The organism is Roseburia sp. MSJ-14 (assembly GCF_018918225.1).
Taxonomy (GTDB): Bacteria; Bacillota; Clostridia; order Lachnospirales; family Lachnospiraceae; genus Petralouisia.
This window is the reverse complement of the sequence record NZ_JAHLQD010000004.1, coordinates 1-57671: the sequence shown is the minus strand read 5'-3', so window position 1 is coordinate 57671 and position 57671 is coordinate 1. Positions and strand designations below refer to the sequence as shown.

Here is a 57671-nt window from a genome sequence, read left to right as displayed (position 1 = left end):
ACTTCTCCTATTCGTTCTAAAATCAATAACACCTTGTTTTCACACTTTGCATATTCGTCATAGTCCTTAGGCTTGTTTTTTGTCCAGAAGAAATTAGGTATAAACAGCATTAAAAGAAAAATCAAACCAATATAAGAAAAGCCAAAATGCATAACCTTCACCTCAACAAATTCCGATTTATCTTTCTATGATTATATCATTTCTGCTTAGATTTGTCTATCCGATAAACAAAAAAGACCTTGATGAAATAAATCCATCAAGGTCAAATTCATTAAAATATGCGATTGTTTTCGCTCTGCACAATTTTCTGCACCGTTTGGCGTAAGTTTGGCGTAAATGGCGTAAATCCGAGACATCGCAACTCTCGAAACCCGCATAAACACAGGGATTTTGGGGTGTTACTTATCGAGGGATTTCATTGTCGGGAGTTGTATGATGCCGAATAATTAACTGCTGATAGAGTCTTTTCCTCACTTTATCAGTCCTTCATATATCAATTCCTCCGTAATTTTCGGTTTCTCATTGTATCATTTCAGGTTTATTATGTCTATCCGTATAAAGGAATACAAATCAAAATCTAGCGGAGCGAAAGATCAAAAGCCCTCCCGTGTCAGAACTGACTCCAGTTCCGAAACAATATCATTCAAATCTTCGGTCAGATTGTCGTTATGTATCAGCATATCATCAAAAAGCCGGTTGAGATTTTCTTCAAAGCGATCGGGAAGGATACTGCAATTTCGCGCGCAAAGCTCGATCAGGCGTTTTTCACCGGGATGTGTCCGCTTGTTCAAGGCAAAAATCACATCAAAATACGATTCCAGAAAGGCGGCTGTTCTGTGAATAACGCTCACTCTGTCGTTTCTTTTATTCGCTTTATTCAGCTGAAACAAATATGCGGGCATGGCGTTATACAAAAGCGCGGTATTTCTTTTGATGATGTTGTTCCGCAGCTCTTCCGGATAAGGAACTGAAAAGCGGTCCTTAGCCCTTTGCAGCCTTCCGCGCTTATCGCAGATGATCTTACAGGTCAAAAGATTGTGCCACATACAGGTGGTGTATCCGTTGCATGCCTCAAAGCTTTCGACGACCCGCGCGACGCCGTCGCAGAATTCGTTGAGATCGCGGTAAAGAATGTCAATGTCGATCCCGTTGTTCAGAACGCAGTTATCCTCATATTCCCAGTAATGATTTCCGATTTCCAAATATTTGCAGTAGTCAGCCAATAACGCGCGCCTGTTTTCTTCCCCGATCGGCGCGGTGACGTATACATATAAATCATAATCGGATTTTTCATCATAGTTTTCTCCCGAACGGGAACCGCCGAGCGCGATCGCCTCGACCTGCTCAAATCCAGCCAGCTTTTCCAATAGTTTATCAATCATATTTTTTGCACCTCAATATATTCCGAAATATCTTTCTGCTATTATATCATTTTTACAAGGTTTTGTCTATAAGCTGTTATTATCTTGCGACTGATAAGAGCGAGAAAAAATATTATGCAGGATAGAAAGCGAAACCGATGTTGATCATGCCGCGAAAGGTTACTTTACCGCCGTCCAGAATAACGGTATTGTGATTTGCAAAAAAGTTCTTGCCGATTTCGATATTGTATCCATAGTCGCACCAAAACGGAGCAACTATCGTAAGATGTATTTATACATTTTATCTCCCTTATGTTTTTTGAATTCCAATTACTTTGTAATATCGCATTGTGGGAACAGTAAGGGCAACCGCTTCCGCTTATTACTCTGTTTTTTACTGAAGCTCGCCATTCGTGTCCACATTTGCCATTCCACCATACTATTTTATTAGAGCCGTGCGTTACGCTGTCCGGCGTAAGCGGTAGATTACGCTCCGACCATTCAGAAGTCAGTTCAGGTCTGACAGCCGCTAACATTCTTTTCATACCGTATCCTCTCCTTTACCTATATTATATAGGAAACAGGAGAAAATCGTAGTTTGCGATTCGTTTCAGGGCATAAAAAACAGGCAACCTCATATAAGGCTGCCTGCGATTGCCATAATAGTAACTGCGATAAATCAGAATTTATCGACAGCCTAAGGGAAGATACTTCCGTTTCCAATGAGCACTCTGATAATTCCAATTGCAAACAGATGCGCCGGATAATAGAGATAGAAAAACCATTTCATGCCTTTCCATTTTCCCCTCTCACCGTTATACTGCTTCAAAATCGGTAATGATAACAGCGTACACATCTGAAGGATTCCATACGCTTTGTCCATAAAGATAAAATATACGACTGCATAAATTGTTGTCCATATGAGCATAGTAAGCGATTGTTTCTTGAAATCGCCGCGATTCATGTATAAGTATACCGGACACATAGCCGCCACAGTTGACCAATCCGATGGGAAGGTAATAAAGCAGATAATCAGGATCAAAACAATTTTACCCCACTGCGGCAACTGATCCGTTGTAAATATGACCATCAAAACTACCGACCAGGCAAGCGACCACATCACACTGGTCATATTGAAAAACCCGTTGGGAATAAATGGTATTCCTCCTGCAAAGTTATAGGCAAAATGCGATATTACAGCGAAAACGAACAGTCGGGCAATATACTTTTTTACGTTTCGAGTGTAATGAAATCCCTCAGCAATAAAGAACCACATAATAGGTGCTGTCAATCTTCCTATCGCGTGAAGAAGCATGACCCACCATATCTTTTGGCATCCAGGAAACAATAACCATGTTACATGGTCGATTGTCATCGCAATAATAGCAATCAGTTTTACTTCATTGGAGTTTAGTCCTATTTTCTTAATTGTATCCATTCCGGTTCTCCTGCAAAACTCCGATTTATCTTTCTATCATTATATCATTTCTGCCTGATTTTGTCTATCCGTCTAACAAAAAAAGACCTTGATGAAAACGAATCCATCAAGGTCAAATTCATTAAAATATGCGATTGATTACACTCTGCACAACTTTCTGCATCGTTTGGCGTAAGTTTGGCGTAAATGGCGTAAATCCGAGACATCGCAACTCTCGAAACCCGCATAAACACTGGGGTTTTGGGGTGTTACTTATCTAAGGATTTCATTGTCGGGATTTAATGACACGTTTGCAGTAGTGAATAACCGTGTTCAGAAAAACGTTTGTTATTTTGCATAGGTTTATAGACAACCGCATTATTATTTGTTATTATTACGATAATAAATAGAAGGAGACGGTCTGTATGAAGTACAATTTAGACACTTACAGATTTTACGCAAATGAAAAGACTTTTTCCTTTATCATAAGGGCAAAGGTCAGGATGAAGGAAACAGTCGATCCGGACGCTTTGCGCCGCGCTGTGAATACCGCTATCAAGCGTTATCCATATTTTGCGGTGGAGGTCGTCTTAGGTGATGACGGAGGATACGATCTGATTCCGAACGGCAGAGACGTCGTTGTTTTGCCGACGTCTTCTAAGCTTCCGCAGCTTGGCAGTGAAGCGGCAAACCGTCACTTGTTGTTTGTCGACACAGAGGAAAGAGACATCTTTTTCAACATCAGTCATTCGTTATGCGGCGGAAGAGGCATTATGCCTTGGATCATGACTACCATATATCAATATGTGGTTGAAAAGCATCATGTAACGCCTGATGCGCCCGGTATCAGGAAGCCTAACAGCAGCCTGCTGCCCGGAGAGGGTGAAGCGCCGACTATAGACATGCTTTTGGATGAAGAGCCGATTTATCAATACAAAAGCAAAAATCCTGTCACTATGATTTTTGATTATTTGAACGGTATGTTTAATCCGTTTATGAGAAAGCCGATCTATTATCAGTTTACATTTAATCAAAAAGACGTCATGTTATTTGCGAAAGAAAATGACGCCAGCGTGGCCTCTTTTTTCATCGTCGCCGTGGCTAAGGCATTGGATAAGCTCCTGCCTGAAAAGCACAAGGTCATCGGAGCTGAAATTGCGCACAATCCGTCTAAGGATATCGGGATGCCGAATACACACTGCGATATATTAAGCCATGTCCATATTGATTATGAGAGAGAACTACTAAAAAAAGATATGGAAATGCTGGGAACCATAACGCGCTCGCAAATCATTCTCCAGATCGACCCATCTGTCAGCAACTATCAGCTGAGGCAGCGATTCTCTTTCTACGATGACCTTGACAGGGTTACGGGCTTAAAAAACAAAAGGGAATACTATGCAAAAAACGACCCCAGAGCGGGGAAGAAAGCGCAGCACGGAACCTTTATCGTAAACTATTCGGGAATGATGGACTGGGGCGAGGTCGCCGATTATGTGGAGTCGTATATATTGATTGTGGAGGGGCATATTCTGTTGGAGGTCACATCTATGGCTGATAAGATATTTGTCTCCTTTATGCAGCTCATAAAGAAGACGAAGTATGTGAAAGCGTTTGGCGAAGTCATGGATGAGCTGGGTATCCCATATAAGATAGAGGGACCTTATCCGAAAAACATGGTCAAGCACAAACTGCCGAAGCAATCATGAGCGGAAAAACAAATAACAGTATTTCTCAAATTAATTGTCTTTTGACGGAGTTGAAACGATCATGGGTTTCATGTTTATGGATAAAGTTGCCGTTATCACCGGAGGAGCAAAGGGTATCGGCAGATGTATCGCGGAAATGTTCCATGCCGAAGGTGCAAAGGTTTGCATTATAGACCTTCTTCCGAACCAGCATACTTCCTATGATCTGTATTATCAAGGAGATATTGCGGACGAAACGATTCTCACTGCTTTTGCGAGTCAGGTCGTTTTTGAATACGGACATATTGATTATTTGATCAATAACGCTCTTCCTCTGTTCAAGGGAATAGAGGAATACACTTACGATGAATTCAATTATTCTCTACGGGTAGGAGTGTCCGCACCGTTTATGCTGACGAAGCTGTTTAAGGACCACTTTGCTCAGGGTGGAGCGATCGTTAATATCTCGTCGTCCCGTGACCGTATGAGCCAACCTCAGTCGGAGAGCTACACAGCCGCCAAAGGCGGTATTGCCGCTCTGACCCACGCTTTGTCTGTGAGCCTCGCCGGTAAGGTGAGGGTCAACAGCATATCGCCGGGATGGATCGAAACGAGCGGAACGGAATATGCCGGCGCCGATGCTGCTCAGCATCCGGCAGGACGAGTCGGAAAGCCTGAGGATATTGCCCACATGGTACTGTTCCTGTGTTCAGAAAAAGCAGGCTTTATCACCGGAGAGAATATCTGCATCGATGGCGGTATGACAAAACTGATGATCTATCATGATGATCACGGCTGGGAGTATCATCCGGATAACGCATAAGTTAAGGAGATCCAAATGGAATTCAGTAATGTGATCAAAGAACGGTATTCCGTTCGTAAATACAAGCCCGATATGATATGGGACGATGAGCTGAATCGTATTCTCGAGGCGGGTATGCTTGCGCCGACAGGGTGCAATTATCAGCCGCAGAGGATATATGTATTAAAGAGTGACGAGGCGATCGCGAAGATCCGATCATTGTCGCGCTGTGCGTTTGATGCGCCTGTCGTACTGCTGATCGCACTCGATGAAACCGCCGACTGGAAAAGTCCTCTTGAAGCAGACTGTCGAGCCGGAATCCAGGACGTCAGCATCGTTGCCGATCATATGATGCTTGCCGCGTGGGATATCGGTATCGGTTCATGCTGGGTGAATTATTTTAAGCCGAGTGAAGTAAAAGAGGCTTTCGATCTGCCTGAGAACGAGACTCCAATTTTGCTGATGACGCTTGGTTACCCTGCGGATGACTCGCAACCCATGAAGCTCCACCATGAGAGTAAGGATATGACGGAGATCGTCAAGGTACTATAAATATGAAAAATGTACCGCTCAAAAAGCAAAGCAAAAAAGAACAGCGTAAATATTATGCTCGGCTGAGAAGAGATTGGAACGGTTTGAAGCCGACCACCAGGGTGGTAAAGAGCAAAAAGGTTTACGACAGAAAGAAACTGCAGAAACCAAGTGCGAATGATGGTGAATGAGATGGACGATATCAAAACTTTGAGAGCAACTGAAACATGGCAACGCGCAGGAGCATACTCCGTCAGGATTCAGGGTATGAACCGCCAGCACCATATCTCTTTAGAAGAGGAATTCGATGAGCATGACGGCGATAAGAGCAAATACATCGTTCTGATAGACGACACCTATCCTGTTGCAACTTGCCGTTTCTATGAGCTGGATGAAAATACGGTTCTGGTCGGACGAGTCGTTGTCCTACCCGAATATCGAGGAAAGCATCTCGGCAGCAGAGCGATCGCAGAAGCTGAAAAGTGGATTGCAGAACTCGGCTATGCGGATATAGTTATCGACGCCAGATTGGAAGCGACAGGCTTTTATGAAAGGCTCGGATACAAGCAAAGAGACGGTGAAGTTTTCAAAAGTTGGAAATTTGATTGTACAAGAATGGTTAAAAGGATAAACGTATGATGAAAACCGAACGAGAAAAAATGACAAATGCCGAACCCTTTTTGACGAACGATCCTCAACTCATGGAGGACAAGAAAAACGCGCGGATCCTTTGTTCCCGTTTTAATGATTCGCCCGAGGATGAATCTGTCAGAAAGTCAATACTGAAAGAATTGTTGGGAAGCTGCACAGAAAATATCACCGTAAAACCTCCGTTTCACTGCGACTACGGATATAACATCTTTGTCGGCGATGATTTTTTTATGAACTTTGACTGTGTATTTCTGGACGCCGCTCCGATCAGAATAGGCACAAATTGTATGATATGTATGATAGGACCGAAAACGTGTATTTACGCAATCGGTCATCCTCTGGATGCGGAAGGACGAAGAAAAAAGATCGGTATTCCTAAGCCCGTCAATATTGGCGATAACGTCTGGATCGGAGGAGGGGTAACGATACTCCCCGGTGTCACGATCGGCAATAACACTGTTGTTGCCGCCGCTTCCGTTGTGACAAAATCGTTTCCCGAAGATGTAGTAGTTGCCGGGAATCCGGCACGAATCATTAAGCACCTGAAATAAAACAATGAACATGTCAGCGCAATTAAATTAAATAGTCAGTCGATAAGGAGAGCAATTATGAGCAGAAAACTTTTATTGATGGATTTATTACTATATAAATGAAAAGGCAAGTGGTATCGGTAGTGAATCGATTTTGTTCGTGGGTTCAAAACTCCGGCAGGTTTGGTGTTCGAGGGTTCAAAACTGTACGGCTTTTATGCGAAAAAAACTTTTTTGTACATCAAGCACAATGTCGAAAGCTGTCGAGTTTATTCGGCAGCTTTTTGTATTCTATTTAAATGGAATGGTTGATTGATCATATTCTACACAGCTTGATTCTGTCAATATCATTGACAGATCAACGGAAATCATGATATCATTAATAAAATGATCGAAATACCATTGATATCAAACGCTGAGCGATCAAGGAAAGCAGAGATAGTCAATGATGAATGGGAGCGTGATTTTTTGAAAGAGATCACAGTTGACGCGATCATCGAAAATATTGATATAGTGACTGATTTAGTGAATGAAGAATTGGAAGCGTTTGGTTGTCCTCTGAAATTTCAGGTGCAGATCGACGTGGCGATAGACGAGCTGTTCGGCAATATCGCTCGTTACGCTTACAAAGACGGCACAGGCAAGGCAACGGTCAGATTGGAAATTGAAGATGATCCCGCTTGTGCTGTTTTGACGTTTGTCGATCAGGGAATACCGTTTGATCCGTTGGACATGCCAGAGCCTGATACTACGCTGTCTCTGAAAGAACGTAAAATCGGAGGTCTTGGGATTTTCCTTGTCAAAAAGACGATGGACGACATGACTTATCAATATAAAGACGGACAGAATATACTGCGAATCAAAAAGAAGTTGAGGTAGATCAGATGAAAAAATTTAAAGAATATTTCAAGATTTATGAGTCGGAAGAGACCAAAGAGGTATTTGAGCAAAATGAGTTTGCTGCCAATCGGTTATCCTTATGGGTCATCTTCTCGTGCACGATCATTCTTGTCATCGCATGGATCCTGAATACTGTTGGTATCTTTTCCGTAGAGAAAACGAGAATGACGGTTCTCGCTATTGTTGGATTGGTTGAATTCTCTGTTCCGATCGTTCTTTATTTTATCTACAACGGCAAGAAACGTTGGCTGAAATATGTGATGGTCATCGCGCTGCTATTCGTTTGTACCAATCTCTTCTGTATTCTTAATCATAATGTCATTCTGATCATGATACTGCCCGTACTTTTGTCGAGTCGATATTTTTCAAAGGGCTTTACCGTGATGATCTCTATTTTAGCCGTTGTCTTTCAGGCCGTTGCGAGTGTTGTGACGGTCATGTTCGGTATCGTTGATCTGAACTTTTTCCCGAAGCTCGCTGACGGTACGGTCATTACGGTTCAGGACGGATTGCGCACTTCTGTTATGGGCTTAGGGCTGGAAACTTCAAGATTAGCCGTATCGATGTTAGTTAACGGCTTCCTGCCGCGACTGTTGGTTTTGACTATTATTATCTTCATTTCTATCTATATCGCGAAGCACGGTCATGATATGGTGCTGGAGCAGAATGAGATCGCGCGCGCGTCTGCCAGCGCGAAAGCGGAGCTGAATACCGCTACACAGATACAGAACAGCATGGTGCCGAATATTTTCCCCGCTTTTCCCGAGAGAAAAGAATTTGACGTATACGGCGCGATGTATACCGCGAAGGAGGTCGGCGGCGATTTCTATGACTTTTTCCTGATAGACGATAAGCACCTGGCGATGGTCATGGCGGACGTATCGGGTAAGGGCGTGCCTGCCGCGCTGTTTATGATGGCTTCCAAGATCTTGATCAGCGACAGAACGATCATGGGCGGCAAACCCTCTGAGATCCTTGAATTTGTGAATAATCGTATCTGCAGCAGCAATCAGGCGGATATGTTCGTATCGGTCTGGCTGGGTATATTGAATATCGAAACGGGTGAAGTGATCGCTGCGAACGCAGGGCATGAGTATCCCGTCATTCGCAGAAACGGCGGTAACTTTGAACTGTTGAAGGATAAGCACGGCTTTGTTATCGGTGGTATGTCCGGTATGAGATATAAGGACTATGAATTCACCTTGAAAGAGGATGACGCTCTGTTCCTTTATACCGACGGTATCCCTGAAGCGAACAATATCGACAAGGAGCTGTTCGGTAATGACAGAATGCTTGACGCACTGAATATCGATCCTGACGCAAAGCCTGAGCAGATCTTGTCTAACATGAAGGAAGAAGTGAAGAAGTTTGTCGGTGAAGCTGATCAGTTTGATGATCTGACGATGCTTTGTCTGAAATATCACGGCAATCAGTAACCGACTTATTCGGAACTCTCCCGAAAAGGAAGTGAATGATTTGAAAAAAGCATTACTTTGTATCTTTGTTCTCCTGACCGTGATTTTTAGCTCTGTCATTACTACATATGCTTATGAGATCGAACCGCCCTATTATGTTCCCGAAGATAAAGGGGAGATCGCTGCTGTCGGAACGGATACGGAAGCGCCTTATCCCGCGACTTCTGTATCAACAGTACCGAAGATCGAGATCGTTACGGAAAACGGTAACGGAATCCGACTGCTCAAGGCGGACGGATATATCAACGCGACGATCAATATAACCGATACGGACGGTTCAGTGCTGAAGGATAATATTCTTTTCAAGGTGAGAGGAAACAGCACGGCGATCGATTCGATACAGAAAAAGGCGTTTACATTCAAGTTCGAGAAGAAGAAAGAAGTTCTCGGAATGGGGAAGGGCAAAAAGTGGGCGATGCTCGCCAATTGCTTTGACCCTACCTTGCTGCGTAATTATCTGGTGTTTGATCTTGCGAGGGTGATGGGGCTGCCTTACACTTCCGAACAGCGGTTTGCTGAATTGTGGCTCGACGGTGAATACAGAGGCTGTTACACCGTATATGAGCCTGTTCAGGAAGGTAAGGACAGGGTCGATATCGATATCGAGAGCAACGACGGTAAAAAGGATTTTCTGCTCGAATATGAAGCGAGCAGAACGGAAGCGGACGTGACCTATATCACAGCGGGCGGCTTGCGCTTTGCGTTGAAGGATCCCGAAGAGCCTGACAGCGAGCAGACAGCCTATGTCACTGGTATCATGACGGATATCGCAAACACGCTGAAATCAGGCGATGAGGAAGCGATCCGAGCTAAGATCGACGTTGATTCGTTCGCAAAGTTCTACCTGCTCAACGAATACGCCAAGACTGCCGACTTCGGATTAAGCTCCGTATTCTTTTTCTATAAGGACGGTATGCTGTACGCCGGACCGCCGTGGGACTATGATCTTGCGCTTGGCAATATTAACGGCGATCTGTCGTCTTCCACAAAAGCGACAAGCGTCACCGACGGGATCATGCAGAACAACAAAAACTTCTACCGCTGGCTGTGCGTTAAAGAATGGTTTCAAGCTGAGATCAAGCGGGTATATTATCAGTACTATCCGTATATCGAGAATATCTCGGCGGAAGGCGGCTTGCTCGATGCTCTCAGGGAGCAATATACCGATGTGTTTGCGAATAATTTCAAAAAATGGTCAGTAGGAAGATGGTGGCTCAATTATCAGAAGGTACCCTTTAAAACCTATGATGAGAATTTTAACTTTCTGAAAAGCTGGTGTCGTGAGAGAAATGAGTGGCTGACGGAATACTATGGTATTGTTCCGAATGCGCCGTTGCTCGGTGACGCGGATATGGATAGGGAAGTGACCGTCATTGACGTCACCTGTATCCAGCGGCGATTAGCAGGCGTACCGCTTTCTGTTGCAATCAATGAAGCCGTCTGTGATATAGACGGAAACGGCGTCATAGAAATTTCTGACGCGACATTTATCCAGCGTTATGTCGGGAGTATTCCTGTGTCCTATCCGATCGGCGCTCCGATAACCGAATAGAATGACATAAATTATAAGCTGTAGCAATCAAACGGTTGTTACAGCTTTTGTTAAACTGTAAGAGCGATCGAGCACGCGCAGTTGATGTATAATACTCATTTTGGCGTCTGATGTGATAAAGTTTGATGTGAATAAGATTATTTTCAATATTGCGAAAGGATCTTTCTATTTTATATAAAATAATCATCATATTTCCTATAATATAATTGTATTTTTAGTGAAAATATATTATAATAAACAAATAGAGTAAAATGTATGAAATGATCGGAGTGAACTCATGTCGACGACGAATGAATTATTTCAAAGCGGATATATGACTTCTGCCATCGAATGGATCGGAGAGCAGATCCCCGGCGGATTTTTCATCTACCGCGCCGACGCGGGTATGGAGCTGTTGTATGTCAACAGCGCTGTCGAGAAAATGTACGGCTGTGAATCAGAGGAAGAATTCAGACAGCTGACCGGATACACCTTTAAAGGTATGGTGCACCCTCAGGACTATGAGGTGGTCAATCATTCTATCGAGGAACAGACGCAAAGTAAGGATTCTCCTAACCGCGATCATGTAGAATACCGTATCATTCGTAAGGACGGCAGTATCCGCTGGGTAGATGACTACGGTCATTTTGCGCAGTTTCCGGGATACGGCGACGTTTTCTACGTCTTTATCAGCGATATTACGGAAAAGTATCTGGCGCAGGAGGAAAGCTACCGCAGAGCGGGCGTTTATACCTCTTTGGTAGAGCAGCTTCATACTGCCGCCGATACCAGCCTGACAGTCATTCGCTACAATGTGACGACAGGAGTGATCGAAGAGGTCGCCGGCAGCGATCCTTATGAAGTCGATCGAGTCGGCGAGAGTATTGAGGGCGCGAAAACCGTTCGGTTAAACAGTCTTTTGCTGGACGGTGACAGAGAAAGATTTGATGAAGCTTTTCAGATAGAGAGGCTGATGGATCGTTTTTATAAAGGCGCGCCGCCCGCTACCTTTGTCGCGTATTGCCGCAGACAGTCGGGTCGTCAGTGCTTTGTACGCTTTACCCGTTCTGTCGCGCATGATCCGACAAGCGGCGATCTGATCCTTTTTGGTATTGACAGCGAATATAACGACGAGAAGGTATCGGAAGTTCTCAATGAAAAGGTACTTGTCCAACAGTATGATATGGTCACCTATATCGTCGATAATAACTACAGCGTTGTGATCGGTGACGCGTCGAAGATTGGGAAGGGCAGTATTTTTCCGAATCGACACAGCGGTATTTATACTGATTATATCCACGATCAGGTACTGCCTGCCGCTTCGACAGGAGTCCATGATATACAGGAACTCGAGAGATCGCTCTCTCCCGAGATGATCGCGGAGAATCTTGAAAACAACGAATCGTATACGATCAACGTAACCTGTGAGATCGACGGAGAGACCTATTACAAGCGGTTCACCTACTATGTCATCGACAGAGAAACACGATTTTTCCTCCTGCTTAAATCCGACGTGACCGACGTTCTCAAGCAGGAACGCGAGCAGAATGAGATATTAGCGCTTGCGCTGAAAGAGGCGGAGCATGCCAATATCGCTAAAACCTCGTTCCTCTCCAGCATGAGCCATGAGATCCGCACGCCGATGAACGCGATCATCGGACTGAACAGTATCGCGCTCAAGGATAATACACTCAGCGAACAAACGCGCGGGTATCTGAAAAAGATCGGCGAGAGCGCGGGACATTTGCTGAATCTGATCAATGATATCCTTGATATGAGCCGTATCGAATCGGGTAGAATGACGCTTCATAAGGAAGAATTCAGCCTGACGGATATGCTCGAACAGATCAATACGATGATCCAATCGCAATGTGATGATAAAGGGTTGAACTTTGAGTGTCATATCAATGAAGAAGTCGACGACTGGTATTTCGGCGACGATACAAAGCTCAAGCAGGTCATCATCAACATTCTGAGCAACGCGATCAAGTTCACTGACGCGCCCGGAACGGTTTCCTATACGGTCGATAAGGTCGCGACATTCGAGCATCAGACGACGCTGAGATTTGTTATCCGCGACACGGGTATCGGTATGGACGAGCAATTTCTGCCGCGTATCTTTGACGCGTTCACGCAGGAGGACGCCAGCCGCAAGAACAAGTACGGAAGTACGGGGCTCGGTATGGCAATCACCAAAAGCATCGTAGAAATGATGAACGGCACGATAGATGTTCAGTCTAAGAAAGGTGAAGGTTCTGTCTTTACCGTTTCTGTTACGCTGAAAAATTGTGAGAACAATAAAGAAGATACCAAGGCGTTTGACTTTTCAACGATCAAAGCGCTGGTCGTCGATGATGACGAGATCGCTCTTGAGCATGCGTGTATCGTCCTTGAAGATATCGGCGTTTCGGCGGAAACAGCTTCTTCGGGAGATGACGCATTGCTGTCGATCGAGATCAGTCACGCGAAGCAAGAGCCGTATAATCTTGTACTGGTGGATTGGAAAATGCCTGAGCGCGGAGGCGTTGACGTAACGCGCGAGATACGCCGTCGCTATCGGGGCGAGACCAAGGTGATCGCGCTGACTGCTTATGACAGCGAGGACGTCATGGACGAGGCGATCTCGGCGGGAGTAGACAGCTTTATCTCAAAATCGGATTTTCCGTATGTGATACGCCGTGAGTTAGAACGTGTGATGAAAACACCTTCTAAAACGCCGCGCAATGATTTTGTGCTGGAAGGCTGTAAGATCCTGTTGGCGGAGGATATGCCGATCAACGCCGAGATCATGAAAGCGCTGTTGTCGATCAAGGGGATCGAAACAGAACACGCTGAAAACGGCAAATTGGCGCTTGATATGTTCTGCAACAGCGAGCCCAACTATTATGACGCGGTTTTGATGGACGTGCGCATGCCTGTGATGGACGGTTTGGAGACCGCCGCTGAGATACGCGCGCTGAATAGAGAGGACGCAAAGACCGTACCGATCATCGCGCTGACGGCAAACGCTTTCGACGAGGATGTTCAGCGCTCTTTGCAGGCGGGTATGAACGCGCATTTATCAAAGCCTGTCGAGCCTGAACAGCTATATAATACACTGGAAGACTTGATTAGCGCTAACCGCTGATTTGACGCAGGTTTCAAACGAAACGCTTCAACAGGCGCAACAGATCGTTTGGCTTTTTTTGAGCTGAGTGTGTGCTTTGAGCGCTGATCTTGTCGCATTGCTTTCAGATTTGGATATAGATGGAGTAGTTTATGGTACAAATTCAGGATAATCAACAGGGCGGCGAAACGCTGTCCAAGTATTTATCCCCGCTCGGCGTATGGGCGTTAGCCTTCGGCTGTGCGGTTGGTTGGGGCGCGTTTGTGATGCCCGGAACGACATTTCTGCCGATCGCCGGTCCTTGGGGCTCGGTGATCGGATTGATGATCGGCGCAGTCATCATGTTGATCATTGGTCTGAGTTATCGTTTCCTGATGCAGCGATATCCTGACGCGGGAGGTTCTTATACCTACGCGACAAAGGTTTTGGGAAGCGATCACGGATTTTTATGCGCCTGGATGCTGATGTTGACCTATGCGGCGATCATCTGGGCGAACAGCACCGCGTTGTCGTTGCTGGTGCGGTACTTATTCGGCGATATATTCTGCTTTGGATTCTCTTACCGTATCGCGGGATATACCGTATATATGGGCGAGGTCTTGCTGTCGGTAGCGATCCTTGCGCTTGCGAGTTTGATCTGCATAGCGGGCAAACGCTTTTCTGTTGTGATACAGATCATTGGCGCTGTATTGCTGTTCGGCTGTATCACCGCTTGCTTTATCGCTGTGACGATACACCGCGGAGGGCTGAGCCGGCTTGTGCCCGCGTTCTCCGCGCAGGGTGCGCCGACAGATCAGATCTTGACGATCGTTGTGCTCGCTCCGTGGGCGTTCATCGGATTTGAGTCGATTTCTCATTCCGCGGGAGAGTTCCGCTTTTCCGCAAAGAAATCTTTGCCGGTGATCATCATAGCGCTGTTCACGGGCGCTCTGGCATACGCGATGCTCACGCTTTGCGCTTCGATGTCGGTACCCGACGGATTCAGGAGCTGGACTGAGTATATCGGCGAGCTTTCAAGCTTCGAAGGGATACAGGGTTTGCCGACCTTCCATGCTGCTCAGGACGCGATGGGTCCCGTGGGAATCGTGACCCTCGGTATCGCGGCGTTTTGTGGTGTTTTGACGGGCTTGATCGGTAATATGATCGCGCTGAGCCGTCTGATTTATCGCATGTCGTCTGATAAAATGCTTCCGAAAGGGTTCGATAAGCTGAATCGGCGCGGCGTTCCCGCACGTGCCGTGCTGTGTATCGCGGCTGTTTCTGTTATCATACCCCTGCTGGGCAGAACCGCAATCGGCTGGATCGTGGACGTTACAACGATCGGCGCGACGATCGTATATGCTTATATCTCGATTTGCGCCTTTATGCTCGGCAAACGCGAGAAGAAGGTTTCGGCGATCATATACGGCGCGATAGGCGCGCTGATCTCGATGATATTTGCTGTGTTCTATTTGCTGCCGAATATCCGTTCACAGAGTGAGCTTGCCGCGGAATCGTATATGATCCTTATCTTGTGGAGCGTCATCGGCATGATCGTGTTCCGTTTCTTGATGAAGCGCGATACGACAAGACGGTTCGGCAAGAGCATGGTCGTCTGGATCATTCTGTTCTGCTTGATCTTGCTCGTATCCGTTTCGTGGATCAACCGAATTACCTTGGATACATCGAAAAACACAGCTGTTGAATTGAGGACGGTGCATACTGAGCTTGCGGGACAAGCGGGACTGGCTCCTGATAACGAAAGCGTGATGGAAACCAACCGATTTATCTCGGACAGTTTCATCGGCTTTGCTGATAACGTCAGACAGAATATCTTTATTTTCGCGGGCTTACTGCTCGGTTCTCTGGCACTGATTTTCAGTATCTTTACCATTATCAAAAAACGGGAACAGGTCATTGAAGCGGAACGCTTGATCGCTGAGGAAAACAGTAAGGCGAAGAGTACGTTCCTGTCCAATATGAGTCATGATATCCGAACGCCGATGAACGCGATCACGGGCTATACCGCGTTGGCGCTCAAGGAAGAGAACGTTCCTGAATCGGTACGCATTTATCTTGAGAAGATCGACGCATCGGGCAAGCATTTGCTGTCATTGATCAACGATATTCTCGATATGAGCCGTATCGAGAGCGGTAAAATGGAATTGGATCCCGCGCCTGCCGATCTGATCGAGGTGCTGGAAGAGACCTGTCATATCTTTGACTTGCAGATGGAATCCAAATCGCTGAACTTTACCGTCGATCACAGCGGGATCACGGACCGATATGTGATCTGTGATAAGAATCGTATCAACAGGATCCTGCTCAACCTGATCTCCAACGCCTATAAATTCACCCCCTCAGGCGGTACGGTCAGCGTTGTGATACATCAAATACTGTCTTATCACTCCGAAACGACTTTCGAGCTGATCGTCAGTGATACGGGTATCGGTATGAGCCCTGAGTTCGCGGAGCATATCTTTGACGCTTTTGAACGTGAACGCAGCCGTACTGTCAACAATATCCAAGGTACGGGACTTGGCATGGCCATCACGAAAAACTTTGTCGATATGATGGGCGGAAAGATCCTTGTACAGACAGAACAGGACAAGGGAACGACCTTCACGATCAGAATGACATTCCCGCTTGCGAGTGAGGAGGACGTCCGTCAACTGGTCGCTCCCGATGAAAAGGAAACGATCGATTTCAGCGGTATTCGAATCCTTCTTGCGGAGGATAATCCGATCAACAGCGAGATTGCTACGATGATATTGACGCAGGAAGGCTTTTTGGTAGAAACTGCCGAAAACGGCAAGATAGCCGTGGAAATGATCGAGGAACATGACGCAGGATACTTTGACGTGATCCTGATGGATATCCAGATGCCTGTCATGAATGGCTATGACGCTTCAAAGGCGATCAGAGCATTGCCGGACGAGCGGTCGCAGATCCCCATTATAGCGATCACGGCAAACACCTTTGAGGACGACAGGAGAGAGGCGCTTGAAGTTGGTATGAACGCGCACGTCGCAAAGCCGTTCAATCCCGAAGAGCTGATGGCGACTCTCGCGGAATGTATCAAGAAATAACCCAATGCAACGGAGAATACTATGAAAAAATTTATGACAACAGGCGAAATGAAACGCCGTGTGCTGGTCGTCGACGATGAAGTGATCAACCGTGAATTGCTCGGCGCGATGCTGTCGCAGACCTTTGATATCGCGTTTGCCTCAAACGGCAAGGAAGCGATGGAAGCGTTGACAGCTCCTGAAGCTGATTATTCGCTGATATTGCTCGATCTGCTGATGCCGATCATGAATGGCTTTGAAGTGATCGAACAATGTCAGAGCGACGAGCATCTCAGACAGATCCCGATTATCGTCATGACCTCTGAGAAGTCTGCCGAGGTGCGCAGTATCAGAATGGGCGCCGCTGATTTCATCACAAAGCCGTATGATATGCCTGAGGTCATTCTCGCGCGATGCGAGAGGATCATAGAGCTGAGCGAAGGAAAGAGCATTATCCGTTCGACAGAGCGTGATAAGGTATCGGGTTTGTATACGCGCGGATATTTCTTCGCTTATCTACAGCGGTTGATCACTCGTATCAACACCCCGATGGACGCGCTGGTGCTGAATATCGATCGTTTTCACTTAGTCAATGAGCTATTCGGCAGGGAAGAGGGAGATACAGTCCTCTCTAACTTTGGACAATTGATCGCGGAATTGCTCAATGATATCCACGGGATCGCCTGCCGCAGTGAAAGCGATACCTTCTTCATCTTCTGTGAACGGCAGGATTCTTATGATGATATGATAGAAAGTCTGCAGGAAAAGCTCTCTGACTTGACGAAAGCGCGTGCTTTGCGCCTGCGGGCGGGCATTTACTCCTGCGAAAATGAATCCGATCACCCTGAAGCGTGGTTCAGCAGAGCGAAAGCCGCATGCGACAGGATCAGAGGACAATACGGATCGTTGACCGCAAGATATAGCAATGAGTTATATGAGCGCACCGTATTTCATGAGCGTTTGATCGGTGACGTACAGGAAGCGATCGACCGGCATCACTTGGTCGTTTACTTTCAGCCGAAATACAGAATACAGGGTGACCGTCCGGTCTTAGGAAGCGCGGAAGCACTGATCCGCTGGATCCACCCCGAATTAGGCTTTATCAGCCCGGGGGAGTTCATTCCGCTGTTTGAGAACAATGGTTTGATCCGTAAGGTCGATCATTTTGTATGGCGCGAAGCCGCGGCTCAAGTCAAACGCTGGCGTGATCAGTACGGTATAACGATCCCTGTTTCCGTCAATGTTTCCCGCGTAGATATCTTTGATCCTGAGTTAGAGCAAAAACTATGCTATATCCTTGAGGAGTCAGCTCTTGAACCGGATGATATGATGCTGGAGATCACGGAATCCGCGTATTCCGACAGCGCCGACGGGTCGGTCGAGGTCGTGAATCGTTTGCGTGACAGAGGCTTTAAAATCGAAATGGACGATTTCGGATCGGGATATTCATCGCTGAATATGCTGACCGAGATCCCGTTCGACGTACTGAAGCTGGATATGCAGTTTATCCGACGAATGTTGCTTGATGATAAGAGCTTGCGGTTAGTCGAGTTGATAATGGATATCGCGCGATATCTTGAGATCCCTGTGATCGCCGAGGGCGTCGAGGAGATCGAACAGCTCAACAAGCTCAAAGAAATGGGCTGTGATATCGTGCAGGGTTATTATTTTTCACCGCCGCTGCCTGCGGATCGCTTCAGCGGTTTGATCGAAAAGGAATGTCAGAATAGGAGAGAGGAACATGATAACGATTGAAAAGCTGAATGATTTCGGCGCGAATACTTCAGAAGGACTATCCCGTTGCTACGGCAATGAAATGCTGTATCTGCGTTTGGTCGGTATGATCCCCGCAGAGGCGAATTTCGATAAATTGAAAGAGGCAATTGATAAGGGAGATTTGAATGCTGCCTTTGAGGCGGCTCACGCTCTCAAGGGCGTTTTAGGAAACTTATCCCTGACGCCTATGTATGAAAAATGCTCCGAGCTGACTGAATTTCTCCGCGCGCGGACTGATATGGATTATTCACAGCTATTGAGCGATTTATTAGAGCAGAAAGAGGTATTGAGCGCGTTATGCGCTGATTGATCGGAGGAAATGATATGTCATCTTCCAATAAATCAAGAGAGTCGTGGAAAACAGGACTGTCTCTTGTAGGAATCATCGTGATCGGTATCCTGCTGAATATTTTCGGAAGCAAGCTGAACGGAGCGTTAGGGTCGCCGCTGTTTATCGATAATATCGGTACTCTGCTCTCGGCGTTGCTGGGTGGTTATATTCCCTGTATCACGGTCGGTTTTTTTACGAATATCATCAACGGGCTTTCCGATTCCTTTACGATGTACTATTGCATCATCAGCGTGCTGATCGCGGTCGCGGCTGTTTCTTTCGCAGAGAATATGCGCCGTTTGAAGATTCGGTACATTTGCCTTGGTACGCTGACTTTCGCGTTCTTAGGCGGTGTGGTCGGCGGATTGCTGACATGGTTGATCAACGGTCTGAACTTCGGCGAAGGCTATGCGGTTGATATAGCGTCAAAGATCAATAGCGTGATCCCGATGGGGTATTTTCTCTCGAATCTTTTGTCCGCCTTCCTGATCGATCTGGTGGATAAGGCGATCACCGTTGTGATCGTTCTGATCATTTATAAACTGCTGCCACTGAGACTCCTTAACTTTGTACATACGCGCAGCTGGTATTATATCAAGGCATTCGAGAAACCGAGCCGGCATAATCGCAAGCGCGTTTCGTTGCGTATCAAAGTGACCTTGGTGGTCGCGCTGTCTATCACGCTTGTCGTCACGGCGGCGATCGGAGTCAGTATCTTACAGTACCACAACTCAACGGTCGCCGAATATGAGGAGGACGGCAGGTATGCTGCGCGCGTTATCTCGGAAAAGATAGACCCTGAGCGCGTTAATGACTTTATCTTGAAGGGTGAACAAGCCGAAGGGTACAGGGACGTTGAAGAATTGCTCAAAACGATCGCTGACTCTTCACCTGAGATCAAATACGTCTATGTGTATCGCGTAGAAAAGGACGGCACGCATGTTATCTTCGACGTTGATACACAGGATTTGGAAGCAGATGAATACGGAGAAGTCATTGAGTACGATGATTCTATCGAGAAGTATCGGGATAAGTTTTTAGCGGGAGAGGAGATCCCTACCGATATCACCGATGATGAGGACGGCTGGCTCTTGACGGTTTACGAACCTGTTAAGGACAATACGGGTAAGGTCCAATGCTATATCGGCATAGACATGGAGATGAACCGACTTCGTTCCGATGAATTCGCCTTCCTTGCGAAGATCATTTCCTTGTTCCTTGGATTCCTGATCTTGATACGTACCTATGCCATATGGATGGCGGAACGACATATCATCAAACCGATCAATTCGATCGCTCATGTTTCACGCCGTTCAGGTTATGATACACCTGAAGCGAGAGAACTGTGGATCACGATGCTGGATAATCTGAATATCCGCACGGGCGATGAGATCGAAACGCTCTATGAGGACTATAGGAGAGCGGCGCATAACACGGTTCGCTATATCGAGGAGATACAGCACAAGAGCGAACAGCTCACTAAATTACAAAACGGTTTGATCCTTGTATTGGCGGATATGGTAGAAAGCCGTGACCAATGCACGGGTGACCATGTATTCAAGACCGCCGCTTATACGGAGATCATCTTAAGACAGATGCAGATCGAGGGGATCTACGCCGATGAACTCAGCGAGGAATATATCGAAGAGGTCATCAACTCTGCACCGCTGCATGACGTAGGAAAGATCACCGTTTCCGACGTGATATTGAATAAGCCGGGCAGGTTGACCGACGAGGAATTCCGTATCATGCAGAGCCACACGACCGAAGGCGGCAAGATCATTGACAAAGCGATCGCGATCGTTGACGAGGATTCGGGTTATCTGAATGAGGCGAAGAACCTCGCACTCTATCATCATGAGAAGTGGAACGGAAAGGGTTATCCCACTGGACTCAAAGGAACGGAGATTCCGCTTTCAGCGAGAGTGATGGCGGTCGCCGACGTGTTTGACGCATTGGTGTCGCGACGCAGCTATAAAGAGCCGTTCACGATCGAAAAGGCGCTCGATATCATCAAAGAGGACGCGGGTACGCATTTCGACCCGCTTGTCGCAAAGGCGTTTCTTGATGCTGAAGAGGACGTCAGACGTATCGCAAAGCTCAATATGGAGCTATAATAAATCGGTGTTATCAAATTATACTTATGAATTTTGGTTAGTTTTACCATTGATTTTTTATGATAAACTCGCTAAAATGCGTGGTGTGAACCACAATATGCGATTGATAAGCTGAAAGAAGATTAGAGGTGGTTGAATGAAGAGATTTATTGAATGGATCAAATCGTTTATGTCTCCGAAAGCGGATAGGGAAACAAAAAGAGAGATCATTTCGCTGAATATCAATAATATATACTACGTTTCGTTAGTAGTAGGTATTGTTCAGACTGTTTCCCTGATCTTTTTCATAATTTTTAATACGAACAGCAGCGGCGACGGCTCCTTTGTCAATGTCGTTATCAGAGTCGGATTAAGTATCGTGCTCTGTGCCGTCGGCTTCCTTGTTGCCGGAAAACTGAAAAAAAGCACAGACGCTATTACAAAGCATACGACAGCGGTAAAAGTATTTATCGGCAGCTTTGTTGTTTTGCTGATCACGTGGAGTATGTTTGTATCGGTATCAAACTATGTTAATAATCAACAGCTCCTGACCTTTTATACGGTCGAACTGCTGGCTGTGATGTTTGTCAAATTGAATCCCGCCTTCTCGACAACGATCATCTTAGGATCGTATACGATCAATTATCTGATATTGACGTTAGGCTTTGGCGGCGGAAGAATCAATCTGTATAATTATTTGATGCTCGGCGTGTTATCGGTAGCGGGAGCATTGCTGAATTATCGCCTGACCGTTAATTATATCTCGGAGAAGAATAAAGCGAATATGCTGAATGAATCTTTGGAGATCATTGCGAATCACGACAGCATTACCCGCTTACAGAACCGCTACGCGCTTAATCAGCATGTACCCGATTATATCGGACAGGATATTTGCATAGCGATGGGGGATATCAACAGCTTCAAAGCGGTCAATGATACCTTTGGACACCGCGCGGGCGATGACGTTTTGAAAACATTTGCGGATATTTTGCTTGAGTTTTTTTCGAAAGAATGCGTTTACCGATACGGCGGAGATGAATTCCTGATCATTCAAAGCGATATCGAGCTTGAAGCGTTTTTGGATAAGCTCTCGTTAGTCAACAAGCGTTTTTCTGCAACTAAGGTCGAAGGCGTTACAACCGGCTTAGGCTGCAGCTTTGGCTGTGTCAGAACGTGTCCCGTGGATACGGCGGACTTGTTTGATCAGCTGACGAAGGCTGATAAGAAGCTGTATGAAGAAAAACAAAAAATCAATCAAAACAGAATTTGACTGCTATAAGAAAAGCACATTCGCCGAGGCGGATGTGCTTTGTTGTTTATACAAATATTAAAAATGATTTGATTGATATATCAGGGTTTTAATTCGGAATTGATGGTGCAGTTCTTGCCGTAATCCTTCGCGTGGTACAGATTGATATCCGCTTGGTGGATCAGCTTTCCGATATCATCGGTTCCGCCGTTTGGAGCGAGTACCAGACCGACGGAAACGGTAGTATTGAAGTTTTCTTTATCAAAGACAAACCGATGGGCGCATACATTATCTACGATTCGTTTGCAGACCATCTCTGCGTCGATGTCGGTATGGAATATGATCAAAAATTCGTCGCCGCCCCAACGGCATACGTCGCCGCTCCCGTTTAACGTATCAACGATAGCCTGTCCGATATCCTTTATCACGATATCTCCGCTCGGATGGCCGAAATTATCGTTGATGAATTTGAAATTATCGATATCAAGAACTGCTACGGCAGCGGGTTTGAGGTGGTATTGTTCGGGATTATCAATGACAGACTGGAGCCAAAAACGGTTGTAAAGCCCTGTCAGCGCGTCGTGATAACACAGGAACTCATACTTTCGGCGCGATTCTGTCAAAGCGCTTTTTGATGCTTCACGAATTTTTTCAAGCAATACCGCTACCGCTAAGAATGCGAGATACAGCAAAGGAAAACGCATTTTGAAAGTAGGCGAATAGGGATATTGAAGCAGACTTTGGCCGTATGGAATCCAGTAAAAGAAGGCGATGATCGCAAACATAACCAGTGAAGCCAACGTACCGTTTTTTACTCCGAACATTAAAAGTCCGAAGCAGGGGAGCATTGCTGTCCAAAGAACACTGAATCCGTCGGGAATACCTGAAACGATAAAATAGATGAATATGAGTATCATTTCTATGGAGAACAGAATAATACTGAGAACAGCAGCTTTTCCTTTTTGCCTGATCAATAGTAAATTGATCGCGCAGGCAATCGAGAAGGCGAGCGTCACCCATGTGAAGCTACCCTGATGGGTAAATATGTTTACGATCGACATCAGTAACGAGGTAAAACCCATCACAGCGAAAACACAAGCATTCTGGAAAAGCTTCCATTTCGTTTCGTCCGCTAAAAGCTCTTCCTTTTTCTGACGATAAAAGTCTTTTGAAAAAAATTTTCATATTACTCACTCTCACATAATAGCGCAACATGAATGATGAATGGTTTGTATTTTCCGCGCAGTAGAAGTGAGGATTGCGGATATCTATATTTTAACATAATTATACAGATATTAACATTGATATTATTCATAAAAAATAATGAGTCTTTTGTGCGTTTCGACGGATTGCCGTAATTGTATGATATGGTTTTATTTGACAATCAGCCATGAGGTTGATATAATTGCTATAATAGAAGATAATAAATCATGATTATTCAAGGAGTAAACTATGGCTGTTGTAAATCTGCAAGGATATAAAGTAGATAAAATCGATTTTGTGAATACTACGGAGAACGGGACAAAGATATCGCTGGGGAACAAGTTTTCCTATCAGGTACAGTATGCCACGAATCAGAATCTGGCAAAGGGTACTTTTGATATCGAAGTACACGACAAAGAGAATCCCGAGCGCTTTAAGATCCATGTGATCATCGTGGGAATCTTTGGCTATAATGCTAACGAGAAGAAGGAATTGATCCATACGGAAACCTTTAAGGCGCTGTTCCCGTACGCAAAGGCGCTTATTACTACCGTGACCGCCAACTGCGGTATCCAGCCCGTCATTATCCCAAATATCGATATCGACAATCAGGAGATCTATCGGATCGACGGAGCAAAACAATAATTTCTATTTGCAATAATAAAGAGGTATCTGAACAGATACCTCTTTATTATTGGAGCAGATGATGGGAATCGAACCCACACGGTCAGCTTGGAAGGCTGAAGTTCTACCACTAAACTACATCTGCATATTCATTTTACCTTGTAAGTATATCATACTTAATCGGTTTTGTCAAATAGATATATCACAGGAATGATAAAGGGATTCGAAGGCTTCCGTGCCGCGGGAAAACAGCCTTAATATTAATGCTTATCTTCAAAATGGATTACTAATGGCTCAGCGTGAAATAAATAATTAGCAAATTTCTAATCAAGAATTAAAAAACAGTATGATGAATATATAATACTCTATGGCTTTAATTGGCTAAATCGCTAAAGGAGAGTATATGATGAGCAATGAAAGATTAGTCGGTACCGTATCCCGCGGTATCCGTTGTCCTATTATCCGTACAGGTGACGATCTCGCGTCGATCGTGACCGACAGCGTATTGGCTGCCGCAGAGAGCGAGGGCTTTGAACTCAGAGACCGTGACGTTGTCTCGGTCACTGAGTCGATTGTCGCGCGTGCACAAGGTAATTACGCAACCATTCAGAATATCGCCGATGACGTGAAAGCAAAGCTCGGCGGCGGTACGGTCGGCGTTATCTTCCCGATTTTATCCCGTAACCGTTTTGCAATCTGCTTGCGCGGTATCGCGATGGGCTGCAAAAAGATTGTCCTCATGCTGTCTTATCCGTCCGACGAGGTCGGCAATGAGCTGGTATCGCTCGACAAGATCGACGAGGCTGGCGTGAATCCTTACAGCGACGTACTGACGCTCGAGCGTTATCGCGAGCTGTTCGGCGCAAACAAGCACGAATTCACCGGTGTAGACTATGTAGAATATTATGAGAACCTGATCAAAGAGAGCGGGGCAGAGGTAGAGATCATCTTGGCGAACCGTCCTAAGACGATCCTCGAATACACCGATACCGTCCTGACCTGCGATATCCATACCCGCAAGCGCACCAAGCGTATTCTCAAAGATGCAGGCGCGAGGATCGTTTTAGGTCTTGACGATATCATGAACGCTCCTGTTGACGGCTCGGGATATAACGAGAATTACGGTCTCTTAGGCTCTAATAAATCGACCGAGGACACCGTCAAGCTCTTCCCGCAGAACGCTCAGCCGCTTGTCGAGGACATTCAGAAGAAGGTCAAAGACGCCACAGGCAAGAATGTTGAGGTCATGGTTTACGGCGACGGCGCGTTCAAGGATCCTCAGGGTAAGATCTGGGAGCTTGCCGATCCTGTTGTTTCTCCCGCTCATACTGCGGGCTTGGTCGGTACGCCGAACGAGTTGAAGCTCAAGTATCTTGCTGATAATGATTTCAAGGATCTCAGCGGTGATGAGTTGAAAGCGGCAATCTCCGAGAGCATCAAGACCAAGGACGCGAACCTTGTCGGCAACATGGCTTCTCAGGGTACGACTCCGAGACAGCTTACCGATCTGATCGGCTCGCTGTGCGACCTGACCTCAGGCTCAGGTGATAAGGGTACTCCTGTCGTATTGGTTCAGGGCTACTTTGATAATTATACTAACGATTAATTATAATTGAAATAGGGGAGGGGCAAACGGTGATTTGCTCCTCCTGCTTTTTTGACTATCCTACATTAAGGATGGTCTATTTTTTTGTCAAATTTGTAATCGGTATTGACAAAGATGTCGGATTGTGTTACTGTAGTAATACAATAATACAGTTAGGAGGAATGAGATGGATTGGCGATTGGATAAGAAGCGGCCGATCTGTCCGCAGATCTGCGAGAAGCTGTGCGTATTGATCGCGTCAGGCGAGCTGAATGCGGGGGACAGGCTGATGTCTGTGCGCGACGTCGCGCTGAACGCGGGCGTTACGCCTAATACGGTGCAGAAATCGTTTGAACAGCTTGAATCACAGGGCGTGATCTACTCGAAGCGCGGTTCAGGCTGGTATGTCAGCGAGAACGTCGGCATTGCGAAAGAGGTATTGGACAGCCTGATTCGTTCTAAGACAGTCAATTACCTGAACGATATGCAGGCTCTCGGGTTGGATAAAAAAGAGATCATCGAAATCATAAAGGAGTTTCGCTATGGGTGAGATATTAAGATGTGATAACCTGTGCAAGGACTTCGGCGCGACCAGGGCGCTCGATCGGCTTTGTCTGAGCGTAGGGAGCGGCAAGATCATCGGCTTGCTCGGACCGAACGGCGCAGGTAAAACGACACTGATCAAGATCGTTAACGGACTGTTACAGCCTACTTTCGGCGAAGTTTTGATTGACGGTAAACGTCCGGGAGTCGAGACGAAACCGCTTGTCAGCTATCTTCCTGACGTCAATTATCTGAACAACTGGATGACCGTGGAGCAGATCGTATTTATGTTTGCGGATTTCTATGCAGACTTCCGTTCTGATCTGGCGTTCGATATGGTCAAGCGTTTGGGTATCAACAGAATGCAACGGTTAAAAAGCCTTTCTAAAGGCAACAAGGAGAAGGTGTGCCTGATCCTTGTCATGAGTCGTAACGCAAAGCTGTATATCCTTGATGAACCGATCGCGGGGGTTGATCCCGCTACGCGCGACTATATCATTTCTACCATCATCAACAATTATAATCCCGAGGCTTCGGTGTTGATCTCAACGCATCTGATCTCTGATATCGAGTCGATTTTAGATGAAGTAATCTTTATCCAGAACGGTAGAGTCGTGTTGCAGGATACGGTCGATCATATCCGAGAGCAGAATCACATGAGCGTTGACGACTTATTCAGGGAGGTGTTCAAATGGTAAGAAAGTTGATCAAATATGACTTTCAGTCGTATTTCAGACTGCTGTTTCCCGTACAACTGATCATCATAGGCTTTGCGCTGATCAATCGTTTGGTACAGTTCTTTGAGCCTGCCTCTGACGCCGCGGAAGCTGCTTCGACTGTCTATAATTCTGTGTTTGTATCGACCTTGGTGCTGTATATCCTGTCTATCTTCGTATGCTTAGTTATGACGGTGATCGTCGGTATCATACGTTTTTATCAGGGCATGTATACGAATGAGGGATACCTCAATCACACGCTGCCCGTCACACCGACGCAGCATATTTTCGCAAAGCTGTTGACTTCGATCATCTTCTGCTTAGGCGCTGATTTAGCGATCTTTTTGTCATTTATCGTCATCACGGCGGGCGAGGTCAACATCGAAGTATTCAAGGCGTTCACCTACCTTGCCGGTCGTTACTTTGCGAATGCGGGCTTTAACGGCGCTTTGTACGTATTGGAGTTTATTTTGTTCGGTATCGTCAGCGTAGTATTTCTCTTTTTGAAGCTGTACTTCTGTATCTCTGTGGGACAGCTCGTCAAGCGCAAGAAGATATTACTGGCGTTCGGCGTATTCTTCGGGATTTATGTTGCGAAGCAGATCATCGGTACGGTATTTGCGATCTTTGTGGCGTTGAATCTTGATTTCATGAATCAGATCGGGGATTGGATCAATTCAAGCCCAAATGTTGCTTTTCATATTTTCTTCTGCGGCGCGATCATATTCTACGGTTTGTTTGCGCTGATCTATTTCCTGATCACCAAGCACATCATGAGCAAAAAGCTCAATCTGACATAAGGGGGGAGAGAAGATGAAAAAGACTTTCAGGATTATCGCTTTAGTATTAGCGGTCGCGGTCGTCGCGTTCTCTCTCTGCTCCTGCCGCGCGCTGGACGAAGCGAAGGAGAATCGGGGAATATACTCCGACGATCATCTATCTATCGAATTCAAAGGTGAAACATATCGCTTTTTCGATCCAAAGGACTATTCGATCATCAGCGACGCCTATATGGGTTGGAATCAATATCACGCTACAGATAAGGAATTACCACTGCTGCTTGCGAGCTGGTACGGCGATACGATGTCACTCAACAGGGAGAAGACTGTGATTGAGACCTCTATACCGATCAGCACCATTATGAAGGAGATCTCCAATGAAGCCGTGTACAACGCTGTCGACCACCAAGTAGTCGGCGCAATGTATGGCAATAATAACGCCACCTATGTCCGAGAGGATCTGTACGAGGATACCAAGGCGGCGGCTGAAGCGGATAAGCTGGAGTGCTATTGTATTGAGTATTATGAAAACTCAAACTTTGACTATGACTTTGGTATGAGTTGGTCGAATTGGAAAGAATCTACCGAAGCGTATTCAGACTCCTATCATATCGTTTTACTGGAAGATGCTGTGACAAAGATAGTCGATAGCGCGTTGAAAACGCCGTCTAAGGATAAGATCAGCTATAAAGAGCTTGGCGAAAATCAGACGGATATTTCTTTTCAGGCGTGTGATAAAAATTTGATACTACATGATTGGGATGCAAATTATTACTTTGTACAGGATCAGGGCAAGTATTATTTTTGGGACGGTAAAACAAAAGATGAAAAGTGTATGGTTCCGCTGAATCAAGATGACAGCGAGATCATAGACGATTTGTTTGACCGATATCCTTATGCCGTAGACGGCGCGCAGGTAGGCTGGAGCTTTTAATACAAAATAACAGATCCCGCATTGAGCTTTTATACTCAGTGCGGGATCGTTCTTTATTTGTTGCCTTTCGGCTTGACCTTGGATAGGGGATTGCTCTTTGCGGCGGCTTCGATCTGGCGGGAGTCGAGGTGGGTGTAGATCTCGGTCGTGCTAAGACTCTCGTGACCGAGTACGTCCTTTAGGACGCGGATATCGACGTTGCCGTGCTGATACATCAGGGTCGCCGCGGTATGGCGGAGCTTGTGGACGGAATAGCCCTGTGAATCCAGACCGATCTTCTCAAGGTATTTGTAGACCATCTTCTGCACAGATTCGCGCGAGATGCGCCTGTGCTGAGCGGAGAGAAAGAGAGCATACTTGTCCTCGGCACGAACGCCGTCGACCGGTCTGACCTTCATATACGCTTCAAAAGCGGACATACATGCATCGTTGAGGTAAATAATGCGCTTTTTACTGCCTTTACCAATGATCTGAGCCGTGTGGTCGGGTTTGATATCGTTGTAATTCATCGCGACTAATTCCGCTAAGCGCATACCGCAGTTCAGGAAAAAGGTGAGGATACAGTAATCGCGTTCCTTGTATTTGCCGTCGACAGCATTCAATAGTTCAATGCTTTGTTCGAGAGTGAGGTATTTGGGTAGGGGATTCTTCTCTCGAGCGTTCGGGCGCTCGAGATCCTTGAGCGGATCAACAGCCAGCAAGTGCTTCTTATTAGTCAGATAGCTGTAGAAAGACTTGACGCTGGTGGTCTTGCGGGCGCGGGCGGCTTTGTTGTTGCGGCGGACGCGCATGAGATAGTTCATGAATTCATAGCCGTCGGTGAGGGTGACGGACGACACAAGCGCGAGATCGACGTCATCGACCTTGATATCCTGATAGGGGGTATCAGGAGGGACGATGTGCTTTTGGACTTTGATAAATCTGAAAAAGGTGCGCAGATCATTAAAGTATTCGTCGACCGTAGACGGAGAACGACCTTTCACTGTTTGAAGATAATACAAAAAGTCTTTGATCAAATCAGAGGCTTCGATAACAAAATTACTTTTACTCATATTGGTCACATCAATTAATTAATAGAATAGAAATGAATACATGGAAATGAAAGCGGAAAACAAGTTATGAAAATTATTATACACGATAATAGGGGGCTGTAATTTCTTTTACAGAAGATTAAACAAAATTAATATTTTATGTAATTTAGGGGAGGGCATAAACCCGATAATATGGGATTATGGCGTTTTCATGGCTTTTGTACCGTAATTCTGAGAATTTGCTTAAAATCAGCGTTTCTGTTATCAAATAGATTTTTTCTGAATGAGTATACGTTCATTCAGAAAAAACTGAGACGATAATTTGAATGTTGCATTTCTAATTTTGTCTGCGTTTGATTCATTAATGAATTATTCTGTCTGATTGATTCTAAATATTCTAATATAATGATTTGAACGACATAATTGTTTCAATCAATAAAAAGATTTTGATTGATATGATTGTTGTATATATATATAAGTATATTCAGATTAAAAATTTAAGAGTTTTGGTATCTGTAGTTTTGCCGTTCTTTTGGAGTAAATGTATTATTATGAGTAATTCGGTGTTAAATCTTTATTGGATTTTTTGCGTGATCGGGGAGATTTCTGCGGCTTTTCCCTTTCGATAATTTATACGTGTTACTTCCCTATTGTTAAATATTTAACAAAATATAATGCCGCCAATATCTGTTAAGTGATCATCGTTCAGACTGACTATTTGTGTATCCTGTTCATTACAGAATCTTTTGATGCTATTATAATCGGGATGTTCCTTGATATTTCCGCAAAAATACAGAGTTTTTCTATCTTTATCATAGCCTGACGCGCCGCCGATGAAGCCTGTATCCGCTCCGTCAAGGCGGATACTCCCCTTCCCTATCGACAGTACATCGATCGGATTATCTTCTAACGAACGGATGATACCGTTATCAGCGGTGATGATCGCGTGATCCGATACGACGGCACAGGAGCATTTTGCGTAGCCTTGCTTGACGTTGATCAGCCCATAGCCGTGTTTTTGGCAGTATTCTTTCACCTTTTCGTCCAGTGAACGTATACGGCATATGAGCTTATTTTTGAGCTGTAAAGCGTTTAAGCATACGTTATCGGGATATCTACCGCTGAAATGTTTACCGCAGATGACGACATGATAGCTGTCGGATAATGCTTTGATCAGCCCTTTGCACTCTGATAAAACAAACGCGGTATCGTCGAGTATCAGACATTGCAGATCGGCGTGGTCGCGCTCATACGGCATATCGCAGGATATGATATCGGTAGGTATGATTTGATATCCGAGCGCTTTCAGCGCTTCTGCGTATTGCGGATGTCTGACGGACAGGATCGCTTTATTCACAGATCGCCTCAAACGCCTGTCGTACATTTTTGACGGGGATGATCTCAACGTCGTCTATTGCGGAGATATCTTTCATATTATGCGACGGCACGATGATTTTGGTAAAGCCTAAGCGCACCGCTTCACTGACGCGCTGCTGAACATGACTGACGGAGCGTATCTCTCCCGCCAGACCGATCTCACCGAAGGCAATCGCGTTCTCGTTGATCGGAACGTCCTTTAGCGAGGAGATCAGCGCGATAGCGACCGCGAGATCGACTGCTGTTTCATCAAGCCTGAGACCGCCGACGACATTGACATAGGCGTCTGTGTTATTAAAAAAGTACCCCGCGCGTTTTTCAAGCACCGCGATGATCATATTCATGCGGTTGTAATCAAAGCCCGTACACATTCTGCGCGGATTGCCGAAGCCTGTAGACGCGGCTAACGCCTGAATCTCAGCTAAAATGGGACGCGTACCCTCCATAGCGCACGCGATACAGGTGCCGCTGACGTTCTTTGGTCTGCCTGAAATCAGCATCAGCGAGGGATTCTCGACCTCTCTGAGCCCTTCGTCCGTCATTTCAAACACACCGATCTCGTTGGTGGAGCCGTAACGGTTCTTGACCGCTCTGAGGATTCTGTAAGACATCTGCCTGTCGCCCTCAAAGTGGAGTACCGCGTCGACGACGTGCTCGAGCACCTTGGGACCCGCGATAGAGCCTTCTTTGTTGACGTGACCGACGATGATCATCGGGATATCCATGCTCTTTGCCGTGCGCATGAAGAAGTTGGTGGATTCACGTACCTGCGTCACAGAACCGGGAGATGAATTCAGCTCGGAGAGCGACATCGTCTGGATCGAGTCGATCATCACAAGATCGGGCTTGTCCTGACGAATGGTTTCGCAGACGAGCTCGACGTCTGTCTGCGTCAGGATATACAGGTTGTCCGAATTCACGCCGAGGCGATCGGCGCGGAGCTTGAGCTGGCGTTTGCTTTCCTCGCCCGATACATAGAGAATCTTCAGGTTTCTGCCTAAGTGCTCGCAGATCTGCAGTAAAATGGTAGATTTACCGATACCGGGATCGCCGCCGAGGAGAATCAGGCTGCCTTTGACGATACCGCCGCCCATTACGCGGTCGAGTTCCTTGGAACCCGTTTGGTAGCGCACTTCATCGCTTGTGCTGATCTCATTGATGTGCACGGGCGGCATGTAGGCTGTCGCGTGAGAACGAGCCGCCGCGGCAGGCTTGGAGGTGTCCTTGATTTCTTCATTCATGGTGTTCCATTCGCCGCAGGACGGGCACTTACCGTACCATTTGGGGCTTTCGTAGCCGCATTCCGAGCAGATATATACGCTTTTGATCTTAGCCATAATTCTTATTCCTTTACATTCTAATTCGTTATTGGTCGATGTATTCGAGCACACCCATTGCAATCGAGTATGCCATTTCACTTTGATAGCCGCTGTCGAGCAGCTTTGCGCGTTCTTCATCATTGGATAAAAAGCCGCACTCTACGATCACGGCGGGGACAGTCGCGTTATCTAACAGATAGATATCAGAATTCGCGGGCTTCAACTCACGTGTGTTATCATTCTGGAGCAATGATACGACAGAGTTTCTAATCGATTCCGCAAGGACACGGCTCTTATCATTGTTAGATGAATAAAACACCTGTGCCCCACTGTAGGCGTTGTTGTCGAATTTGTTCTGATGAATGCTGACAAGGATATTGTTTTCAGATCCGTTCACGATCTCGACACGGTGTTTTAAATCCGATACCTTCTTCTCTCTCAGCGATTGCGCGCTGTCATCATATACAGAGATATCTTCGTCACGTATCTCTGTTACGCGTACACCACACAGGCGCAGCGTATCGGCGAGTTTATCTGCGATACTCAGGTTGATATCCTTTTCCAAAATACCGTTGACTTCCGCTCCGCCGTCCTCGCCGCCGTGTCCCGCGTCGATAATGACGGTGATACGGTCGTCGTCGATATCCGCAGAAGTATGTGCGGTAATATTGGAAAAAGCCGAGAACATCACGATACAAAAGGAAATCAAGAGTACCGCGAGAATAATCAGATAGATCGTTTTTACTTTCATATCATCACCGATTCATGTATATGAAAGCTACACTGTTTATTATACTTTTATTTCGGATATAGTCAATAAGAGGATTATTTGAATCGAAATATTCAGCCTTTTTCATACCGCTTTTTCAGCTTTCCAAGCGCCTTTTTCTCGATACGAGAGATATAAGAGCGAGAGATATTCAGCTTCTTTGCCAATTCGCGCTGGGTCTGCACTTTAACGCCGCCGATTCCGTAACGGTTGATGATGATCTCTTTCTCGCGTGGTGAGAGTGTTTCATTGATATAATCATTCATTACCGCCAAATGGATTTTAGTGTCAACGTCCTCCGCAACGTCCATATCGGAAGCGATAATGTCCATCAAGGTCAGAGGATTGCCGTCTTTATCGGTATCGATGGTGTCGTTGAGAGAAACGTCCTGCGAGGATTTGCGGTTATTGCGAAAGTGCATGAGGATCTCATTCTCGATACAGCGGGACGCGTAGCTAGACAGCTTGATATTTTTGTTGATGTCAAAGGTATTGATCGCCTTAATCAGACCGATCGTACCGATCGACACAAGATCGTCCTGACTGCTGTCGTTCTGATAATACTTTTTGATGATATGCGCGACTAAGCGCAGATTGTGCTCGACAAGGATATTGCGGGCGTTTTTGTCGCCCTTTGCGGCAAGCTCCAGATAATGTTGTTCCTCCGCCTTTTTCAAGGGCTTCGGAAAGCTCTCGCTGTGAGCGATATGCAGGACGAACAGGAAAATGTACTGACTGATATAGGATAAAAATGCAAACAAAAAAACCACCTCATGAAATTGTATTCACAAGATGGTTGTGTTTTGCTTGTCTGTTTAAAATGTCATTGCGAGATCGGTAAAAGAACCACGGTGATCTCAAATGAATTATTCAGCGTTGCCGAAATCCTGTAAGGATAAGCCTTTGTTATGCTCAAGCGCCCAGTCGATGCTCCATTCGGAACGGAACAGCAACAGCTTGTTATCGCGAAAATCAGCGACGACCTTGGTGTCGGAAGCAAGATCAAGCGACTTGTAATCCGTTACATCGGAAGTGATCCAGCGGATAAACTGATACGGTGTGCTCTCCATGATGATCTCGACATTGTATTCGTTTTCAAGACGGTATTTCAGTACGTCAAACTGCAGTACGCCGACAACGCCGACGATGACCTCTTCCATACCTGATTCAGGCTCATGGAAGATCTGGATGGCGCCTTCCTGCGCAATTTGGTTCATACCTTTGACAAACTGCTTGCGCTTCATGGTATCCTTTTGGCGTACCAAAGCGAAATGCTCGGGCGCAAAGGTAGGGATACCCTTAAACTGGAACTTTTGCCCCGGGGTGACGATGGTGTCGCCGATGGAGAACATACCGGGATCGAATACGCCGATGATGTCGCCCGCGTAGGCTTCTTCGACGATCTCGCGCTCCTGAGCCATGATCTGCTGGGGCTGAGAGAGCTTCATCTTTCTGTCGCCCTGCACATGATAAACTTCCATATTCTTATCGAATCTGCCGGAGCAAATACGCATGAAAGCGACTCTGTCACGGTGCGCCTTGTTCATGTTCGCCTGGATCTTAAAGACGAAGGCTGAGAAGAAATCGGAGTCGGGAGCGATCAGCTCGTCGCCTGCTTCACGCGGTAAAGGACCTGTCGTGAGCTGTAAGAATTCCTGTAAGAAAGGCTCTACGCCGAAATTGGTCAATGCCGAACCGAAGAAAACGGGCGTCAGCTGACCCTTGCGAACCATGTCAATATCGAATTCATTGCCCGCGCCGTCGAGAAGGTCGATATCATCAAAGAGCGTATCCTTCTGTCCGTAAAAGAGCTTGGATTCGAGATCGGGATCATCTAAGGAGATCTCTTCCTGCTCGACCTCGCGCTGACCGTTATTGGCGGTATAGGACAGGATCTTGCCCTTCTTGCGGTCGTATACGCCTTTGAATTCCTTACCTGAGCCGATCGGCCAGTTCATCGGACAGGTATTGATGCCGAGGACATTCTCGATATCCTCGAGCAGATCGAAGGGATTCTGCGCGTCACGATCCATCTTATTGATGAAGGTGATGATCGGAATATGGCGCATGACGCAGACCTTGAAGAGCTTCTTGGTCTGGTTCTCAACGCCCTTGGACGCGTCAATGACCATGACGGCGCTGTCAGCAGCCATCAAGGTGCGATAGGTATCCTCTGAGAAATCCTGGTGTCCGGGCGTATCAAGAATATTGATACAGTAGCCGTCGTATTTGAACTGTAAAACAGAAGAAGTGACGGAAATACCTCTCTGTTTCTCGATCTCCATCCAGTCGGAAACCGCATGCTTTGCGGTCTTTTTGCCCTTAACGGAACCCGCTAAATTGATCGCGCCGCCGTATAACAGGAGCTTTTCTGTCAAGGTCGTTTTACCGGCGTCAGGATGGGAGATAATAGCAAAGGTACGCCGCTTGTTGATTTGTTCGGTCAAAGTGCTCAATGGGAACCTCCGTGTTTTCGTCAATATGACAATTCCTTAGTGCAAAGTGCTGTAGTAGCAACGTCATTTTTGGTGATACGATATAATTTTACTATTAATCTATGGTAAAAGTCAACAAGTTTAGGGTAGTTTTTTCTACGGTAAAATAGACAAATGCACTTGACTTTTTGGTGATTTTTTATTAAAATAGCTTTACAAACAAGAATTCATCTAAGTTTTTTCATATACCTTCCAAATTGAGGCAGGAACTTTGGTTCCTGCCTCACCCCTTTATATGAGAAATGATAAGGAGAAAACATGGAGCCGATCGGTCTTTATCTGCATATTCCGTTCTGTGACGGCAAATGCAACTACTGCAATTTTTTCAGTAAGTGTGCGAATTCAGAACAACTGAGTCTATTTACCGAACACCTGATCTCTACGATCAGAGATTGGGGTAAGCGGATCGTCAGAGAAGTTGATACCGTCTATTTCGGCGGCGGCACCCCTTCCCTACTTGGTCATAATCGACTGATACAGATATTGAACAGTATATTTGAGTCTTTTCAGGTTTTGGATAATGCCGAGATCACCGTTGAAGTGAATCCGACGTCAAGTGATGACTTGGATTTTTCATTGATGAAAAAGGCGGGATTCAACCGTCTGTCCATCGGTATGCAGAGCGCGAATAATAACGAATTGAAGATACTTGGCAGACGGCATACCGCTATGGACGCTCGCCGTACCGTTGAGCGAGCACAGCAAGCGGGATTTGACAATATTTCTCTTGACGTGATGCTCGCGATCCCTGAACAGACGATGGATAGCTTGGAGCATACACTGCGATTCTGTGCCGAATGTCAGGTTCAGCATATCTCTGCGTATATCCTGAAAGTCGAAGAAGGAACGCCTTTCTACAAAATGAGAGATCAACTCCTGTTTTTCGCGGATGATGAACAGGCGGCTTTCTATGAACAGACGGTGAAAATGCTATCGAAATTAGGATATCCGCAATATGAGATATCTAATTTTGCTCATAACGGATACGAGAGCCGTCATAATCTGCACTATTGGCATGATGAAGAGTATCTCGGGATTGGCCCTTCTGCGCATTCCTTTATTGACGGACAAAGATTTTATTACGACAATGATTTTCAGCATTTTTATGATAATGAGATCTGCGAGGAATCAGCAGGCGGCGACAGCGAGGAATATATCATGCTGGCGCTCAGGCTGACTGAGGGATTGGTGTTTGATCAATATAAAGCGAGATTCGGTAAGGAAGTCAGTCAAAGATTGATCAAAGCCGCTGAAAGATTGGAGCAGCAAGGATTGTGTAATGTCACCGATGATAATGTTTCATTGACGGTCAAAGGCTTTTTGGTTTCTAACGCTGTTATTGCTTATTTATTAGAAAACACTTGACATTATTCCGAAAACAAAGTAAAATAACAGTTGCGCAATTGAATACGGAAGCGTATCGAAGTGGTCATAACGGGCCTGACTCGAAATCAGGTAGTCCTCACGGGCTCGTGGGTTCGAATCCCACCGCTTCCGCCATATGGATCAGAGGTTGTCGATGGGACAACCTCTTTCCTATTTCAGCGGGAAGCGGCGGGATTCGAAGGCGACCGTGCCAAGATGTAAGCGTAAGCGCACATCGCAGGTACAAACAGTCCGGTGGACTGTTTGTAGGGAGAGCGCAGATAGAGCTTTTCAATATTACAACGCTATCATGCGAGATGTACTACAAAAACAATACAAGCATACACCGCTTCCGCCATATGGATCAGAGGTTGTCGATGGGACAACCTCTTTCTATTTCAGCGGGAAGCGGCGGGATTCGAAGGCGACCGTGCCAAGGCACAAGTCTTTTTGATAATATGGAAAATATTATTACTTATTGTCTTGATTATCTATTGCAGTAAAAACTTTACTCCTGTATAATAATGTCAAATAATGTAGAACTTTGTAATAGAATGGAGTGAGGGCGATGAAGCGGTCATTGTGTTTGATAATGGCAATTGTTATCCTGTTGATCGCCGTATTGACTTCATCTGCTTTCACCGTTCAAAGTTCCCGTGTCTATCGGAGCGCAGACAGCAGCGGCGCGTATGTCGTCAGCTTCAACGACTCGCACGTAGATATCACACGCTATACGGCTGACTCAGTCAGCGCAGGACTGAACCTGTCTTATACTGTCAGCGGCGTTTGCGCGTATCACGGAAAGATCGTTGTGTTCTGTAACGATACCGCTCACAACTACCTGATCGTCTATGTGTATTACCATGACACGGATATGCTCGACAGCTTTGCGATATATGATCAGAAGCTGAATAATGATACGGATTTTTGCTGTGACGATAACGCGATCTATATCGAGAATCATCGAAACAACAGTGAATTGATGGCGTTTTCCTACGATGGAAATCTTCTCAGTCGTTACCGATTTAATCAACGGATCATCGGCTTATGCAGCGGTTATGATTCGGGCGTCTATGCTGTCAGCGATAATACGTTGTATACGCTCTCGGGAAATCACTTTACCGCCGTTAACGGATATGAGGTCGAGCCTCCCCTATCCCCTGCCGACTCAGATGTATTTGTATCTGAATACGGGCGCGCTTATGTGATCGACGGTAATCGAATTGCAAGATCGTTTACTGTGGATAGTCGATTCGGAACAGCAGGCGGTTGTGTGATCGGGGAAAGGCTGTATTATCCCAACGGTTCGGTTATCAACGGATATGATATCAGCAGCGGTAATAAGGTCAGCTCATACAGGCTGTCGTTTGAACCTTCGCTGTTGTGGAATAATGCGGGCGATATTATCGCGGTCGGCGATCGAACCTATTCTTCGGTCGAACCTGATGACTTTACCGAATTAAATCGTGTTGATAACAACAATAGCGCAAGTAATCAAAACGCTTCTCCTGCTATTAATCGTTCTGATTCCGACAATTCTGCCATTGATTTGTCAGAGATATCTTCCGACGTTTATCAGGTCGATCAAGGTCGGCTGTATATTTATGATATCCCGCCCGAAACGACGATCAGTCAATTTAAAAGCAATATGAGATATGATGGATGGTCAGTAGCGCTCTATCGTGACGGTTCCGTTAAAACAAGCGGCTCAGTAGGTACAGCGATGACAGCGGTATTCGGCTCGGGCGGTAATGAATTTACCTTTGAACTGTCTGTCAACGGCGATCTGACAGGCGAAGGAAACAGCAACTCACGCGATGTCAATCTGTTGCTGGATTATCTGATCGGCGCGGCGGATTTCAACGGAGTATATACCGTAGCGGCTGATCTGTCGAACGACGGGAGGATTAACGCGGTTGACGTAGCTTTGATGAAAAGAACATTATAGGCATAGAAAAAATACCCCGCTGAATCAGCGGGGTATCGCCATATCTTTGATTATTCCTGAGCGGCAGAGGTAATGATCTGCTGGTCGGGAGTTGCCTCGGCAGCGGCGCTGCCCTCGCGAACGAAGTTGTAGCCCATAAAGGTGAGATTATCTTTGTCGACAATAGCGTAATCAACGGGAACGGCTACATTCTCAGCTACACAGTAGGTGAAGTTGATGGTAGAATCATCGAACGTGTAAGTGCCGTTATACTTGATGCCGTCCTGTACGAATTCAAGGATCATAGAACCATTATTGCCGAAGGTGACTTTATAGATATCGTAACCCATGTACTTGAAGATCCATGTACCGACCAGGTCTTCATTCGCCTCAAAATTTTCGGGAAGATCAGGCATCATGATCTTCTTGGTCGCCTGAGTCAACGTGAAATCATAGCCTTCGCCGTAGGAGCCGTTCAGAGTCTGACCGCCGAAAAGACGGGAGCCGCTGATGGTGTAGGTCGCGGGAGCGTTTGCATAAAAGCTGCCGAAGTTAGTGCCGACAGTGATGGTGTTGCCGTCCGCGCTCTTTGTCTTCTGATAAGTGCTGTTGATCTCGATACTGCCGATATTCGCCTGGAAAGTACCGTCGTTCTTGAATTCATAATAGTAGGTCGCGCCGTCCTGTTCGCTTGACCAGGTAACGCCCTCGGGCTCTTTCAGGAAGAAGCCGACAAAGACAAAGTAGCCAAGCAGTGTAGCGACGATCAGGCACAGAGCGATGATGACAGGAACCTGCAGGAAAGGTTTTTTCTTAGCGGGTTTCGCTTCTTCCTGAGTTGCTTCTGTTTCTGCAACAGGAGCAGGTTCTTCTTTCGCAACAGCTTCCACTGCTTCTGTTTCGATAGTCTCAGCAGTCTCCTGAACTTCTTCGGTCGCTTCAACCGCTTCTGCTTCGGCAGTTTCCTCTGTTTCCGCGATAGCTTCAACGGTTTCGGTGACTTCCTCGGTAGCGGCAGTTTCGATTTCTTCTTCCGTTACCTCGGGATTGATGTTTTCATTTATGTTATTTTCACTCATGATTATAACCTCCCAAATTTCAATCGTTATATATCATACTACAGCATTTTAGATAAATCAAGTATTACGCGGCTTTTTGTACCATTCGACGGAAAGTGCCGGCTTTAAAATATCGTTATTTATTACTGTTTTGTGAAAGGATTATTGTGATAATTCAATAAATATCGGAGATATCGGGATTTTGATGTTGTCAACAGAACGGATTTATGCTATATTAAAAAAGGTTATAGAAACCTAAATTGATTTATGAGGGTGATATGATGGATTATATGAAGATTTATAATGAATGGCTCGAAAAAGCGACCGAAGATCCTCAGCTTGTAGAGGAACTCGCTTCTATCAAGGACGATAACGACGCGATCTACGAGCGCTTTTATACCCCGCTGAAATTCGGTACAGCGGGTCTGCGCGGCGTTCTCGGTGCGGGTACTAACCGTATGAACATCTATGTCGTTCGTCATGCGACTCAGGGTCTTGCTAACTATATCAAAAAGAAATACGGCACGGGCGCTGTCGCGATCTCTCACGACTCCCGTATCAATTCCGATCTCTTTAAGATCGAAGCTGCTCGCGTTTTGGCTGCAAACGGCATCAAAGCATATATTTCCGAAGAACTCGAACCCACTCCCGTACTCAGCTACTTAGTACGTAATCTGGGCTGTGTAGCCGGTATCATGGTAACAGCAAGCCATAACCCCGCGAAGTATAACGGCTATAAGGCATACGGCGAGGACGGTTGCCAGATGACCGACGTTGCGGCAGGTATGGTATTTGACGAGATCCAGGCGCTGGATATCTTCGACGATGTCAAGCTCTGCGATTTTGACGAAGCGCTCAAGAACGGCATGATCGAATATGTCAAGGACGAAGTATACGATAGCTTCCTTGATGAAGTCAAGAAGAATCAGGTCAACGCAGGCGTTTGCAAGGATACCGACCTGAAGGTCGTCTATACCCCTCTTAACGGCGCGGGCAACAAGCTCGTCAGACGCGTACTGGACGATATCGGTATGAAAGACGTTATCGTTGTCAAGGAGCAGGAGAATCCCGACGGCAACTTTACTACCTGCCCCTTCCCCAACCCCGAGCTGAAAGAAGCGCTCGCAAAAGGTCTTGAGTACTGTGAAGCGAACGACGCTGACTTACTGCTGGCTACCGATCCCGACTCTGACCGCGTCAGCATTGCCGCAAAGCGCGCGGACGGCACCTATCGCCTGTACACGGGCAACGAAATCGGCGCTATGCTGACCGAGTATATCCTCAAGTGCCGCAAGGAGCTGGGTACGCTGCCTGAGAATCCGATCGTCGTTAAGACTATCGTTACCACTAAGATCATTGAAGCGATCTGCAAAAAGTACGGCTGTGAGCTGAAGAACTGCCTGACAGGCTTCAAATATATCGGCGAGATTATCTTAGGCCTTGAGCAGAAAGGCGAAGAAGATCGCTTTGTATTTGGCTTTGAAGAGAGCTGCGGTTATCTCTCGGGCTCCTATGTCAGAGATAAGGACGCGGTGCTTGCTTCCATGCTGATCTGTGAGATGGCGGCATATTATAAGAAGCAGGGCAAGTCTTTGGTCGATATCATCGACGGTATCTACAATGAATACGGCTACTATCTGAATACCACGCTCGACTTCTACTTCGAAGGCGCTGAGGGTATGCAGAAGATGTCGAGTATCATGGACGGCTTACGTACCAATGCTCCCGCACAGATCGCAGGCTATCAGGTCGTATCCGTAGCGGATTATGACACGCATGTCGCGACTGACCTGCTGACCGGCGCTACCGAGAAGATCGATCTGCCGAAGTCCAACGTCCTCTCCTACACCACTCAGGGCGGACACTGCGCGATCGTCAGACCCTCCGGCACTGAACCGAAGATCAAGATCTACATCACCGCGATCGGCGCGACTGTTGATGAAGCAAAGGCTATCACCGATAAGATCGCCGAAGATATGAGCGGTTATCTGAAATAATTTTAGTTTATTGAACACCGCGGGACAAATCTGTTCCCGCGGTGTTTTTGTAAAGAACCATATAGAAAAGCCAAGCGATCTAATGAAATACGCTTGGCTTTTATCATTCTTTGTTATTTGAGCTTGCTTCCTGCTGTTCTCGTTCGCGTATCATGCGCAGGAGTGTACTTTGCTTGACCATTCTGCCATTGTGGAAGATGTAATCATCCGTATCCTTTAAGGAGCTTATATCGATATCGGAAAAATCCTCTTCGACTGTTTGAGGATTCATTGCGTTTTTGCGTTCTTCAAGGCTCTTGTCGATGGAATCCGTCAACTCGCGGCTGAGTTCCTCTTTGTCGCGAATGATCGCCGTCATGCCGTCATAGATGAAGAATACATACATAAAGGTACAGGTGGCGGGGATTAGCAGTACCCATAAAGCGGCGATCACAATGATCTTGGCCATACCGGAATTGATGAAGGCGAATGCTGTAAAGCAGATACCGAACACGACCGCTAACGCGAGAGTCGCGAAGATATTGTTTTTGAACTCACCGAAAGACATCAGAAAGCTGTTTTTGTATATGTGCTTCAACGGCAGATCATAGGTAATGGTCATCAAAGGAATGTAGAACGCCGTGTACAGCAAAAGCAGTGAGATCACAATGACGAAGAACAGCAGGACATAGAATAGCCAGCTTGCCGACAGCATCGAAACATACAGCGAGATCGACAGAACGCTGAGCATAGCGGCAACATAGATCAGAACGCCATGCAGCAGAAAACGCAGGAAGTTATCCTTGACGGCGCTCAGAAAGCTCTTGAAAACAGGGACGCCGCTCTCCCCTCTCGCAATATTGCGGCAGACCATGACCACTCCCGCGTAGAAAGGATAGAGCGGAATGATCGACAGCAGTAAGAACGGAACAGCCAGCGTATCCTTGAAGATAAGCGAATCAAGGAAGTAAAACGCCGCGAATACGACCGCCGACGGTACGGCAAATATCAAATTGGTGAGGAGGATACGGTGAAAGTTGGTAAAATACCTTTCAAGCAGTACCTCGAACCTGAATCTTTTTCTTTCGTTGTCCATAGAACCCTCAATTAAAAACTGAATTTATTAGCAAACAATACCCATAATACCATATCCACAACCGCACACCCGCTGACGGACAGCAGGGCGAATATGGTCTTTTTGATAAACATCTTGATGTGAGAACGTATCTCAGGCTCGCGCTCACAGCCGAACATCGACAGCCTGAGAAAACGATAAGACGTCCGAAAACTGTATGCCGCGTAGCGGATCAGCGCAAAGAGGAACAGGACCGTCCCCGGCAATACGACCAGTATGTAGAAGCCGATACCCGACAGCCTGTACTGTGAAAAGACAAACGCGGAAGATAGCCCGACCGTAAAGCCTTTCAATGCAGACAGGATCGGTACCGTCAAAAAGCCCCACACGGAAAAGCCGGACAGGAAAATGCAAAAGATAAAGAGGAAGTATGACACAAAGCAGGAGATAAAAATGCTGAAAACATTCATCTCCATCCGCGCGTCGATATTCGTCACAAACAGCAGATCCAGCTTTTCAAAGGTTTCTTTGCCGAAGCCCCGACCGCTGACAGCGCCGATGATCAGTCCTAAAAGGAACATGACGCCGAATACCGCTTGCAGACCGTATCGGGATAACAGCTTCTTGAAGTCGTATCCGTGCTGACGCAGATCGGGTAACGGTAATGGTTTTTGATTGTTTCTGAACGTAAATACAAAGCCCTTCATAAAATCACCTGAATCATCTTATGCAGGGCTTGTATGGTTTATGTGTACAAGTTATCAGTAAGTACGGAAGGATTTATTTCTCGCGCAGGCGAATTTGATCGGATATTTATAGTTGCCGTAATCCGCCTCATAATCGCCGTAGAGGAACATCTCTGTTTCATCGACGCGACGGTATAACAGACCGTAAACGCACTGATCGCCGGCATGATGATACTGACAGAGCTTGTCGATAAAGCCTTGTTTAGCGATATAGTTGAAGTCGCGCGTACCGTTATTGGAGCAATTACACAGCGCAGAGATCAGTTCGTCGTCGTCAAACAGCGGACCTGTGCCGCAATTGTAGGTATAGCAGACCAGCGCGTCGAATTGCTGCTGATTGAATTTGATCTTCTTATCAAGCAGGAAGGTGTTGACGTCTTTGGAATAGCCGGCGTCATTGACATTCTGAACAAGATAAGCGTAGGCTTCGTCCTTGGTCAGATCATTATAGAACTTCTCTCCTGTGAATACCAGTACGCCGTAGCCGAGCGTGGGATCGTCCGTATAGGTGTCGATATAAACAGACGGTAAGAAGCCCTCAAAGGTCGCTATCAGCTGGATTAGCGCATCGGAAGCGCGGCGCGGAGCGCAGACAGTGGTCTTCATATCGGTGGAATTCGCGACAAAGGCAGTCGTTTCGCCGTCTTTGCAGGAGTACCAGCCTTCTCCGTAATTGAACTGCGAATATGCTTTGACGTTATAGGTACCCGCGCTCGAGAAAGAGGTCGTCCCCTTCCAGACATAGGTCTCGCCGTCTTTGACCTTAGAGGTCGCGTTGACATAGCGGATCTCTGAGCCGACGGTGACAGCGAATCTGACAGCGGTACGCATCGTGTCGGTAATGCAGACAAGGGTAACTTCTTGGTTCTTTGCGGCGCAGTTCGGGGATGAATAAGCGAACCGAACGGGATAAGAAGATTCGACCGTCATAAGACAGGTGGCGGCGCCTGTAGAAGTGGAAACGGTGATGACGGCAGTACCTGCCTTCTCGCCCTTTACCAGTCCGTAGCTGAGTTCGTTATAGACAGAAGCGACCGATGGATCGGAGCTGCTCCATGTCACGCCTGAGGTGGTACTTCTGAGCATGATAGTCATGAAGCGGTCAACTGAGGCGGTTTTATGAGAAAGGTTCACGGAAGAACCGGATTTGACAGTGATCTTACAGGTTGCGGATTTTGTCGAGGTACTCGCCGTGATGGTGACGGTACCTGTCGCAAGCGCGGTAACGATACCGTTACTGTTGACGGTAGCGACAGAAGTATTAGAGCTCTTGAAACTGACAGCGGCGTTGGACTTTGCAACGACATGATAATAGTTGCCTTTATAAACAGTCGCGGTGGTTGCGTTGATTGAAAGAGTCTCGGAAACACTTGTCGGCTGAGGAGCAGTCGTCGGAGTCTGCGTCGGTTTCTGCGTAGGAGCGGGAGCCTGAGTAGGCTTCTGGGTCGGAGCTTGCGTCGGCGGCTGAGTAGGTTCGGGGGGATCGGTCGGCTCGTCAGTCGGCTTTGGCGCAGGGGGCTGAGTGGGCGCGTAGCCCTCACCGACGTAAACGGTACATGTCAATACGCTTTCGGTTACGCGGTCGGAAACAGCGACCGTAGTCATGCCGCTCTTTTTGGCAGTGATGACGCCCGAAGCGGAGACGTCGGCAATCAAGGTATTTGAAGATGTAAAAACGGCTCTCGTATTAATTGTGTGAGAATACGCGTCAAGCAGATTCAGCTGATAGCGTTCATTGATATCAAGATATACGACGGATCTATTCAGATATAGCTCCGTGATATCTGTACGGATATCCGTGTCATGATCGGCAGGAATACTGTCTAAGGAAACGTTGCGGTGGGTGTAGCCGATCTCAGCAAGCTCGTCTTCTATATCATAAGCGACCTCTGCCCCATCGGATTCAGCAGCGGAGACAGCGGGATAGGAAAATACGAAAATCGATAGCATAAGCGCGACGACCAGCGTCAGCGATATGATACCGTCGATATACTTTTTCATATTCGTATCTCCTTTCTTTTACAATTATCTATCATAATGATACTATTATTTGACGATTAATGCAATGTGAGTTACAGTTTTGTATTCTTATTGAATCGATTATGCCATTTTATCAGGTAAATGGTAACAAGTCTTGTAACACAAAAGTCGTAAAGAATGAAGAAAATGTTGCCGATGATCAAAAACAGCCATGGCAGATACACGCCGAACAGCGTAAAGCTCTCTTTCGGGATATTCAGCACCAATGTACCGATAAAGAACGCGGCGATGATACAGACGTTGAACAACGCGAATTTGACGATGTACTGTACGATCTTAGATGGGATACGTTCGATCAGGCTTTTAATGATCGGATAAAAACCCAAGAAGGCGGTATAATACAAAACGGCCTCTTTATCCGTGACCAAAAGGAAGGATAAAACAGCCGTAACAAAATAAACCGCGACAGCATATCCATAGCCGAGGTTGATAACGAGCAATATCAAAAGGATACCCGCGAAGGTAGGAAAGGCGAAGGTGCCGAAGGGTATCACCGAACAGAGAAACATCAAAACAAGACTGAGGGCGGCTACTACGCCGCCCAAAGCAACTTTTACGGAAGTTTTCATATCAGCACCCGCGACAGCAATTGCACAGGCAATTTGCGCACAAGATACCGCTGCAGATATCGCACGCGGAACAGCCCATGTTATCGGAGGTATTGTAGCCGGGATTGTTATAGGTACGGCGGGCGTTCATGCTGTTGAAAGCCGCCTGATACTCCTGATTGCCGGGGTCCATCTGGTAGGCGCGCTGGAAGTAGTTATACGCTTGATCGTTCCAACCTTTTCTGGAAAAGACCATACCCATGAGGAAATACCACTCCGCGTTGCGGCTGCCCTCGGGTACGCCGTTGAGCAGCTCCATCGCGTCGTCGAGTCTGCCGTTCATGATATACTGGCGCACGTCGGGATAAGAGGTGCGGTTATAAGAGGACGACGAGCCGTAAGAGCCTGTAGAAGAAGAACTGCGCGAACCGTTGCGACGCATATCACAGATCCTGTCATACGCCTCGTTGATCTCTTTCATCTTCTCCTCCGCCAAATCCGCTAACGGACTGTCGGTGTAGTTGTCAGGATGATATTTTTTCGCCAGATTGCGGTAGGCGGTTTTGATTTCTTCATCTGTCGCGTTCTCGGATACGCCGAGCACTTCGTAGGGATTCTTCATTTAAGCCTCCGTGATGTCTGTTTGAAAGCCTGATAAAATCTTATTTTGTATATTGACGCAGGACACACACAGTACGTTATTGATGATACTGTCGTATCTGCCTTTTTCGTATAGTCCGTAGGAAAGCAATGCTTCGGATAAGGCATGATTAAGATTTCCTCGGATATTCTCAACGGAATCGTCGGTGTTCGGTAACAGGAAAGGATTGAAATTATGGTGTTTTTTATCCTTTTCGTAATCATCGGCGGCATCAATCAGATAGATCCACCGCCCCATATAATAGCCTAATGTCTGAAAGACGCGCTTTGTTGTATTTTGATCGAGATTATCTCTCAGAGGAATTTCTTCCGTCAGCAAAGCGCACATCTCGCCCAGCATATCGGCGGTTGGCTGAGCCGCTCTGTCGAGGACGCAGTCGGGATTGTTCTCTGCTTTGAGCTGTTCTTCCATCATTTTTGAAACGGAAATATCGATTTCAGGATATTTCTTTGCGGCTTTCTTACGCCAGCTTGCGAAGAATGGCTGGACTAATCGGTATATGATTCGCTTGTACCATGGCGAGTCGAGCAGGTTATCCTTCAGCTTATAATAAGCTGAGATAACGGAAAGAGCCGCCGCAAGAGAAAACGCCTTGGTTTTAGTATCCGCATAATGGCATTTTTTGAAGGGGTTAAAGCGGCATCTGCCCTCTTTGAAGCAGGGAGGTTCTTGACAGAGATCCAGTCCGAGCATGGCGTAAAAGGTGCAGTCGTAGCTGAGGATAAAGCGCGCAAAGACAGAATATTCCTTACCAAGCTGTTTGCACAGGGTACAGTATATTCCCTTGTAGGCTTCATATTCTTTACCCAGCAGATTAGCGCTGTCGACCTTGATATATCCAAACAAGTCCATATCCCCCATATTAATTATCATTATTCTATCATATTCCGATACTTGATACATTAACAAAATATGAATTTTAGCGCATTATATGTTGTATTTCCGGCATGGAGGCGATATAATGAATCTGTATTATTACAAAGGAACAAGGATATGAACGTATTTGATTTTGATAAAACCATCTATTACAATGATTCGACCCGAGATTTTGTGCTCTGGTGTTTTCGTCATTACCCGAAAACGCTTTTATATCTGCCGTTGATCGGCTACGCCACCGTGCGGTATTATGCCTTTCATATTGGTACGAAAACCGAATTCAAGGAAAAGATGTATCGGTTTCTGAAAGCGATCAAGGGTAAAGAGGACGTCGAGCGCTTCTGGAAAGAGAAAATATCGGGGATCAAACCATTTTACAAAAAGATACATAAAGATGATGACGTCATCATCTCCGCTTCTCCCGAATTCCTTTTAAAACCACTTGAAAAGAAGCTGAACATCACCGTGATCGCTTCAAAGGTCGATATCAATACAGGCAAGTATGACGGTCTGAATTGTTATCATGCCGAAAAGGTGAAGCGGTTCAGGGAGCTTTATCCCGACGGTAAGATCGAGAGCTTTTACTCTGACAGCTATTCCGACGAACCGCTCGCGCTGCTTGCCGACAAAGCCTATATCGTCGACGGCGATACGCTGATCGACTGGGATTACACTCACCACAAAAAGAATCTGCGCACATAATACGAATTTCAAATAAACTTCCCCGATGCAAGCGCTAAAGCGTCCACCGGATACCTTACCTTTTTAATCGGTTGAGATTGCCACATCCCCTAATGGGGCTTCGCAATGACTATTGAATATAATCAGCCCTCTTGCCGTAAAGCAGGAGGGCTTCTCTTAGGGTTTGATCATTCTTCGGTTTCGCATCCACAACCGCAGCCGCTGTCGCCGCCGTTCTGGTCGGTGACATTTGGCGGGAAGAATTCGTCCGTCGGGAAGTCAAGGCGCGAGAACATCTCACACGGGCTGTCGGTAGAGTTTTCGCAGCGCTTTTCGGGAATACAGAAGTCGTAGGACGGAATGAGCATCTGTACGTTTCTCATGAGTTGAACGATCGAGAATACACCGAGGGTCGCCAGAACGATCTTTTCGCCGTCCTCGCTGATGTTCCCGCCGATATAATCGAGAATACTTTCGGGAATGTTGTAATTCAAAACGTTGGTATCAAGATACTGCTGTTTGTCTTTGACGGATACCGCGAGTGCGATGGGCTTTGCGACCTGCACGTTTGCTGTAGGCAGGCTGCGCATGGACAGGTTCTGTACGTCGTACCCGTCCGCTGTCATATCCGACGAGAATACGCGGACATTGCCTTCCGAACCGTAAAGAATGACCTTCTTATCCGAGATACACAGACCGTTCACCTGCTGCGGCGCGGTATTGGTTGACGGATAGATGTCAAGCGTCACGCCGAAATAGAAGATGATATCGATGGAATAGAAGCCGCGGTTAAACGGTACAGGCTCGATATCGAGCACTACGTCCAACGCGTCCGCACTGCGGATACGGATATTGGCGGCGGCGTCGATCAGCTCCTGTGACGCTTCGCTGACGTAGACAGGCAGGTCGGACAGACAATCTTTGTCGCCGCAGCTGTCATAGACGCGGCGCGCGTCAATGCATACGGGCTCGCCCTGAGGACGGTTTTGAGCCGTTTCAACTACATTATCAGGCATAAGTAAAACCTCCGATTTATGATTTGATGGAATTCATCATTACATAATACGGAGGTTTTCATCATTTGTGATTAAAAGTGCCGTTACATGATACGAAAAGTACTCAGATCAACTCAGTATCTCCATTTTGGCAAAGTTCGCCATCAGCGTTTTGGTGCCGACCTTATCAAAGGCGATCTCCAGCATGGTATCATTGCCCATCGGAGTCGCGTTCAATACCAAGCCCTTGCCGAACGCCTTGTGAAATACGGTGTTGCCTACCTTATAATGGTTCGCAGTAGGCGCGGTCACGGGCTTTTTCTTCATAAAGGGGTTGAACTGCATTTGCTGTTGAGGGTGTGAGCCCGTCACACGATTCGCGTATGGATTCTCGTTCCCTGTTCTGTCGATGAGTGCGGACGGTATCTCGGTAACGAATCTGGACTCACGGTTATGCGTTGTCGAACCGAAGAGCATTCTCTCTCTGGTCTTGATCAGATAGAGCTTCTCTTTCGCGCGGGTGATACCGACGTACGCAAGGCGGCGTTCTTCGTTGAGCTCGCCCGGCTCCATGATCGTCGCCATCGACGGGAACACACCGTCCTCCATACCGGGAATGAAAACGACAGGGAATTCAAGACCCTTCGCGGAATGGAGCGTCATCATCACGACGCTGTCGGTCTCGGCGTCATAATTATCAATATCCGTCATCAGGGAGATCTCCTCAAGGAACGCGCCTAAGGTCGCGTCGTCGCCGTAATCCTCCTGGAATTTGATAATATTTGAGGACAGTTCGTCGATATTCTCAATGCGCTGTTCGTAATCGTCTTTTTCGGCGATCAGATAATTCTTGTAATCGGTATGCTCTAAAATCAGGTTGTATAATTCTGCAATAGAATAATCACCTGACTCAGCGGCTTCGACAAAGCCCTCGATCAGCTTAGCAAAGCTCTCGAGCTTGACGGCGGCACGGGACAAAGTAGGATAATCCGTCGCGTGTCTGATGACGGAATAAACGCTCTCGCCGATACCCGCGGCGATCTCGGCAACCTTGGTCATCGTCGCTTCTCCGATCGCTCGCTTGGGCTTATTGATGATACGGCGCAGACGGATATCGTCGTGCGGATTGTTGACGACCTGTAAGTATGAGGTCATGTCCTTGATCTCCTCGCGGTCATAGAAGCGATGGCCGCCGATCACACGGTGCGGGATACCCGAACGGGACAACGCCTGTTCAACGGCGTTCGACTGCGCGTTCATGCGGTACAGGATCGCGTAATCGGAGAAGCTGCGACCTTTCGACACGCCGTCGAGGATCGTGCGCGCGATAAAGAGCGCCTCTTCCCTCTCGCTTGACGCGGTATGTACGGTGATGAGGTCGCCCTTGGGATTTTCCGTCCACAAGGTCTTGCCTTTTCTCTCCTCGTTGTTTTTGATAACGTTATTCGCCGCGTCAAGGATCGTGCCTGTACTGCGATAGTTTTGCTCCAGACGGATCACGACAGCGCCCTTGAATTCATTTTCAAAGCTGAGGATATTCTCGATCGTCGCGCCGCGGAAGCGGTAGATACTCTGGTCATCGTCGCCGACGACACAAAGATTGTTTCTCGCCTGAGAAAGCAGGCTGATCAGACGGTACTGGCTTTTATTGGTATCCTGATACTCGTCGACCATGATGTATTTGAATCGGCGCTGGTAGTATTCCAGTACATCTTGATTCTGTTCAAACAGCTTGATCGTATAGCAGATCAGATCGTCAAAATCCATCGCGTCGGAGGTCAGCAAACGCTGTTGATAAAGCTCATACGCTTGAGCGATATACTTCAGTCGGCTGTCGTAGGACGCGGCGGTCTTGACGTCCTTCGGCTCTTTCATCTTATCCTTGTATTTTGAGATTTCGTTCAAGACCCTTTTATGTGACAAAACCTTTTCGTCGATATTGAGCTGTTTAAAGATCTCTTTCATCAATCGGCGAGAGTCATCGGTATCATAGATCGTAAAATGGCTCGTAAAGCCCAATCTGTCGCCGTATCTGCGCAGAATTCTGGCACAGGTGGAATGGAAAGTAGCCGCCCATACCTCGTCTGCTCCTTCCCCGCCGACCGCTTCGATACGCTCTTTTAACTCGCCCGCGGCTTTGTTGGTAAAGGTGATAGCTAAGATCTGCCAAGGCTGAGCCAATCCCGCACGGATGATATACGCGATGCGGTTGACGAGCACGGTGGTCTTGCCCGAACCCGCTCCCGCTAAGATCAGTACGGGACCCTCTGTCTGGAAGATCGCCTGCTGCTGCATATTGTTAAGCGTTGAAAATTGTGCTTTGATTTCAACTAAATTCGTCATAATATCCCTCTAAATTCAAATTCGTCAACCATTGTAACATATCAAATCGTTTCTATAATTCTCATTGAAAATGATAAAATTTCAATGTTGTAACAATAGTGAGCATGAAATGAATCGAAGTTCAATTAAAAGAAAAGCAGTCGAGAATTTCATCCCGACTGCTTTCCTGTATTCAGCGTGATCATATCACAAAATCATCGTCTTCAAAATTTTTAGGCAGGCTTTGCGTCTTATTCGATGTTGAACATCTGGTTGAATCCCGTAAGTAAAAATATGTCCCGTACAGACTGAGTGAGATTGCGGACGACCATCTCTCCCTTGTCCTCCATAGCCTGCGCCGAGCCGAGCAGGACGCGCAGTCCCGCACTGGAGATGTAATCCACCTTTCCAAAATCAAAAATCAGCTTCTTTGCGTCACCGACTACTTCAGTCACCTTGCTCTGAAGCTCGGGAGAAGTGTTGGTGTCAATTCTGCCTTCAAGCATAAAGGTGTATTCTGCTCCGTCTTTTAACGTTTCTATCTTCAGATAGTTGTTACCACCCGCATTTGAAGCGGTATTCTTCTTTTTTCCAAAAAGTCCCATGTTAGTATCCTCCTGATTGTAATTTACTGAGTTTTATTGATTTACCTCGTGATCCCGAAGCTCTTTTTGAGCCTCGGAATCACTTTTGCCGAACAACTTCGGAATCTATAGCTGTTTATTCAGCGGCTTCTTCCTCTTTTCTCTTTTTCAATTTGGGGAGCATCACAAGCGAAGTGCCGAGGATGCCGAATCCGATTTCGGCACATACTGTCAGCACCGGAGATTAGTACAGATACATTTTGAGTAAACCTCCTTAAGATAATCGAATGATTTATTAAATTGAATTCTGTTTTGATGAATTCAAAGAGATCCTTTTTCAAGGCTGTCGGCTGCGGTTAGGATTATCTATCTACGAGATTTCCCCGAAAGCAGAGAAAGATACTTGGAATGACCGTGACGACCACTTGACCTAATATGGAATAATCATACAAAAATCCATGATTAATTCTACCTAATTATAATGATTTTTTCAAGAGTGGGGTTCCAGAATGGAACTCTAAGATAAAAAATTTTTTCTTTAACGTCTTGTGTTTACATCATTTATCAGTTAAAATCATAATCGGAATGATCGGATTTTTGAAATTTGATACTAATCCTTGATAAAAAGATTTAATCAGATATTAGTGATATATTTCGGATAGCGCAATAGATGATAAAGATTTTTATTAAGGATTAGTATGAATATGTAATTTCTGCATCTGACCTATAGTCAAATAATTATTACAACAGGAGGATATAAACATGGGTCTTTTTAACAAAAAGAATAAGGATACTACATCGAGTTCGGACGGCAACAGCTATCTGAAGATCTCGATGACAAAAGACGGGTCCGAATACACCTTCCTGCTGGAAGGCAGACTTGACACGATCACTTCTCCCGATCTTGAAAGCAAGATCAATGAAGTTGTCGGTGGCGCAACGAAGCTGACCATGGATCTTGCTAAGCTTGAATACATCTCCAGCGCGGGATTGCGTGTTCTGCTCGGCGCTCTGCAGGATATGGAAGACAAAGGAGAGATGGTCGTTTGCAATCTCACTGAGCCTGTTCACGTGGTTTTTGAGCTGACCGGATTCGGTCGCTTGTTCAACATCGAGTAATAACTACATGGTCTTACACCGCTTGATGATAACGGTGAGGCACCAATATGACGGAGAGAACATATGATTAAGAAATTGAAAGATATCCGATTATACGGACTGATTTTTACTATCGCGTCCGCCTTATTTATCATAGGATTCAGCGCTCCCTTTTTTTCCGAAGCGAGATTGCTGCCGTATCTGTATAATTCCGGCGTAGATTCATTGGGAGCGTTAATATGCGCGGCGCTGTATTTTGGATGTATGGCGCAGAAAGGTGAAGGGATAAGAGCCTTCAGAATACTGATCCTTTTGGTAAGCGCCTGCTTTGTCGCCAATGAAATAATCTGCTATACGGTACTGGTGCCGGATAGCCGTACGCTCTGTTTCATTTTCTGCCTTTTGAGCAAGCTGATCGATCTTGCAATGATCTTCCTCTTCTACCTGTATGTAAGAGAAACGCTCGGCTTTGAGGGAAAGCTCGCCCGTTTCGCAGAAAAGCTTATCCCTATCCTGTTGGTCGTTCAAACGATTGTTTTGCTCGCAAATATTTTTACACCGGTTACCTTCACAATCACCGCTGAAGGGATGTATGAGGAAACGGCAATCAATTTGATCGAGGAAGTTTTCCTTGCAGTGACATCTGTTCTTACGGCCATAATGATACTTAAGTCCCATAACCCGGTCAGCCAGAAAGCGGCTGCTTTGACTTTTATCATTTTGCCGCTCATCGAATTTATCCTGATCGGCGGCAGCTTCGGCGAAGCCAGCCAGTACGGGATCGTTTTGATGTCGCTGATCATCATGTACTGTGTGATCTTCAACGCCAAGAGCAGGAAGCTGGCGTCTACGGAGACCGAGCTCAATATGGCGACCGAGATCCAGACCGGTATGCTCCCTTCCATCTTCCCGGCTTTTCCCGAACGGCCGGAGTTTGATATCCATGCTTCCATGGATCCGGCTAAGGAGGTCGGCGGAGACTTCTATGACTTCTTCATGATCGATGACGATCACCTCGGAATGGTGATCGCGGACGTATCCGGAAAAGGTGTTCCGGCGGCGCTGTTTATGATGTCCTCAAAGATCCTTATCAACGACCACGCTCTTATGGGCGGCTCTCCGGCAGAGATACTCGAAAGAGTCAACAAGCAGGTCTGCGCCAACAACGATGCGCATATGTTCGTGACGGTATGGCTGGGTATCCTCGAAATCAGTACAGGCAAGCTCACTACCGCGAGCGCCGGTCATGAGTATCCTATCATCAACACGACCGGAAAATATGTAATGCTGAAGGACAAGCATGGTCTGGCGATCGGCGCATTTGAAATGTCCAAGTATAAGAACACCGAGATCCAACTCAAGAAGGGCGACAGCATTTTTGTTTACACCGACGGCGTTGCCGAAGCCACTGACGCGAACAATCAGCTCTTCGGTACAGACCGCACCGTTGAAGCGCTCAACGCGATTCCTAAGGGCGCTTCACAAAAAGAGATTCTGGCGGGAGTACGCGCCGCTGTCGACGCTTTTGTGAAAGAAGCTCCTCAGTTTGACGATTTGACGATGGTCGGATTGAAATACAACGGTTCTCCGGATGACGCCACTGCGGAGGAAGATCCATGAAAGAGCTTGTCATCGCGGCTGACAGGAATAATCTGCTGAAGGTACAGTCGTTCATCGATGAACAGTTGGAAGATGCAGGCTGTCCGATGCTGACGCAAATTGCGATCGACGTTGCGGTTGAGGAGCTTTTTGTCAACATCGCCAGCTATGCCTACGATCAGAAAATCGGGGTCGCCGTGGTGCAGGTTGAAATGCTGGATGATCCGCTCTCGGTTGAGATCACCTTTATCGACAACGGCAAGCAGTACGATCCTCTCGCAAAGCCCGATCCCGACATCACGCTTGGTGTCAAAGAGCGCAAAAAAGGCGGGCTGGGCATCTATATGGTCAAGAACAGCATGGACGATATGCGCTATGAATACAAGGAAGGAAAGAATATCCTTACCATAAAAAAGAATTTGAATTAAGCCGATAGAGTAGTATGGATGATTACTTTATCGGTCACTGAAAAGGAAACAACATGAATGTATATGATTTTGATAAAACGATATTCCCTACGGACTGTTCGATCGACTTTTTTATCTGGTGTATGAAACGGCATCCTAAGCTGTGTTTCACCTTTGCTCCGAAAGTGGTAATAAACCTGATCAAGCGAAAATTGGGAATAATGCCGGAGTATCTGATGCAGCGTGAGTTTTTTTGCTATTTGACGCTGATCGATGATTTTGATGAACAGATCGAGCGTTATTGGGACAAAAACGAGAAAAAGATCACCCCTTGGTATCTGGCTCAAAAAAAGCCCGACGATCTGATCATCAGCGCGTCGCCCGACTGCATCATCGGACCTATTGCTAAAAGGCTCGGCGTGAACTTCATGGCGACGGAATTCAACCGTAAGTACGGAGTGTTTTTGCATAACCTGATGTACGCGCAGGAAAAGGCACAGTACATGATCGACCACGGCTTTCCGAAAATCGATCATTTTTATTCCGACTCTCTTTCGGACACACCGATTGCTTTGTGCGCCGAAAAAGCGTATCTGGTAAAAGATAAAGCCCGTACCATCGTTGACTGGCCTGATTTGGACGAGGAAACCCTTAGTAAGGTTTATGAGAAAGTCGACACGGGATGGAGCGTCCATATCGACGAATAAGAGGATGAGTCAATGTATATCATCATTTATGACTTCGGAACAAGCAGCGTTAAAACCTGCCTGTTTCAAATCGATTCACAAATCCATCTTGTAGCGGGCGCTTCTGCCGAGTACGGCCTTTACGTTTCCGATAACGGAGGCGCGGAACAGGATGTGGAAGAATGGTGGAACGCGATTTGTTCAACTACGCGTAATGTGTTAAAGAAATCAGATGTTAAACCCAATGAAATAGAAGGAATGGCGTTCTGTTCTCAGATGCAGGGAGCGGTTTTTGTTGACGAAAACGGAAACGCCCTCAGACGCCCGATGAACTATCTCGATCAGAAGGGCTTTAAAGAATACAAGGAATGTATGGGCAGCGGCATCATCAAGGTTTCAGGCTGCAGCCTTTATAAGCTTGTGCGGAATCTGCTTGTCAATTACGCGGGCTCAACCAGCGCAAAGGATCCGGTATGGAAGTACAAGTGGGTGGAAAACAACGAACCGGAGACTTTCAAAAAGATCTATAAATGGTTGGATATCGGTGACTACCTCGTTTCTCGCTGCACCGGCAGGATCGTCAGGACTGCCGATACCGCCTTTGCGACCTTCCTTTATGATACACGTAAGGGGAAGGAAGGATGGAACAAAGGTCTTTTGAAGATGTACAAAGTGAATCCCGATCATATGCCTCAGATCATCGACTGCACGGATTTAGTCGGAGGGCTTACAGAGAAAGCGGCTCGGGAGCTCGGGCTCGTAGAAGGAATCCCTGTCTTCGGTGGCGGCGGCGACACCACCTTTGTCAATATCGGCGCCGGATGCACAAAACCGGGAGACACGCACATTTATGTCGGAACATCGGGATGGGTATCGACCTTTATGGATCATCAAACCGTCGATATCAATGCTATGATAACAGGCGTTCTGTCCGCCAAGCACGGTTACTTCAATTATTACGCGGAATTGGAAACAGCCGGAAAATGCTTTGAATGGGTCATGGAACATCTTGCGTTGGATGAAATCGGCGTTTATCTGAGCAACACCACTGTGACAGATGATATCGAAAGCAAGTATACAAGCCTCTATGATTATCTTTCCGTAGAGATCAGCAAGATACCTCCCGGAGCAAACGGCGTGATCTCTGTCTCTTATACACAT

The 57671-nt window shown here is 46.4% G+C and carries 50 protein-coding genes, 2 tRNA genes and 2 pseudogenes (1 of these 54 running past the window's edge); 32 read left to right on the top strand and 22 right to left on the bottom strand.

Features of this window, described 5'->3' with window-relative positions:
• From KQI83_RS00325 to KQI83_RS00310, 4 genes are all read right to left on the bottom strand, one after another.
• Positions 1 to 152 carry the beginning of a hypothetical protein gene (locus KQI83_RS00325; protein WP_092965553.1) on the bottom strand. 334 nt of this gene lie to the left of the window's left edge, so the window shows 152 of its 486 coding nt (coding positions 1-152); the start codon lies at positions 150 to 152; its stop codon lies beyond the left edge, outside the window.
• Positions 153 to 593: 441 nt separating this feature from the next.
• Positions 594 to 1382 (bottom strand): DUF4037 domain-containing protein, encoded by a 789-nt coding sequence (locus KQI83_RS00320; protein ID WP_216553874.1) that lies wholly within the window; start codon positions 1380 to 1382, stop codon positions 594 to 596.
• Positions 1383 to 1546: 164 nt separating this feature from the next.
• Positions 1547 to 1897 carry a zinc-ribbon domain-containing protein gene (locus KQI83_RS17265; protein ID WP_330622231.1) on the bottom strand — a complete coding sequence of 117 codons (351 nt, stop codon included), beginning with the start codon at positions 1895 to 1897 and terminating at the stop codon, positions 1547 to 1549.
• A gap of 161 nt (positions 1898 to 2058) precedes the next feature.
• On the bottom strand, positions 2059 to 2799 hold the full coding sequence (locus KQI83_RS00310; protein WP_092965563.1) for a TraX family protein: 741 nt from the start codon (positions 2797 to 2799) through the stop codon (positions 2059 to 2061).
• Between the two features lie 404 nt (positions 2800 to 3203).
• Here KQI83_RS00310 and KQI83_RS00305 point away from each other — a divergent pair, with 404 nt between their 5' ends.
• The 16 genes and pseudogenes from KQI83_RS00305 (at position 3204) to KQI83_RS00235 (ending at position 22512) form a co-directional block, all read left to right on the top strand.
• Positions 3204 to 4487 carry a hypothetical protein gene (locus KQI83_RS00305; protein WP_216553872.1) on the top strand — a complete coding sequence of 428 codons (1284 nt, stop codon included), beginning with the start codon at positions 3204 to 3206 and terminating at the stop codon, positions 4485 to 4487.
• A 61-nt stretch (positions 4488 to 4548) separates the two neighbouring features.
• A complete protein-coding gene (locus KQI83_RS00300) occupies positions 4549 to 5289 on the top strand; it encodes an SDR family oxidoreductase (RefSeq protein WP_330622228.1) in 741 nt (246 codons plus the stop codon).
• 15 nt (positions 5290 to 5304) lie between these two features.
• Positions 5305 to 5820 (top strand): nitroreductase family protein, encoded by a 516-nt coding sequence (locus KQI83_RS00295; RefSeq protein WP_216553871.1) that lies wholly within the window; start codon positions 5305 to 5307, stop codon positions 5818 to 5820.
• Positions 5821 to 5822: 2 nt separating this feature from the next.
• Positions 5823 to 5990, top strand: a complete 168-nt coding sequence (locus tag KQI83_RS00290; RefSeq protein WP_216553870.1) for a hypothetical protein — start codon at positions 5823 to 5825, stop codon at positions 5988 to 5990.
• A 1-nt stretch (position 5991) separates the two neighbouring features.
• Positions 5992 to 6438: a GNAT family N-acetyltransferase gene (locus KQI83_RS00285; protein ID WP_253295441.1), complete on the top strand. Its 447-nt coding sequence runs from the start codon at positions 5992 to 5994 to the stop codon at positions 6436 to 6438.
• Positions 6435 to 6593, top strand: a pseudogene (locus KQI83_RS17260) (maltose acetyltransferase domain-containing protein); the annotation flags it as partial. The gene KQI83_RS00285 and the pseudogene KQI83_RS17260, both read left to right, overlap by 4 nt.
• 246 nt (positions 6594 to 6839) lie before the next feature.
• A pseudogene (locus tag KQI83_RS17255) lies at positions 6840 to 6989 on the top strand (DapH/DapD/GlmU-related protein); the annotation flags it as partial.
• Between the two features lie 459 nt (positions 6990 to 7448).
• Positions 7449 to 7859 (top strand): ATP-binding protein, encoded by a 411-nt coding sequence (locus tag KQI83_RS00275; RefSeq protein ID WP_216553869.1) that lies wholly within the window; start codon positions 7449 to 7451, stop codon positions 7857 to 7859.
• A 5-nt stretch (positions 7860 to 7864) separates the two neighbouring features.
• A complete protein-coding gene (locus tag KQI83_RS00270) occupies positions 7865 to 9316 on the top strand; it encodes a PP2C family protein-serine/threonine phosphatase (protein ID WP_216553868.1) in 1452 nt (483 codons plus the stop codon).
• Positions 9317 to 9356: 40 nt separating this feature from the next.
• Positions 9357 to 10907 (top strand): CotH kinase family protein, encoded by a 1551-nt coding sequence (locus tag KQI83_RS00265; protein ID WP_216553867.1) that lies wholly within the window; start codon positions 9357 to 9359, stop codon positions 10905 to 10907.
• Positions 10908 to 11184: 277 nt separating this feature from the next.
• The gene (locus KQI83_RS00260; RefSeq protein ID WP_216553866.1) at positions 11185 to 14013 is read left to right on the top strand and encodes a response regulator; all 2829 of its coding nucleotides are present in this window, start codon (positions 11185 to 11187) and stop codon (positions 14011 to 14013) included.
• Between the two features lie 131 nt (positions 14014 to 14144).
• The gene (locus KQI83_RS00255; RefSeq protein WP_216553865.1) at positions 14145 to 17060 is read left to right on the top strand and encodes an amino acid permease; all 2916 of its coding nucleotides are present in this window, start codon (positions 14145 to 14147) and stop codon (positions 17058 to 17060) included.
• Positions 17061 to 17081: 21 nt separating this feature from the next.
• Complete coding sequence (locus KQI83_RS00250; RefSeq protein ID WP_216553864.1) at positions 17082 to 18794, top strand: two-component system response regulator; 1713 nt, start codon at positions 17082 to 17084, stop codon at positions 18792 to 18794.
• Positions 18781 to 19125, top strand: a complete 345-nt coding sequence (locus KQI83_RS00245) for an Hpt domain-containing protein (protein ID WP_216553863.1) — start codon at positions 18781 to 18783, stop codon at positions 19123 to 19125. Before KQI83_RS00250 ends, KQI83_RS00245 begins: the two co-directional genes overlap by 14 nt.
• Before the next feature lie 14 nt (positions 19126 to 19139).
• Positions 19140 to 21263, top strand: coding sequence for an HD-GYP domain-containing protein (locus KQI83_RS00240; RefSeq protein ID WP_216553862.1), 2124 nt, complete (start codon positions 19140 to 19142; stop codon positions 21261 to 21263).
• Positions 21264 to 21399: 136 nt separating this feature from the next.
• A complete protein-coding gene (locus KQI83_RS00235) occupies positions 21400 to 22512 on the top strand; it encodes a GGDEF domain-containing protein (RefSeq protein WP_216553861.1) in 1113 nt (370 codons plus the stop codon).
• 80 nt (positions 22513 to 22592) lie between these two features.
• Here KQI83_RS00235 and KQI83_RS00230 read toward each other — a convergent pair whose 3' ends face one another.
• Entirely contained in the window at positions 22593 to 23573 is a 981-nt protein-coding gene (locus KQI83_RS00230; RefSeq protein ID WP_253295442.1) for a GGDEF domain-containing protein, read from the bottom strand.
• 370 nt (positions 23574 to 23943) lie between these two features.
• Here KQI83_RS00230 and KQI83_RS00225 point away from each other — a divergent pair, with 370 nt between their 5' ends.
• A complete protein-coding gene (locus tag KQI83_RS00225) occupies positions 23944 to 24339 on the top strand; it encodes a protein-export chaperone SecB (protein ID WP_216553859.1) in 396 nt (131 codons plus the stop codon).
• Between the two features lie 50 nt (positions 24340 to 24389).
• Here KQI83_RS00225 and KQI83_RS00220 read toward each other — a convergent pair.
• A tRNA-Gly gene (locus tag KQI83_RS00220) sits at positions 24390 to 24463 on the bottom strand.
• Between the two features lie 261 nt (positions 24464 to 24724).
• Here KQI83_RS00220 and KQI83_RS00215 point away from each other — a divergent pair.
• The 5 genes from KQI83_RS00215 (at position 24725) to KQI83_RS00195 (ending at position 28875) form a co-directional block, all read left to right on the top strand.
• Positions 24725 to 25924: a coenzyme F420-0:L-glutamate ligase gene (locus tag KQI83_RS00215; protein ID WP_216553858.1), complete on the top strand. Its 1200-nt coding sequence runs from the start codon at positions 24725 to 24727 to the stop codon at positions 25922 to 25924.
• Positions 25925 to 26090: 166 nt separating this feature from the next.
• Entirely contained in the window at positions 26091 to 26453 is a 363-nt protein-coding gene (locus KQI83_RS00210) for a GntR family transcriptional regulator (RefSeq protein WP_216553857.1), read from the top strand.
• Positions 26446 to 27144: an ABC transporter ATP-binding protein gene (locus KQI83_RS00205; RefSeq protein WP_216553856.1), complete on the top strand. Its 699-nt coding sequence runs from the start codon at positions 26446 to 26448 to the stop codon at positions 27142 to 27144. Before KQI83_RS00210 ends, KQI83_RS00205 begins: the two co-directional genes overlap by 8 nt.
• On the top strand, positions 27138 to 27962 hold the full coding sequence (locus KQI83_RS00200; protein ID WP_216553855.1) for a hypothetical protein: 825 nt from the start codon (positions 27138 to 27140) through the stop codon (positions 27960 to 27962). Before KQI83_RS00205 ends, KQI83_RS00200 begins: the two co-directional genes overlap by 7 nt.
• A gap of 307 nt (positions 27963 to 28269) precedes the next feature.
• Positions 28270 to 28875, top strand: a complete 606-nt coding sequence (locus tag KQI83_RS00195; protein WP_216553854.1) for a hypothetical protein — start codon at positions 28270 to 28272, stop codon at positions 28873 to 28875.
• Between the two features lie 53 nt (positions 28876 to 28928).
• Here KQI83_RS00195 and KQI83_RS00190 read toward each other — a convergent pair whose 3' ends face one another.
• The 6 genes from KQI83_RS00190 to KQI83_RS00165 all read right to left on the bottom strand — a co-directional run bounded on the left by KQI83_RS00190 (position 28929) and on the right by KQI83_RS00165 (position 35827).
• Positions 28929 to 29927 carry a tyrosine-type recombinase/integrase gene (locus tag KQI83_RS00190; protein WP_216553853.1) on the bottom strand — a complete coding sequence of 333 codons (999 nt, stop codon included), beginning with the start codon at positions 29925 to 29927 and terminating at the stop codon, positions 28929 to 28931.
• Positions 29928 to 30567: 640 nt separating this feature from the next.
• Entirely contained in the window at positions 30568 to 31263 is a 696-nt protein-coding gene (locus KQI83_RS00185; RefSeq protein WP_216553852.1) for a DUF6873 family GME fold protein, read from the bottom strand.
• Positions 31256 to 32620: a DNA repair protein RadA gene (radA, locus tag KQI83_RS00180; protein ID WP_216553851.1), complete on the bottom strand. Its 1365-nt coding sequence runs from the start codon at positions 32618 to 32620 to the stop codon at positions 31256 to 31258. Before radA ends, KQI83_RS00185 begins: the two co-directional genes overlap by 8 nt.
• 28 nt (positions 32621 to 32648) lie before the next feature.
• Entirely contained in the window at positions 32649 to 33353 is a 705-nt protein-coding gene (locus tag KQI83_RS00175) for an N-acetylmuramoyl-L-alanine amidase (RefSeq protein WP_216553850.1), read from the bottom strand.
• A gap of 92 nt (positions 33354 to 33445) precedes the next feature.
• Positions 33446 to 34132, bottom strand: coding sequence for an RNA polymerase sporulation sigma factor SigK (gene sigK, locus KQI83_RS00170; RefSeq protein ID WP_216553849.1), 687 nt, complete (start codon positions 34130 to 34132; stop codon positions 33446 to 33448).
• A 105-nt stretch (positions 34133 to 34237) separates the two neighbouring features.
• A complete protein-coding gene (locus KQI83_RS00165) occupies positions 34238 to 35827 on the bottom strand; it encodes a peptide chain release factor 3 (RefSeq protein ID WP_216553848.1) in 1590 nt (529 codons plus the stop codon).
• Positions 35828 to 36124: 297 nt separating this feature from the next.
• Between KQI83_RS00165 and hemW the strand changes: the two genes are divergently transcribed.
• The 3 genes from hemW (at position 36125) to KQI83_RS00150 (ending at position 39179) form a co-directional block, all read left to right on the top strand.
• The gene (gene hemW, locus KQI83_RS00160) at positions 36125 to 37231 is read left to right on the top strand and encodes a radical SAM family heme chaperone HemW (protein WP_216553847.1); all 1107 of its coding nucleotides are present in this window, start codon (positions 36125 to 36127) and stop codon (positions 37229 to 37231) included.
• A 46-nt stretch (positions 37232 to 37277) separates the two neighbouring features.
• Positions 37278 to 37366, top strand: a tRNA-Ser gene (locus KQI83_RS00155).
• Between the two features lie 433 nt (positions 37367 to 37799).
• Positions 37800 to 39179 (top strand): dockerin type I repeat-containing protein, encoded by a 1380-nt coding sequence (locus tag KQI83_RS00150; RefSeq protein ID WP_216553846.1) that lies wholly within the window; start codon positions 37800 to 37802, stop codon positions 39177 to 39179.
• 50 nt (positions 39180 to 39229) lie between these two features.
• On the opposite strand, the gene KQI83_RS00145 is transcribed toward KQI83_RS00150, so the two are convergent.
• Positions 39230 to 40237, bottom strand: coding sequence for a hypothetical protein (locus KQI83_RS00145; RefSeq protein ID WP_216553845.1), 1008 nt, complete (start codon positions 40235 to 40237; stop codon positions 39230 to 39232).
• 257 nt (positions 40238 to 40494) lie between these two features.
• Here KQI83_RS00145 and KQI83_RS00140 point away from each other — a divergent pair, with 257 nt between their 5' ends.
• The gene (locus tag KQI83_RS00140) at positions 40495 to 42213 is read left to right on the top strand and encodes a phospho-sugar mutase (RefSeq protein WP_216553844.1); all 1719 of its coding nucleotides are present in this window, start codon (positions 40495 to 40497) and stop codon (positions 42211 to 42213) included.
• A 103-nt stretch (positions 42214 to 42316) separates the two neighbouring features.
• Here the strand turns inward: KQI83_RS00140 and KQI83_RS00135 are convergent, their stop codons facing one another.
• From KQI83_RS00135 to KQI83_RS00110, 6 genes are all read right to left on the bottom strand, one after another.
• Positions 42317 to 43288, bottom strand: a complete 972-nt coding sequence (locus tag KQI83_RS00135) for a DUF624 domain-containing protein (RefSeq protein WP_216553843.1) — start codon at positions 43286 to 43288, stop codon at positions 42317 to 42319.
• Positions 43289 to 43299: 11 nt separating this feature from the next.
• The gene (locus tag KQI83_RS00130; protein WP_216553842.1) at positions 43300 to 43974 is read right to left on the bottom strand and encodes a stage II sporulation protein M; all 675 of its coding nucleotides are present in this window, start codon (positions 43972 to 43974) and stop codon (positions 43300 to 43302) included.
• A gap of 54 nt (positions 43975 to 44028) precedes the next feature.
• Positions 44029 to 46014, bottom strand: a complete 1986-nt coding sequence (locus KQI83_RS00125) for an Ig-like domain-containing protein (protein ID WP_216553841.1) — start codon at positions 46012 to 46014, stop codon at positions 44029 to 44031.
• Positions 46015 to 46085: 71 nt separating this feature from the next.
• A complete protein-coding gene (locus tag KQI83_RS00120) occupies positions 46086 to 46622 on the bottom strand; it encodes a hypothetical protein (RefSeq protein WP_216553840.1) in 537 nt (178 codons plus the stop codon).
• 1 nt (position 46623) lies between these two features.
• Positions 46624 to 47223 carry a J domain-containing protein gene (locus KQI83_RS00115; RefSeq protein WP_216553839.1) on the bottom strand — a complete coding sequence of 200 codons (600 nt, stop codon included), beginning with the start codon at positions 47221 to 47223 and terminating at the stop codon, positions 46624 to 46626.
• Positions 47224 to 48108, bottom strand: coding sequence for a DUF5685 family protein (locus KQI83_RS00110; RefSeq protein WP_216553838.1), 885 nt, complete (start codon positions 48106 to 48108; stop codon positions 47224 to 47226).
• 147 nt (positions 48109 to 48255) lie between these two features.
• On the opposite strand from KQI83_RS00110, the gene KQI83_RS00105 reads away from it, so the two are divergent.
• On the top strand, positions 48256 to 48840 hold the full coding sequence (locus KQI83_RS00105) for an HAD-IB family phosphatase (RefSeq protein ID WP_216553837.1): 585 nt from the start codon (positions 48256 to 48258) through the stop codon (positions 48838 to 48840).
• A 167-nt stretch (positions 48841 to 49007) separates the two neighbouring features.
• Here the strand turns inward: KQI83_RS00105 and KQI83_RS00100 are convergent, their stop codons facing one another.
• The 3 genes from KQI83_RS00100 to KQI83_RS00090 all read right to left on the bottom strand — a co-directional run bounded on the left by KQI83_RS00100 (position 49008) and on the right by KQI83_RS00090 (position 52741).
• Complete coding sequence (locus KQI83_RS00100; RefSeq protein ID WP_216553836.1) at positions 49008 to 49835, bottom strand: hypothetical protein; 828 nt, start codon at positions 49833 to 49835, stop codon at positions 49008 to 49010.
• Positions 49836 to 49943: 108 nt separating this feature from the next.
• Positions 49944 to 52157 (bottom strand): ATP-dependent helicase, encoded by a 2214-nt coding sequence (locus KQI83_RS00095; RefSeq protein WP_216553835.1) that lies wholly within the window; start codon positions 52155 to 52157, stop codon positions 49944 to 49946.
• A 230-nt stretch (positions 52158 to 52387) separates the two neighbouring features.
• Complete coding sequence (locus KQI83_RS00090; protein WP_216553834.1) at positions 52388 to 52741, bottom strand: STAS domain-containing protein; 354 nt, start codon at positions 52739 to 52741, stop codon at positions 52388 to 52390.
• A 741-nt stretch (positions 52742 to 53482) separates the two neighbouring features.
• Here KQI83_RS00090 and KQI83_RS00085 point away from each other — a divergent pair.
• The 5 genes from KQI83_RS00085 to KQI83_RS00065 all read left to right on the top strand — a co-directional run.
• Entirely contained in the window at positions 53483 to 53839 is a 357-nt protein-coding gene (locus tag KQI83_RS00085) for an STAS domain-containing protein (protein WP_253295439.1), read from the top strand.
• A gap of 63 nt (positions 53840 to 53902) precedes the next feature.
• The gene (locus KQI83_RS00080) at positions 53903 to 55438 is read left to right on the top strand and encodes a PP2C family protein-serine/threonine phosphatase (RefSeq protein ID WP_216553833.1); all 1536 of its coding nucleotides are present in this window, start codon (positions 53903 to 53905) and stop codon (positions 55436 to 55438) included.
• Positions 55435 to 55845 carry an ATP-binding protein gene (locus KQI83_RS00075; protein WP_216553832.1) on the top strand — a complete coding sequence of 137 codons (411 nt, stop codon included), beginning with the start codon at positions 55435 to 55437 and terminating at the stop codon, positions 55843 to 55845. The genes KQI83_RS00080 and KQI83_RS00075 overlap by 4 nt, the downstream gene beginning before the upstream one ends.
• 53 nt (positions 55846 to 55898) lie before the next feature.
• Positions 55899 to 56531 (top strand): haloacid dehalogenase-like hydrolase, encoded by a 633-nt coding sequence (locus tag KQI83_RS00070; protein WP_216553831.1) that lies wholly within the window; start codon positions 55899 to 55901, stop codon positions 56529 to 56531.
• A 12-nt stretch (positions 56532 to 56543) separates the two neighbouring features.
• Positions 56544 to 57671, top strand: a 1128-nt coding sequence (locus tag KQI83_RS00065; protein WP_216553830.1) for a xylulokinase, incomplete at its 3' end; no start/stop codon positions are given.

Excerpts from the sequence above, each read along its gene's own strand:
- KQI83_RS00270 (WP_216553868.1), top strand. The coding sequence starts at position 7,865 with ATGAAAAAATTTAAAGAATATTTCAAGATTTATGAGTCGGAAGAGACC.
- KQI83_RS00300 (WP_330622228.1), top strand. The coding sequence starts at position 4,549 with ATGGGTTTCATGTTTATGGATAAAGTTGCCGTTATCACCGGAGGAGCA.
- KQI83_RS00295 (WP_216553871.1), top strand. The coding sequence starts at position 5,305 with ATGGAATTCAGTAATGTGATCAAAGAACGGTATTCCGTTCGTAAATAC.
- KQI83_RS00090 (WP_216553834.1), bottom strand. The coding sequence starts at position 52,741 with ATGGGACTTTTTGGAAAAAAGAAGAATACCGCTTCAAATGCGGGTGGT.
- KQI83_RS00215 (WP_216553858.1), top strand. The coding sequence starts at position 24,725 with ATGAGCAATGAAAGATTAGTCGGTACCGTATCCCGCGGTATCCGTTGT.
- KQI83_RS00145 (WP_216553845.1), bottom strand. The coding sequence starts at position 40,237 with ATGAGTGAAAATAACATAAATGAAAACATCAATCCCGAGGTAACGGAA.
- KQI83_RS00100 (WP_216553836.1), bottom strand. The coding sequence starts at position 49,835 with ATGCCTGATAATGTAGTTGAAACGGCTCAAAACCGTCCTCAGGGCGAG.
- KQI83_RS00115 (WP_216553839.1), bottom strand. The coding sequence starts at position 47,223 with ATGAAGAATCCCTACGAAGTGCTCGGCGTATCCGAGAACGCGACAGAT.
- KQI83_RS00120 (WP_216553840.1), bottom strand. The coding sequence starts at position 46,622 with ATGAAAACTTCCGTAAAAGTTGCTTTGGGCGGCGTAGTAGCCGCCCTC.
- KQI83_RS00130 (WP_216553842.1), bottom strand. The coding sequence starts at position 43,974 with ATGAAGGGCTTTGTATTTACGTTCAGAAACAATCAAAAACCATTACCG.
- KQI83_RS00235 (WP_216553861.1), top strand. The coding sequence starts at position 21,400 with ATGAAGAGATTTATTGAATGGATCAAATCGTTTATGTCTCCGAAAGCG.
- KQI83_RS00260 (WP_216553866.1), top strand. The coding sequence starts at position 11,185 with ATGTCGACGACGAATGAATTATTTCAAAGCGGATATATGACTTCTGCC.
- KQI83_RS00245 (WP_216553863.1), top strand. The coding sequence starts at position 18,781 with ATGATAACGATTGAAAAGCTGAATGATTTCGGCGCGAATACTTCAGAA.
- KQI83_RS00105 (WP_216553837.1), top strand. The coding sequence starts at position 48,256 with ATGAACGTATTTGATTTTGATAAAACCATCTATTACAATGATTCGACC.
- KQI83_RS00200 (WP_216553855.1), top strand. The coding sequence starts at position 27,138 with ATGGTAAGAAAGTTGATCAAATATGACTTTCAGTCGTATTTCAGACTG.
- KQI83_RS00190 (WP_216553853.1), bottom strand. The coding sequence starts at position 29,927 with ATGAGTAAAAGTAATTTTGTTATCGAAGCCTCTGATTTGATCAAAGAC.
- radA (WP_216553851.1), bottom strand. The coding sequence starts at position 32,620 with ATGGCTAAGATCAAAAGCGTATATATCTGCTCGGAATGCGGCTACGAA.
- KQI83_RS00085 (WP_253295439.1), top strand. The coding sequence starts at position 53,483 with ATGGGTCTTTTTAACAAAAAGAATAAGGATACTACATCGAGTTCGGAC.
- KQI83_RS00125 (WP_216553841.1), bottom strand. The coding sequence starts at position 46,014 with ATGAAAAAGTATATCGACGGTATCATATCGCTGACGCTGGTCGTCGCG.
- KQI83_RS00225 (WP_216553859.1), top strand. The coding sequence starts at position 23,944 with ATGGCTGTTGTAAATCTGCAAGGATATAAAGTAGATAAAATCGATTTT.
- KQI83_RS00210 (WP_216553857.1), top strand. The coding sequence starts at position 26,091 with ATGGATTGGCGATTGGATAAGAAGCGGCCGATCTGTCCGCAGATCTGC.
- KQI83_RS00150 (WP_216553846.1), top strand. The coding sequence starts at position 37,800 with ATGAAGCGGTCATTGTGTTTGATAATGGCAATTGTTATCCTGTTGATC.
- KQI83_RS00070 (WP_216553831.1), top strand. The coding sequence starts at position 55,899 with ATGAATGTATATGATTTTGATAAAACGATATTCCCTACGGACTGTTCG.
- KQI83_RS00080 (WP_216553833.1), top strand. The coding sequence starts at position 53,903 with ATGATTAAGAAATTGAAAGATATCCGATTATACGGACTGATTTTTACT.
- KQI83_RS17265 (WP_330622231.1), bottom strand. The coding sequence starts at position 1,897 with ATGTTAGCGGCTGTCAGACCTGAACTGACTTCTGAATGGTCGGAGCGT.
- KQI83_RS00310 (WP_092965563.1), bottom strand. The coding sequence starts at position 2,799 with ATGGATACAATTAAGAAAATAGGACTAAACTCCAATGAAGTAAAACTG.
- KQI83_RS00205 (WP_216553856.1), top strand. The coding sequence starts at position 26,446 with ATGGGTGAGATATTAAGATGTGATAACCTGTGCAAGGACTTCGGCGCG.
- KQI83_RS00075 (WP_216553832.1), top strand. The coding sequence starts at position 55,435 with ATGAAAGAGCTTGTCATCGCGGCTGACAGGAATAATCTGCTGAAGGTA.
- KQI83_RS00320 (WP_216553874.1), bottom strand. The coding sequence starts at position 1,382 with ATGATTGATAAACTATTGGAAAAGCTGGCTGGATTTGAGCAGGTCGAG.
- KQI83_RS00135 (WP_216553843.1), bottom strand. The coding sequence starts at position 43,288 with ATGGACAACGAAAGAAAAAGATTCAGGTTCGAGGTACTGCTTGAAAGG.
- KQI83_RS00290 (WP_216553870.1), top strand. The coding sequence starts at position 5,823 with ATGAAAAATGTACCGCTCAAAAAGCAAAGCAAAAAAGAACAGCGTAAA.
- KQI83_RS00140 (WP_216553844.1), top strand. The coding sequence starts at position 40,495 with ATGATGGATTATATGAAGATTTATAATGAATGGCTCGAAAAAGCGACC.
- KQI83_RS00285 (WP_253295441.1), top strand. The coding sequence starts at position 5,992 with ATGGACGATATCAAAACTTTGAGAGCAACTGAAACATGGCAACGCGCA.
- KQI83_RS00305 (WP_216553872.1), top strand. The coding sequence starts at position 3,204 with ATGAAGTACAATTTAGACACTTACAGATTTTACGCAAATGAAAAGACT.
- KQI83_RS00230 (WP_253295442.1), bottom strand. The coding sequence starts at position 23,573 with ATGGGTTTTACCTCGTTACTGATGTCGATCGTAAACATATTTACCCAT.
- KQI83_RS00175 (WP_216553850.1), bottom strand. The coding sequence starts at position 33,353 with ATGAAAGTAAAAACGATCTATCTGATTATTCTCGCGGTACTCTTGATT.
- KQI83_RS00255 (WP_216553865.1), top strand. The coding sequence starts at position 14,145 with ATGGTACAAATTCAGGATAATCAACAGGGCGGCGAAACGCTGTCCAAG.
- KQI83_RS00250 (WP_216553864.1), top strand. The coding sequence starts at position 17,082 with ATGAAAAAATTTATGACAACAGGCGAAATGAAACGCCGTGTGCTGGTC.
- KQI83_RS00095 (WP_216553835.1), bottom strand. The coding sequence starts at position 52,157 with ATGACGAATTTAGTTGAAATCAAAGCACAATTTTCAACGCTTAACAAT.
- KQI83_RS00240 (WP_216553862.1), top strand. The coding sequence starts at position 19,140 with ATGTCATCTTCCAATAAATCAAGAGAGTCGTGGAAAACAGGACTGTCT.
- hemW (WP_216553847.1), top strand. The coding sequence starts at position 36,125 with ATGGAGCCGATCGGTCTTTATCTGCATATTCCGTTCTGTGACGGCAAA.